This window comes from Streptomyces sp. CB01580, assembly GCF_001905795.1.
Lineage (GTDB): Bacteria > Actinomycetota > Actinomycetes > Streptomycetales > Streptomycetaceae > Streptomyces.
Window position 1 is genome coordinate 56,033 of the sequence record NZ_LIXJ01000015.1, and the last position, 57,141, is coordinate 113,173.

The 57,141-nt window shown below is 71.6% G+C and carries 48 protein-coding genes, 3 tRNA genes and 2 pseudogenes (1 of these 53 running past the window's edge); 28 read left to right on the forward strand and 25 right to left on the reverse strand.

Annotated elements, in window-relative coordinates:
* Together AMK22_RS21520 and AMK22_RS21525 are read left to right on the forward strand one after the other, a co-directional pair.
* On the forward strand, nucleotides 1–55 hold the 3' portion of the coding sequence (locus AMK22_RS21520; protein WP_073787345.1) for a DUF397 domain-containing protein. The gene continues 212 nt to the left of window position 1, outside the view; only the last 55 of its 267 coding nucleotides appear in the window; its start codon lies off the left edge, out of view; the stop codon is at nucleotides 53–55.
* Between the two features lie 161 nt (nucleotides 56–216).
* Nucleotides 217–2,058: a protein kinase domain-containing protein gene (locus AMK22_RS21525; RefSeq protein WP_242434085.1), complete on the forward strand. Its 1,842-nt coding sequence runs from the start codon at nucleotides 217–219 to the stop codon at nucleotides 2,056–2,058.
* 102 nt (nucleotides 2,059–2,160) lie between these two features.
* On the opposite strand, the gene AMK22_RS39590 is transcribed toward AMK22_RS21525, so the two are convergent.
* The gene (locus AMK22_RS39590) at nucleotides 2,161–2,316 is read right to left on the reverse strand and encodes a hypothetical protein (RefSeq protein ID WP_158072072.1); all 156 of its coding nucleotides are present in this window, start codon (nucleotides 2,314–2,316) and stop codon (nucleotides 2,161–2,163) included.
* A gap of 351 nt (nucleotides 2,317–2,667) precedes the next feature.
* On the opposite strand from AMK22_RS39590, the gene AMK22_RS21530 reads away from it, so the two are divergent.
* Genes AMK22_RS21530 through AMK22_RS21540 form a run of 3 tightly spaced genes read left to right on the forward strand, consistent with a single transcriptional unit; the run spans nucleotide 2,668 to nucleotide 4,611 of the window.
* The gene (locus tag AMK22_RS21530; RefSeq protein ID WP_143203590.1) at nucleotides 2,668–3,018 is read left to right on the forward strand and encodes a hypothetical protein; all 351 of its coding nucleotides are present in this window, start codon (nucleotides 2,668–2,670) and stop codon (nucleotides 3,016–3,018) included.
* Entirely contained in the window at nucleotides 3,002–3,763 is a 762-nt protein-coding gene (locus AMK22_RS21535) for a hypothetical protein (RefSeq protein WP_206780479.1), read from the forward strand. The genes AMK22_RS21530 and AMK22_RS21535 overlap by 17 nt, the downstream gene beginning before the upstream one ends.
* Nucleotides 3,760–4,611 (forward strand): transporter substrate-binding domain-containing protein, encoded by an 852-nt coding sequence (locus AMK22_RS21540; protein ID WP_073787351.1) that lies wholly within the window; start codon nucleotides 3,760–3,762, stop codon nucleotides 4,609–4,611. Before AMK22_RS21535 ends, AMK22_RS21540 begins: the two co-directional genes overlap by 4 nt.
* A gap of 25 nt (nucleotides 4,612–4,636) precedes the next feature.
* On the opposite strand, the pseudogene AMK22_RS21545 reads toward AMK22_RS21540, so the two are convergent.
* The 3 genes and pseudogenes from AMK22_RS21545 to AMK22_RS21555 all read right to left on the reverse strand — a co-directional run.
* Nucleotides 4,637–4,880: pseudogene (locus AMK22_RS21545) on the reverse strand (IS5/IS1182 family transposase); the annotation flags it as partial.
* Between the two features lie 185 nt (nucleotides 4,881–5,065).
* Entirely contained in the window at nucleotides 5,066–5,671 is a 606-nt protein-coding gene (locus AMK22_RS21550) for a hypothetical protein (protein WP_073787532.1), read from the reverse strand.
* Between the two features lie 138 nt (nucleotides 5,672–5,809).
* On the reverse strand, nucleotides 5,810–6,481 hold the full coding sequence (locus AMK22_RS21555) for a pirin family protein (protein ID WP_073787353.1): 672 nt from the start codon (nucleotides 6,479–6,481) through the stop codon (nucleotides 5,810–5,812).
* Between the two features lie 131 nt (nucleotides 6,482–6,612).
* Between AMK22_RS21555 and AMK22_RS21560 the strand changes: the two genes are divergently transcribed.
* The 5 genes from AMK22_RS21560 (at nucleotide 6,613) to fabF (ending at nucleotide 11,512) form a co-directional block, all read left to right on the forward strand.
* Nucleotides 6,613–7,812 carry a PucR family transcriptional regulator gene (locus AMK22_RS21560; RefSeq protein WP_199883289.1) on the forward strand — a complete coding sequence of 400 codons (1,200 nt, stop codon included), beginning with the start codon at nucleotides 6,613–6,615 and terminating at the stop codon, nucleotides 7,810–7,812.
* An 89-nt stretch (nucleotides 7,813–7,901) separates the two neighbouring features.
* On the forward strand, nucleotides 7,902–8,816 hold the full coding sequence (locus tag AMK22_RS21565; protein WP_073787357.1) for an ACP S-malonyltransferase: 915 nt from the start codon (nucleotides 7,902–7,904) through the stop codon (nucleotides 8,814–8,816).
* Between the two features lie 13 nt (nucleotides 8,817–8,829).
* Nucleotides 8,830–9,861, forward strand: a complete 1,032-nt coding sequence (locus AMK22_RS21570; protein WP_073787359.1) for a ketoacyl-ACP synthase III — start codon at nucleotides 8,830–8,832, stop codon at nucleotides 9,859–9,861.
* A gap of 62 nt (nucleotides 9,862–9,923) precedes the next feature.
* A complete protein-coding gene (locus AMK22_RS21575) occupies nucleotides 9,924–10,172 on the forward strand; it encodes an acyl carrier protein (protein WP_072483507.1) in 249 nt (82 codons plus the stop codon).
* A 77-nt stretch (nucleotides 10,173–10,249) separates the two neighbouring features.
* Nucleotides 10,250–11,512, forward strand: a complete 1,263-nt coding sequence (gene fabF / locus AMK22_RS21580; protein WP_073787361.1) for a beta-ketoacyl-ACP synthase II — start codon at nucleotides 10,250–10,252, stop codon at nucleotides 11,510–11,512.
* Between the two features lie 222 nt (nucleotides 11,513–11,734).
* Here the strand turns inward: fabF and AMK22_RS21585 are convergent, their stop codons facing one another.
* Nucleotides 11,735–12,229 carry a DUF3145 domain-containing protein gene (locus AMK22_RS21585; RefSeq protein WP_073787363.1) on the reverse strand — a complete coding sequence of 165 codons (495 nt, stop codon included), beginning with the start codon at nucleotides 12,227–12,229 and terminating at the stop codon, nucleotides 11,735–11,737.
* A gap of 349 nt (nucleotides 12,230–12,578) precedes the next feature.
* Here AMK22_RS21585 and AMK22_RS21590 point away from each other — a divergent pair, with 349 nt between their 5' ends.
* Nucleotides 12,579–13,493, forward strand: a complete 915-nt coding sequence (locus AMK22_RS21590; protein WP_073787365.1) for an SGNH/GDSL hydrolase family protein — start codon at nucleotides 12,579–12,581, stop codon at nucleotides 13,491–13,493.
* Nucleotides 13,494–13,610: 117 nt separating this feature from the next.
* On the forward strand, nucleotides 13,611–14,675 hold the full coding sequence (locus AMK22_RS21595) for an aldose epimerase family protein (protein ID WP_073787367.1): 1,065 nt from the start codon (nucleotides 13,611–13,613) through the stop codon (nucleotides 14,673–14,675).
* Between the two features lie 178 nt (nucleotides 14,676–14,853).
* On the opposite strand, the gene AMK22_RS21600 is transcribed toward AMK22_RS21595, so the two are convergent.
* The gene (locus tag AMK22_RS21600) at nucleotides 14,854–17,343 is read right to left on the reverse strand and encodes a glycoside hydrolase family 3 protein (protein WP_073787369.1); all 2,490 of its coding nucleotides are present in this window, start codon (nucleotides 17,341–17,343) and stop codon (nucleotides 14,854–14,856) included.
* Between the two features lie 207 nt (nucleotides 17,344–17,550).
* Between AMK22_RS21600 and AMK22_RS21605 the strand changes: the two genes are divergently transcribed.
* Both AMK22_RS21605 and AMK22_RS21610 read left to right on the forward strand, forming a co-directional pair.
* Nucleotides 17,551–18,183, forward strand: coding sequence for a TetR/AcrR family transcriptional regulator (locus tag AMK22_RS21605; protein WP_073787371.1), 633 nt, complete (start codon nucleotides 17,551–17,553; stop codon nucleotides 18,181–18,183).
* A 118-nt stretch (nucleotides 18,184–18,301) separates the two neighbouring features.
* Nucleotides 18,302–20,302 (forward strand): flavin monoamine oxidase family protein, encoded by a 2,001-nt coding sequence (locus AMK22_RS21610; RefSeq protein WP_079186321.1) that lies wholly within the window; start codon nucleotides 18,302–18,304, stop codon nucleotides 20,300–20,302.
* 46 nt (nucleotides 20,303–20,348) lie between these two features.
* On the opposite strand, the gene AMK22_RS21615 is transcribed toward AMK22_RS21610, so the two are convergent.
* From AMK22_RS21615 to AMK22_RS21625, 3 genes are all read right to left on the reverse strand, one after another.
* Nucleotides 20,349–21,197 carry an EI24 domain-containing protein gene (locus AMK22_RS21615; protein ID WP_079186322.1) on the reverse strand — a complete coding sequence of 283 codons (849 nt, stop codon included), beginning with the start codon at nucleotides 21,195–21,197 and terminating at the stop codon, nucleotides 20,349–20,351.
* A 95-nt stretch (nucleotides 21,198–21,292) separates the two neighbouring features.
* The gene (locus tag AMK22_RS21620; protein ID WP_073787373.1) at nucleotides 21,293–21,721 is read right to left on the reverse strand and encodes an organic hydroperoxide resistance protein; all 429 of its coding nucleotides are present in this window, start codon (nucleotides 21,719–21,721) and stop codon (nucleotides 21,293–21,295) included.
* 115 nt (nucleotides 21,722–21,836) lie between these two features.
* Nucleotides 21,837–22,856: an NADP-dependent oxidoreductase gene (locus AMK22_RS21625; RefSeq protein ID WP_073787375.1), complete on the reverse strand. Its 1,020-nt coding sequence runs from the start codon at nucleotides 22,854–22,856 to the stop codon at nucleotides 21,837–21,839.
* 146 nt (nucleotides 22,857–23,002) lie between these two features.
* Between AMK22_RS21625 and AMK22_RS21630 the strand changes: the two genes are divergently transcribed.
* From AMK22_RS21630 to AMK22_RS21645, 4 genes are all read left to right on the forward strand, one after another.
* Nucleotides 23,003–23,464, forward strand: coding sequence for a MarR family winged helix-turn-helix transcriptional regulator (locus AMK22_RS21630; RefSeq protein WP_073787377.1), 462 nt, complete (start codon nucleotides 23,003–23,005; stop codon nucleotides 23,462–23,464).
* Nucleotides 23,461–24,027 carry a hypothetical protein gene (locus AMK22_RS21635; RefSeq protein WP_073787379.1) on the forward strand — a complete coding sequence of 189 codons (567 nt, stop codon included), beginning with the start codon at nucleotides 23,461–23,463 and terminating at the stop codon, nucleotides 24,025–24,027. Before AMK22_RS21630 ends, AMK22_RS21635 begins: the two co-directional genes overlap by 4 nt.
* Nucleotides 24,028–24,223: 196 nt before the next feature.
* Complete coding sequence (locus AMK22_RS21640; protein WP_073787536.1) at nucleotides 24,224–25,261, forward strand: rod shape-determining protein; 1,038 nt, start codon at nucleotides 24,224–24,226, stop codon at nucleotides 25,259–25,261.
* Between the two features lie 21 nt (nucleotides 25,262–25,282).
* Nucleotides 25,283–26,998 (forward strand): GAF domain-containing protein, encoded by a 1,716-nt coding sequence (locus AMK22_RS21645; RefSeq protein ID WP_079186323.1) that lies wholly within the window; start codon nucleotides 25,283–25,285, stop codon nucleotides 26,996–26,998.
* Between the two features lie 102 nt (nucleotides 26,999–27,100).
* Here AMK22_RS21645 and AMK22_RS21650 read toward each other — a convergent pair whose 3' ends face one another.
* Nucleotides 27,101–27,532 carry an Lrp/AsnC family transcriptional regulator gene (locus AMK22_RS21650; RefSeq protein ID WP_073787381.1) on the reverse strand — a complete coding sequence of 144 codons (432 nt, stop codon included), beginning with the start codon at nucleotides 27,530–27,532 and terminating at the stop codon, nucleotides 27,101–27,103.
* Between the two features lie 137 nt (nucleotides 27,533–27,669).
* Between AMK22_RS21650 and AMK22_RS21655 the strand changes: the two are divergent.
* Nucleotides 27,670–28,206: pseudogene (locus AMK22_RS21655) on the forward strand (MFS transporter); the annotation flags it as partial.
* A 41-nt stretch (nucleotides 28,207–28,247) separates the two neighbouring features.
* Nucleotides 28,248–29,738: an AMP-binding protein gene (locus AMK22_RS21660; protein WP_073787383.1), complete on the forward strand. Its 1,491-nt coding sequence runs from the start codon at nucleotides 28,248–28,250 to the stop codon at nucleotides 29,736–29,738.
* Between the two features lie 101 nt (nucleotides 29,739–29,839).
* On the opposite strand, the gene AMK22_RS21665 is transcribed toward AMK22_RS21660, so the two are convergent.
* Together AMK22_RS21665 and AMK22_RS21670 are read right to left on the reverse strand one after the other, a co-directional pair.
* Nucleotides 29,840–31,135 carry an MFS transporter gene (locus tag AMK22_RS21665; RefSeq protein ID WP_073787385.1) on the reverse strand — a complete coding sequence of 432 codons (1,296 nt, stop codon included), beginning with the start codon at nucleotides 31,133–31,135 and terminating at the stop codon, nucleotides 29,840–29,842.
* 18 nt (nucleotides 31,136–31,153) lie between these two features.
* Nucleotides 31,154–33,082 carry an ABC transporter ATP-binding protein gene (locus AMK22_RS21670; protein ID WP_079186329.1) on the reverse strand — a complete coding sequence of 643 codons (1,929 nt, stop codon included), beginning with the start codon at nucleotides 33,080–33,082 and terminating at the stop codon, nucleotides 31,154–31,156.
* Between the two features lie 655 nt (nucleotides 33,083–33,737).
* Here AMK22_RS21670 and AMK22_RS21675 point away from each other — a divergent pair.
* Complete coding sequence (locus tag AMK22_RS21675; RefSeq protein WP_073787387.1) at nucleotides 33,738–34,166, forward strand: DUF6153 family protein; 429 nt, start codon at nucleotides 33,738–33,740, stop codon at nucleotides 34,164–34,166.
* Nucleotides 34,167–34,250: 84 nt separating this feature from the next.
* Nucleotides 34,251–35,891, forward strand: a complete 1,641-nt coding sequence (locus tag AMK22_RS21680; protein WP_073787389.1) for a multicopper oxidase family protein — start codon at nucleotides 34,251–34,253, stop codon at nucleotides 35,889–35,891.
* A 302-nt stretch (nucleotides 35,892–36,193) separates the two neighbouring features.
* Here the strand turns inward: AMK22_RS21680 and AMK22_RS21685 are convergent, their stop codons facing one another.
* The 8 genes from AMK22_RS21685 to AMK22_RS21720 all read right to left on the reverse strand — a co-directional run bounded on the left by AMK22_RS21685 (nucleotide 36,194) and on the right by AMK22_RS21720 (nucleotide 41,519).
* Nucleotides 36,194–37,489: an MFS transporter gene (locus AMK22_RS21685; protein ID WP_073787391.1), complete on the reverse strand. Its 1,296-nt coding sequence runs from the start codon at nucleotides 37,487–37,489 to the stop codon at nucleotides 36,194–36,196.
* Nucleotides 37,486–38,694 carry a PLP-dependent cysteine synthase family protein gene (locus tag AMK22_RS21690; RefSeq protein ID WP_073787393.1) on the reverse strand — a complete coding sequence of 403 codons (1,209 nt, stop codon included), beginning with the start codon at nucleotides 38,692–38,694 and terminating at the stop codon, nucleotides 37,486–37,488. Before AMK22_RS21690 ends, AMK22_RS21685 begins: the two co-directional genes overlap by 4 nt.
* 79 nt (nucleotides 38,695–38,773) lie before the next feature.
* Nucleotides 38,774–39,175 carry a hypothetical protein gene (locus tag AMK22_RS21695; protein WP_073787395.1) on the reverse strand — a complete coding sequence of 134 codons (402 nt, stop codon included), beginning with the start codon at nucleotides 39,173–39,175 and terminating at the stop codon, nucleotides 38,774–38,776.
* Between the two features lie 555 nt (nucleotides 39,176–39,730).
* Nucleotides 39,731–40,156, reverse strand: coding sequence for a DUF1622 domain-containing protein (locus AMK22_RS21700; RefSeq protein WP_073787397.1), 426 nt, complete (start codon nucleotides 40,154–40,156; stop codon nucleotides 39,731–39,733).
* 85 nt (nucleotides 40,157–40,241) lie between these two features.
* The gene (locus tag AMK22_RS21705) at nucleotides 40,242–40,745 is read right to left on the reverse strand and encodes an MFS transporter (protein ID WP_143203591.1); all 504 of its coding nucleotides are present in this window, start codon (nucleotides 40,743–40,745) and stop codon (nucleotides 40,242–40,244) included.
* 189 nt (nucleotides 40,746–40,934) lie between these two features.
* Nucleotides 40,935–41,008 (reverse strand) — tRNA-Ile (locus AMK22_RS21710).
* Between the two features lie 360 nt (nucleotides 41,009–41,368).
* Nucleotides 41,369–41,441 (reverse strand) — tRNA-Asn (locus AMK22_RS21715).
* A 5-nt stretch (nucleotides 41,442–41,446) separates the two neighbouring features.
* Nucleotides 41,447–41,519 (reverse strand) — tRNA-Asn (locus tag AMK22_RS21720).
* Between the two features lie 193 nt (nucleotides 41,520–41,712).
* Between AMK22_RS21720 and AMK22_RS21725 the strand changes: the two genes are divergently transcribed.
* From AMK22_RS21725 to AMK22_RS21740, 4 genes are all read left to right on the forward strand, one after another.
* Nucleotides 41,713–42,018 (forward strand): YtxH domain-containing protein, encoded by a 306-nt coding sequence (locus tag AMK22_RS21725; RefSeq protein ID WP_073787401.1) that lies wholly within the window; start codon nucleotides 41,713–41,715, stop codon nucleotides 42,016–42,018.
* Between the two features lie 217 nt (nucleotides 42,019–42,235).
* On the forward strand, nucleotides 42,236–43,681 hold the full coding sequence (locus AMK22_RS21730) for an FGGY family carbohydrate kinase (RefSeq protein WP_073787403.1): 1,446 nt from the start codon (nucleotides 42,236–42,238) through the stop codon (nucleotides 43,679–43,681).
* 272 nt (nucleotides 43,682–43,953) lie between these two features.
* The gene (locus AMK22_RS21735; protein WP_073787405.1) at nucleotides 43,954–45,687 is read left to right on the forward strand and encodes an ABC transporter ATP-binding protein; all 1,734 of its coding nucleotides are present in this window, start codon (nucleotides 43,954–43,956) and stop codon (nucleotides 45,685–45,687) included.
* Complete coding sequence (locus tag AMK22_RS21740; protein WP_073787407.1) at nucleotides 45,687–47,618, forward strand: ABC transporter ATP-binding protein; 1,932 nt, start codon at nucleotides 45,687–45,689, stop codon at nucleotides 47,616–47,618. Before AMK22_RS21735 ends, AMK22_RS21740 begins: the two co-directional genes overlap by 1 nt.
* A gap of 197 nt (nucleotides 47,619–47,815) precedes the next feature.
* Here the strand turns inward: AMK22_RS21740 and AMK22_RS21745 are convergent, their stop codons facing one another.
* The 4 genes from AMK22_RS21745 to AMK22_RS21760 all read right to left on the reverse strand — a co-directional run bounded on the left by AMK22_RS21745 (nucleotide 47,816) and on the right by AMK22_RS21760 (nucleotide 54,237).
* Nucleotides 47,816–49,003 carry an RNA polymerase sigma factor gene (locus tag AMK22_RS21745; RefSeq protein ID WP_073787542.1) on the reverse strand — a complete coding sequence of 396 codons (1,188 nt, stop codon included), beginning with the start codon at nucleotides 49,001–49,003 and terminating at the stop codon, nucleotides 47,816–47,818.
* 251 nt (nucleotides 49,004–49,254) lie between these two features.
* Nucleotides 49,255–51,180, reverse strand: coding sequence for a DNA primase (gene dnaG / locus AMK22_RS21750; protein WP_073787409.1), 1,926 nt, complete (start codon nucleotides 51,178–51,180; stop codon nucleotides 49,255–49,257).
* Between the two features lie 150 nt (nucleotides 51,181–51,330).
* The gene (locus tag AMK22_RS21755) at nucleotides 51,331–52,590 is read right to left on the reverse strand and encodes an NAD(P)/FAD-dependent oxidoreductase (protein WP_073787411.1); all 1,260 of its coding nucleotides are present in this window, start codon (nucleotides 52,588–52,590) and stop codon (nucleotides 51,331–51,333) included.
* Nucleotides 52,591–52,734: 144 nt separating this feature from the next.
* Entirely contained in the window at nucleotides 52,735–54,237 is a 1,503-nt protein-coding gene (locus AMK22_RS21760) for a deoxyguanosinetriphosphate triphosphohydrolase (RefSeq protein WP_242434087.1), read from the reverse strand.
* A gap of 144 nt (nucleotides 54,238–54,381) precedes the next feature.
* On the opposite strand from AMK22_RS21760, the gene AMK22_RS21765 reads away from it, so the two are divergent.
* Nucleotides 54,382–55,113 (forward strand): SanA/YdcF family protein, encoded by a 732-nt coding sequence (locus AMK22_RS21765; RefSeq protein WP_073787413.1) that lies wholly within the window; start codon nucleotides 54,382–54,384, stop codon nucleotides 55,111–55,113.
* Nucleotides 55,114–55,117: 4 nt separating this feature from the next.
* Here the strand turns inward: AMK22_RS21765 and AMK22_RS21770 are convergent, their stop codons facing one another.
* Entirely contained in the window at nucleotides 55,118–55,744 is a 627-nt protein-coding gene (locus AMK22_RS21770) for an NADPH-dependent FMN reductase (RefSeq protein ID WP_073787415.1), read from the reverse strand.
* Nucleotides 55,745–55,933: 189 nt separating this feature from the next.
* Here AMK22_RS21770 and AMK22_RS21775 point away from each other — a divergent pair, with 189 nt between their 5' ends.
* A complete protein-coding gene (locus AMK22_RS21775; protein WP_073787417.1) occupies nucleotides 55,934–56,737 on the forward strand; it encodes an aminotransferase class IV family protein in 804 nt (267 codons plus the stop codon).
* The last annotated feature ends 404 nt before the right edge of the window (nucleotides 56,738–57,141 follow it).

Consider the following 57,141-nt stretch of genomic DNA (forward strand, 5'->3'; position numbering starts at 1 on the left):
CACCCTCACCATCGGAGCCGACGCCTGGCGGCACTTCGTCGACAGCCTCCGCTGACCTCTCGCACAGGCACAAGTGCCGCTCCCGGCACGAGGGGAGATGAGTGTCCGTCGACTAACACCCGAACTCCGCCTACCAGGATCTTGCGCTGTCCGCTGTCGCCCCCGTACGCCCGTAAGCTGCGGCGGTCCGGTAAGTGTGCGCGGGAGGGGTTCGTCGTGGTGCAGCCGTTGGAGCAAGGGGATCCGAGCTTCCTGGGTGACTACCGGGTGGTGGGTCGCCTGGGTGAAGGCGGGATGGGGCGGGTCTTCCTGGGGCGTTCACCGAGCGGGCGGTCCGTGGCGATCAAGATGGTGCACGCGTCGCTGGTACACGAGCCCGAGTTCCGGGCCCGGTTCCGTAGCGAGGTTCAGGCGTCGCGAGTGGTCGGGGGAGCCTTCACCGCCCCGGTGATCGACGCCGACACGGAGGCCGAACAACCCTGGATGGTCTCCAGCTACATCGCCGGTCCTTCGCTCCACCAGGCGATCGCCGACCAGGGGGTCCTGCCGCCGGTGACACTGGCCGCGCTGGCCGCGGGCCTGGCCGAAGCCCTGGTCTCCATCCACCGGGCCGGGCTGGTGCACCGTGACCTGAAGCCCTCCAACGTGCTGCTCGCCGACGACGGCCCGCGCGTCATCGACTTCGGTATCGCCCGGGCGTTCGACGCCACCAGCCTCACCAGGACCGGGGTCACCATCGGCTCGGCGGGCTTCATGTCCCCCGAGCAGGTCAACGGCGGCCAGATCACCGCGGCCAGCGATGTCTTCTCCCTGGGAGCGGTGCTGGCCTTCGCGGCCATCGGCGTTGGCCCGTTCGGCGTGGGGTCGGCGCCCGTCATGCTCTACCGCATCGTGCACGAGGCCCCGGACCTGGAGGCCGTCCCGGACCCCGCGCTGCGTACCCTGCTGGCCGACTGTCTGGCCAAGGAACCGGCGCTCCGCCCCACTCCGCAGCAGATCCTCCGGCGGGTGACCTCGGCTGCTCCCTGGGCCGGTCACATACCGGCGGCCGACCACTCGGCCGCCGACGGACAGGCCGGCGTGCCCACGCGGCGCGCCACCCTCGCGGAGATGTTCACCCAGTACAGCGGGATGCGGCTCTCCTCGTCGGTGGCGTCCGGCGGGCAGTCACCCGCGCCGGGTGACCCCCGCTGGTCCGTACGCCGCGACGCGACGGCCCCGGCCGCCGCCGGGATCGCGGAGGCGGTGGTACCGGCCGCCTCCCAGGTCCCGGGCAGCGCTGCCGGAGCCTACGAGAAGGCGGCGGCCCCCGTGGCTCCGTCCCCCACGTCCGGGTCCGGGCCGGTGCCTGGGCCCGCGCCGGTGCCTGCGGGGTCCGCGCCCTGGTACGAGTTCGAGCCCGCACTCAGGTCCGTGCCCGGGGCCGGCTCCGGGCCGGTGCCCGCGGGGCCTCGCCCCGTCGGGGCCTGGCGGCTCGACGAACGTTCCGGAGTACGGGCGATGGACATCACCGGACGCCACCACGCCACGGCCACGGCGGTCAGGTGGGGTACGAGCCACGGTGAGGGCGCCGAGTTCAACGGGTTCAGCAGTGAAGTGGCCACCGATTCCGCGGTGATCGACACCGCGCGCGGCAGCTTCACCGTCAGCGCATGGGTCCGGCTCGTTGTGATCCCCCCGCACTTCGTCACCGCGGTCAGCCAGGACGGTGAGGAGACCAGCGGCTTCTACCTCCAGTACTCCTCCGACGAAGGCCGCTGGGCCTTCGCCCGCCCGGATCTGCGCGTCGCTTCGAGGACCGAGCCGGTCGCCGGTGAATGGACCCACCTGACCGGTGTCTGCGACAGCTTCGCCGGGGAGCTGCGTCTCTTCGTGAACGGCGTCCAGGAGGGTTCGGTCCGCGACAGGATCCTGATCGTGTCCGAGGGGCCCTTCGTCATCGGCCGCGCCCGATACGGCAGGAGGCCGGTCGATCACTTCCCGGGCGGCATCAAGGACGTCATGGTCTTCGACCGTGCCCTCACCGAGGCGGAGATCAGCGGCCTGCTCCGGCCGTGATCCGGCTGGAGCCCCGGCACCGGCGCGCAGGCGCTCGCGTCGGGATGGCTGGGCGGGGACGGCTCCGGGTGATCGGCCTGACCTCCTGACCGGCCCGGGGATTCAGGCGGGCAGTTCCCAGATCAGCACCTCGGCCGGTTCCTCCTCGGTCGGGCCCGCCGTCGCCGTCAGCCCCAGACCCGTCTCGCCCGTGATCCGCGCCGCGTCGCCGACGGTGCCCCGCTTCCCCAGGAGCTGCCAGCATTCGAGGGTGGCCATGGCGCGTTCGCCGAGGCTGCAAATCTTGGTGTGATCTTGGTTGTGACGACGGCGTCAGCCGCGCTGATTCTCGCCCCGAAACGGACGCGGCCAGCAGGACCCGCGCCCTGATACGCCTTGTCCACCCAGCACGCCTGACCACGGCCATTACCAGGGTCGCACCATGTCATCTGTTGTCGTAAATGTTTCCGGCGAACGTGAAAACGCCCCGGGAGGCGGGGCAATTATGGCACTTGGTTGCGCGCGTCCCGAGAGGCTGAAAACAGCTGGATATCAGAACCGTTCTCCGGACACCTGTGGGGTCTGGCTCTACGATGGCGCCAATGTCACCTTGACGCAGGGGGATTGAGCATGAGTGAGGATCCGGGAACGGTCGCAGTGACGGCGGGCGTCAATGCTCTTGTCGCGCTTGTCAGCGGCCTGCCTTGGTCGGAGATGGGAAGCCGCATCAGGGGAGTGCTCAGCCGTCGTGGACGTGATGTTCAACCTGCTCTCGCACAGGCTCTGGACGAGGACCGGGACGGGGACGGGGACGGCCGGGCGCACCGGCTGGTCGGCGAACTGAGGCAGCTGCAGGCGGACGATCTGACCGCCGTGGTGGACGAGTTGGAATCCCTGAGGAATCGAACGACGATCAACGTCAGCGGTGGCAACAACGCCATCAACAGCGGCTCCGGTGACCAAAATGTCACGTTCGGCTGATCGCGAGAAGGGGGAGGACGCCCCGTCCCGGCATCAGACGCAGATTGAGGTGAAGAGCGGGAGTAACGCCTTCCATACTGGTCCAGGGGACCAGTATGTGAAATTCGGCGGCGTGTGGGCGCAGGCGGTGGCACTGATAGCGGGGGTGGCCGGAGCCTCGGTGGCGATTGCCATGGCTCCTGAGGCGTCCGACACCCAGTACGCCCTGTATTGCGTGCTGGTGATCTTCTGTGCGACGACTTCCGTGGTGTGTCTCTGGTCTGCCTGCGACGGGGTCAGGAAAAAACTCACTACGTTTACCGCGCTGGTGGCAATTGCTGTTGCAGGAACCGCGCTCGCAACCGGTTCGTACAAGCTGTTGGCCGACCACGGTGACGTGGAGTTGCACATCCCCGTTCGGAGTGACGGTCCGCTGAAGAACAAGGGAGAGGTCCTCGTGGCCTTCAAGGCCCCCTCTCCCCGGTCGCACCTCAGGGTGAAGATGTTCATCGAGGATGAAATTCGCGGATTGACCTGCCACGCTCACTCGGTGGTCTCCCTGATGCCGATAGTGAACGGTGAGGAGCTAAAAGGCGAAATGGTCAGGTTGATGGACGGTCAGACAGGCGAAATCCCTCTCCCCGGCAGGCCCGAAAACGTCGAGCTGCGGGCTGTGGTCGATACGTCCGCCGGTGGGGCGGGATGTCAGGTGAACCTACGTTTCGAATCTGCTGTGCTGCACGACAATGAATGGTGGTTGTTGTGACGAGCAAACTGTCGCGGGTGGCGCTGGCGTGCTGCGGGACACTTCTCCTCGCAACATCGACCGGCTGCGGCTCGGATGAGTGGCCGCAGGGAAAGAAGGTCCGCATCTCGGTGAAGGCGGATCAGCCTGGGACCGGCTATCAGGAAGGGAAGTACGGGGCGCGCACAGGCTTCGACATCGACATCGCGGGCGTAGCGGCCGAAGCGCTCGGCAAGGAACCCGACTTCAGTAATGTGGCATCCGACAAGCGGGATGTGGCTATCGGTGAGGGTGACGCCGATCTGGTCGTTGCTACGTTCTCGATCAACGACGACCGCTTGTCGGGGAAGTACGGGCCCGCTGTTGATTTTGTGGGCCCCTACGCCAAGACCTCCTCGTCCATCCTTGTGCGCGAGGAGGACTATTCCGATGTCCAGAAAACGGATGATTTGGAGGGGAAAAAAGTTTGTACGTGGCCCGGGACGACCTCGGGCGTCGTGGCGTCCGAAAATCTTCCCACCCATGAATCGATCGAGGGAACTGACGCCGGGGACTGCGTGAACAAGCTGAACCAAGGGTACGTGGATGCCGTGTTCACGGACGCCTTACTGCTCCACGGATTCACAAAGATGTATCCAAATCTGCAAGTTGTAGATCTGGATTCCGGGAATTTTCAGTACTATGGGATCGCCCTGCCCAAAGGACACCGGGACGTATGTGAAAAAATCAAGACAGAGCTCAAGAAGTATGTGGGATCGCATGATTGGGCTCAGGCTTTCAGAGAATCACTGCCTGGCGACCCGGTGACTTATCAACCTGCTCCTGGGGACATCGATAAATATTCATGCAGGGACGAGGTCGGGCGTTGACAGTGAGGCTTTTCCACCATCGGCCCGAGCCGGCCAGATGCAGGGCGAGGACGACCTGAACGAGGGCGGTGACTCGGGCGGTGGAGCCACCGCAGCTTGCGGCGGAGTCGCCAGGGCTGGAGGGTGGCCACGGCCTGCTCGACGAGTGCGCGGATCTTCACGCGGGACCGGTTCACCGCTTTTTGACCGGTGGAAAGGGTCTCCCACCGTCCCCAGCACGGGATGCGAACCGTGCCGCCGGCGCCCCGGTAGCCCTTGTCGGCCCGGCACTTGACATCGACCTGGTGACATAGCGGTACGCGGTCGTGGTTCCGACGCCGAATCCGGTGGCGAGCTGGGCCTAAGGGCTGGCGAGAGATGACTCGGCATACGTCGGCGCCGACGCTGATCGGCTTCTTCGCAGCGTAAGGCTGGGGGGCGGGACCGTCCATCCCGCAGGACCGCCCTGCAAGCCTCAGCCCGACGCGCCGACCTTCGGTGAGGGCGTAGGAACGACTGCTTCAGCGGACCAGAAGTCGGAGCGCACGTTGGGCGCAGGAATCTCGCCCAAGGGGTACTCAAGGCCATTGGGCTTGGTCTTGGGATCGGAAACCTCAGACTTCTGCACGCACGGAGTGGCAACCTCGAAAGTGGCCTGTCCCTGGTTCCCGAAGACCAGACTGATCCCGAACCCATCACGCGACTGAGCGAAGATGGCCGGGCGCTCCTTGCTCTGCCTCACCGCAGTGATCTTGTAACCGCTCTTCTTCCAGAAGCGTTCGATCACGCCCAGAAAGTTGCCACGCCGCTGTTCGGAAATGATCGTCACGACCTTCCGGCGGCGGGACACGTCGCAGCTGCCGACAGTCGTGACGTAATGAGCCCACTGGATCTCGGGCACGACAGCCTTGATTGTCGCGTCCAGCATTGCATCCGCACGGTCAGCCGCACTCTGCATGTCCATGACTACCGTATCTCTCCCACCCTCTCGCGCGCCCTTCAGGATTCCGCACCCGGTCAGCAGCACACCGGCCAGCGCTGCCGAAAGCAATGCCCGAACAGCGCGCCTCACGTGCTTCACCTGCACTCTTCCTTGATCACGTCTTCGGGTTTCCCTGCGACGATCGCCGCAATACTCGCCGCGGACACCATGTCTTTCTCCGGCCACACAGAAATCCTGTGGGACAGCCCTTTGTCGCAGCCGAGGACGCGCCGCGGCTCAGGCCGGCAGCTCCCAGATCAGCAGCTCGGCCGGGCCCTCCCCGGCCGGGCCCGTCGCCGTCAGCTCCAGACCCGCCTCGCCCGTGATCCGCGCCGCGTCGCCGGGGCGCAGCGTCTCGCCGCCGATCCGGACCGTTCCGGCCACCACGTGGACGTACACCCGTGGCGCGTCCGGGACCGGCGTGCGCTCGCCGGGGGCCGGTCGGCGCACGTGCAGCACGGCGCCCGCCGCCGGGAGGGCGTGCGGGGTGTCGGCGGCGAGCTCCGGGACGGAGGCGTACGCGGGGTCGCCGCCGGGTTCCAGCGGGGTCAGCCACATCTGGATGAACGTCAGTGGTCCGGGGCCGTCGTTGCGTTCGACGTGGCGGACGCCCGCCGCGGCGCTCAGGTGCTGGAGGCCGCCGGGCCGTACCACCGTGGCGCGGCCGGTCGAGTCGCGGTGGGTCAGTTCGCCCTCGACGACCCAGGTGACGATCTCCGTATGGCTGTGCGGGTGTTCGTCGAAGCCCGCACCGGGAGCGAGCCGTTCCTCGTTGCAGGCCACGACCGGGCCGAAGCGCAGGTTGTCGGGGTCGTAGAAGGTGCCGAAGGAGAAGGCGTGCCGTGTCTCGATACCGGCCGCCTCGTCCCCGCCCCGGAACCGGTCCTCGGAACGCTGTACGGAGATCACCTGCCCACGGTAGCCCCCGCCGGTACGGGACCGCGGACCGCGCCCGCCCGCACGGACCTGCGGCCCCGCCGTTCGACCCGCCACCGCCCCGGGCCTCCGAGCACGTGGCCGGATAAGGCAGTCTTGTGTGCGTGTCCCGACCCGATCCTGAGCAGCCCGCTGCGCACGACGCCCACCTGCACGCCGCGACCCTGAAGCGGCTGGAGCAGTCCTCCGGCCGCCTGGCCGCCAACGCGATCGCCCGCATGGACGAGACGCTGCCGTGGTATCGGGCGATGCCCCCGGAGAACCGGTCCTGGATCGGCCTGGTGGCCCAGGCCGGGATCGCGGCGTTCACCGAGTGGTTCCGGCATCCGGAGACCCCGCAGGCGATCTCCACCGATGTGTTCGGCACCGCGCCGCGTGAGCTGACCCGGGCGATCACCCTGCGGCAGACCGTCGAGATGGTGCGCACCACGATCGAGGTCATGGAGGCCGCGATCGAGGAGGTCGCCGCGCCCGGTGACGAGTCGGCGCTGCGCGAGGCGCTGCTCGTGTACGCGCGGGAGATCGCCTTCGCCACCGCCCAGGTGTACGCGCAGGCCGCGGAGGCCCGTGGCGCCTGGGACGCGCGGCTGGAATCGCTCGTCGTGAACGCGGTGCTGTCCGGCGAGGCCGACGAGGGCGCCGTGTCGCGTGCCGCGGCGCTCGGCTGGAACTCGCCGGAGCACGTCTGCGTGGTCCTCGGCACGGCCCCGGACGGGGACAGCGAGCTGACCGTGGAGGCCATCCGGCGGGCCGCCCGGCACGCCAAGCTCCAGGTCCTGACCGGGGTGCTGGGCAACCGCCTGGTGGTCATCGCGGGCGGCAGCGACAACCCGTTGCAGGTCGCGAAGGCGCTGATCGGGCCGTACGCGGCGGGACCGGTCGTCGCCGGTCCGGTGGTCCCGGACCTGCTGGCGGCCACCCGGTCCGCGCAGGCGGCGGCGGCCGGGCTGAAGGCGTGCCGGGCCTGGCAGGACGCGCCGCGCCCGGTGCTCGCCGACGATCTGCTGCCGGAGCGCGCGATGGCGGGCGACCCCGCCGCGCGGGACCAACTGGTGGAGGAGATCTACAGACCGCTGGAGGAAGCGGGGTCCGCCCTGCTGGAGACGCTGAGTGTGTATCTGGAGCAGGCGAGCAGTCTGGAGGGCGCGGCACGCATGCTGTTCGTCCACCCCAACACCGTGCGCTACCGGCTCCGACGTGTGACTGACGTCACCGGATGGTCGCCATCGGATGTCCGCTCGGCGTTCACTCTGCGAATCGCCCTGATCCTGGGGCGCCTGGCCGCTGGGGATATGCAGACCTAGACTTTTGTCGGACGTCAACAATTCCCCCTACGGTTCTTCGTCCCTGTCCTCACGGGCGCGGCGAACCGTTCACAAGAGAGAGTGTGAGGGTGCTCGTACTCGTCGCTCCCGGCCAAGGCGCTCAGACGCCCGGCTTCCTGACTCCCTGGCTCGATCTCCCCGGTGCCGCCGACCGCATCGCGGCCTGGTCCGAGGCCATCGGGCTCGACCTCGTCCACTACGGCACGAAGGCCGACGCGGAGGAGATCCGCGACACCGCGGTGGCGCAGCCGCTGCTGGTCGCCGCCGGTCTGCTCTCCGCCGCCGCGCTCGACGCCTCGCCCGACATCGTCGCTGGTCACAGCGTGGGTGAGATCACCGCCGCGGCCCTCGCCGGGGTCATCGGCGACGAGGCCGCGCTCCGTCTCGTACGGGCCCGCGGGCTCGCCATGGCCGACGCCGCCGCGATCACCGAGACCGGTATGGCGGCGCTGCTCGGCGGCGAGCCGGAGGTCACGGTCCCGCACCTGGAGAAGCTCGGGCTGACCGCGGCGAACGTCAACGGGGGCGGCCAGATCGTCGCCGCCGGCACCGCGGAGCAACTGGCCGCGCTGGCCGAGGACAAGCCGGAGGGGGTGCGCCGGGTGGTGCCCCTCAAGGTCGCCGGTGCCTTCCACACGCGCCACATGGCTCCCGCCGTCGAGCGGCTGCGCGAGGCGTCGCTGGAGCTGAAGATCAGCGACCCGACCGTGACGTACGTGTCGAACGCCGACGGCAGGTCCGTGGCGACCGGCGACGAGGTCGTCTCCCGGCTGGTCGGCCAGGTCGCGAACCCGGTCCGCTGGGACCTGTGCATGGAGACCTTCAGGGAGATGGGTGTCACGGCGCTCATCGAGGCGTGCCCCGGCGGCACACTCACGGGTCTCGCCAAGCGCGCCCTGCCCGGTGTGCAGACGCTCGCGCTGAAGACCCCCGACGACCTCGAAGCGGCTCGCGCGCTCCTCATCGAGCACGCGGGCGCCTAAGGAGCCCGAGAGCATGTCGAAGATCAAGCCCGCCCAGGGCGCCCCGTACGCGCGGATCATGGGCGTCGGCGGCTACCGGCCGACCCGTGTCGTGCCCAACGAGGTGATCCTCGAGAAGATCGACTCGTCCGACGAGTGGATCCGCTCGCGTTCCGGCATCGTCACCCGCCACTGGGCGAACGACGAGGAGACCGTCTCGGCGATGTCCGTGGAGGCGGCCGGCAAGGCCCTCGCGGACGCCGGCATCAGCCCGGACCAGGTCGGTGCCGTGGTCGTCTCCACCGTCTCGCACTTCGCGCAGACGCCCGCGATCGCCACCGAGATCGCCGACAAGCTGGGCACCGACAAGGCTGCCGCGTTCGACATCTCGGCGGGCTGCGCCGGCTTCGGCTACGGCCTGACGCTCGCCAAGGGCATGGTCGTCGAGGGCTCGGCGGAGTACGTCGTCGTCATCGGCGTGGAGCGGCTGAGCGACCTGACCGACCTGGAGGACCGGGCGACGGCCTTCCTGTTCGGTGACGGCGCGGGCGCCGTCGTCGTCGGCCCGTCCAAGGAGCCCGCGATCGGCCCGACCGTGTGGGGCTCCGAGGGCGACAAGGCCGGCACGATCAAGCAGACCGTGCCGTGGGACAAGTTCCACACCGGCGACGTCTCCCAGCTGCCGCTCGACTCCCAGGGCAACATCAAGTTCCCGGCCATCACGCAGGAGGGCCAGGCGGTCTTCCGCTGGGCCGTCTTCGAGATGGCGAAGGTCGCCCAGCAGGCGCTGGACGCGGCCGGGATCAGCCCGGAAGACCTGGACGTCTTCATTCCGCACCAGGCCAACATGCGGATCATCGACTCGATGGTGAAGACCCTCAAGCTGCCGGAGCACGTCACGGTCGCCCGTGACGTGGAGACCACCGGCAACACGTCCGCCGCCTCGATTCCGCTCGCGATGGAGCGGCTTCTGGCGACCGGTCAGGCCAAGAGCGGCGACACCGCGCTCATCATCGGCTTCGGGGCGGGTCTCGTGTACGCCGCGACGGTCGTTACCCTCCCCTAGACACACCAGGCCATTCGGCCCGGACGTCCGAACCCTGCAGAAACATGTGAAGGAGCGCCAACATGGCCGCCACCCAGGAAGAGATCGTCAAGGGTCTCGCCGAGATCGTCAACGAGATCGCCGGTATCCCGGTCGAGGACGTCCAGCTGGACAAGTCCTTCACCGATGACCTGGACGTCGACTCGCTGTCCATGGTCGAGGTCGTCGTCGCCGCCGAGGAGCGCTTCGACGTGAAGATCCCCGACGAGGACGTCAAGAACCTCAAGACGGTCGGTGACGCTGCCGACTACATCCTCAAGCACCAGGGCTGACGGGCCCGGTACCTGTGTCGCCACCCGGCGGTGGCGCCGCTGATTCACGACCCTCTACACGTGGAGAAGATTTTCCAGTGAGCTCGACCAATCGCACCGTGGTCGTCACCGGTATCGGCGCAACCACTCCGCTGGGTGGCGACTCGGCGTCGACCTGGGAAGGTCTGATGGCCGGTCGTTCCGGCGTCAAGCCTCTTGAGGGCGAACGTTTCGCTGAACTGCCCGTCCGGATCGCGGCCGTCGCGGCCGTGGACCCGGGCGACGTCCTGCCCCGCCCGCTCGCCCGCAAGTTGGACCGCTCGGCGCAGTTCGCGCTGATCGCGGCCCGTGAGGCGTGGGCGGACGCCGGCTTCACCGGCAAGGCCGGTGAGGACGGCCCGGTCCGGCCCGAGCGGCTGGGCGCGGTCGTCGCCTCCGGCATCGGTGGCGTGACCACCCTGCTCGACCAGTACGACGTGCTGAAGGAGAAGGGCGTACGCCGCGTCTCCCCGCACACCGTGCCCATGCTCATGCCGAACGGCCCGGCGGCCAACGTCGGCCTGGAGGTCAACGCCCAGGCCGGTGTGCACACTCCGGTCTCCGCCTGCGCCTCCGGCGCCGAGGCGGTCGGGTACGCCATCGAGATGATCCGTACCGGCCGTGCCGACGTGGTCCTCGCCGGTGGCACCGAGGCCGCGATCCACCCGCTGCCGATCGCCGCGTTCGCCAACATGATGGCGATGTCCAAGAACAACGACGAGCCGCAGAAGGCGTCGCGTCCGTACGACACCGGCCGTGACGGTTTCGTGCTCGGCGAGGGTGCCGGCGTCGTCGTCCTGGAGTCCGCGGAGCACGCCGCCGCGCGCGGCGCCAAGGTCTACTGCGAGGTGCTGGGACAGGGCCTGTCCGCGGACGCCCACCACATCGCGCAGCCCGAGCCGAGCGGTCGCGGCATCGCCGCCGCGCTGCAGAACCTGCTGGACCAGTCGGACCTCAAGCCGTCCGAGGTCGTGCACCTCAACGCGCACGCCACGTCGACGCCGCAGGGCGACATCGCGGAGCTGAAGGCGCTGCGCAAGATCCTCGGCGACGACCTCGACCATGTCGCGATCTCCGCGACGAAGTCGATGACCGGTCACCTCCTCGGTGGCGCGGGCGGTGTCGAGACCGTGGCCACGGTCCTGGCGCTGCACCACCGCACGGCTCCCCCGACGATCAACGTGGACCACCTCGACGAGGAGGTGGAGGCGGACATCGTGCGCGACGAGCCGCGACCGCTGCCCGAGGGGTCCATCGCCGCGATCAACAACTCGTTCGGGTTCGGCGGCCACAACGTCGTCCTGGCGTTCCGCAGCGTCTGACCCGCGACGGTGTCCGGCCCCGGCCGGGACATACGACGAAGCCCGCCTCCCTCTGTGGGAGGCGGGCTCTCGCGTTGTACGGGTGTCCGGAGGAACCCGCACCGTCACGGACTTCCGGAGGGGCCCGTCACGGGCGTGCGCAGGGACCGTCCGGTCGGGGGCGTCCGGAGCAGCCGTCCCGCCACGGGCTTTCGGAGGAACCGCCTCCGGGTCACGCGGCCGTCACACCACCTGGTGCAGCCACCGCACCGGCGCGCCCTCGCCCGCGTGCCGGAAGGGTTCCAGCTCGTCGTCCCACGGCTTGCCGAGCAGCTTGGCGATCTCTTCCTGCAGATCGCTCTCGCCCCGCATGGACCGCGCCAGCGCCGCGCGCAGCCGGTCCTCGGGCACCAGGATGTCGCCGTGCATGCCGGTGACGGCGTGGAAGATGCCCAGCTCGGGCGTGGAGCTGTAGCGCTCGCCCTCGGTCTTGGGGCTCGGCTCCGCCGTCACCTCGAAGCGCAGCATGTCCCAGCCGCGCAACGCGGAGGCCAGCTTCGACGCGGTGCCCGGCCGGGCCTGCCAGGAGAACTCGGACCGCCAGGTGCCGGGCGCGGCCGGTTGTCGGATCCAGTCCAGCTGCACGCGTACACCGAGGACACCGGCCACCGCCCATTCGACATGGGGACAGAGCGCGCGCGGTGCGGAGTGAACGTACAGGACTCCACGTGTCGTCACCGGGACCTCCAGTGTGGGACGAAGTTCGCCTTCCCCAGCGGCCTCACGTCCGTACCGTCGCTTCTCGGCCGGATCCCGAGGTTGTCATCAGTAAACAGCATCGGGGTGAATCTCCTGAAAAGGGACAGTATGTGACGTGATGTGATTTACGGAAAGCCACCCGAGTGGAGCCGGGCGTGGGAACGCGCCGCTGGTTCGACGAGGAAAAGCTACCGCGACACGGCGCCCGGGGTGTGACGTACGGTCGGTCCGGGCACATCATTCGCCCGGCCTTCGTCCCGCGGGGCACCCGGGCCCGCCACCCGGTGCCACCAGGGAATGCCGGGGGCACGACCGAGGGGACCACAGCATGCAGGACCGTTCCGCCCGTCGCCGCCCGCGGATCGCGACCGCCGTCCTGGCGGCGGTCGCGGTGCTGGGCTCCGCCGTGCTGTCGGGCTGCGACTCCGACGGGGACGGCACGGCGGAGGGGGCGGCGGCCGGGAAACGGAAGCCGCCCGCGGCCGGTCCGGTCTGGGACCGCAGCCCGAAGTCGCTGGCCGCCGTCGGGGATTCCATCACCCGCGGCTTCGACGCCTGTTCGGTGCTGACGGACTGTCCGGAGGTGTCCTGGGCCACCGGCACGGACAACATGGTGCGCAGTCTCGCGGTGCGGCTGCTCGGTGAGCCGGGGGCCGCCGCGCGCAGTTGGAACCACGCCCGGACGGGGGCCAGGATCGCGGAGCTGCCGGAGCAGATGGCGCTGGCCGCGAAGGAGAAGCCGGAGCTGGTGACGGTGATGATCGGCGCCAACGACGCCTGCCGGGACACGGTCCGGTACATGACGCCGGTGGCCGATTTTCGTTCTTCTTTCGAGACTGCGATGCGCCAGTTGCGCGCCGGGGCGCCCAAGGCGCAGGTGTACGTGTCGAGCGTGCCGGATCTCATGCGGCTCTGGGAGACGGGGCGGGACAAGGAGCTGGTCAAGCGGATCTGGAGCCTGGGGGTCTGCCGGTCGATGCTGAGCGACCCGGACGACATGGGCGCGGAGGCCGCGGCCAGGCGGGCCTCGGTGCAGAAGCGCGTCGTGGCGTACAACGAGGTGCTGCGGGACGTGTGCGCGAAGGACACGCGGTGCCGCCACGACGGCGGGGCGGTCTTCGCGTACCCGTTCACCGGGGCGCAGCTGAGCCAGTGGGACTGGTTCCATCCCGGGCGCGACGGGCAGGCCCGGCTGGCGGAGATCGCGTACCGGAACGTCACGGCGGAGCAGCCTCCAGCCTGAGCCCGGCGAAGGGCGCGGGGCCGGACGGGTGCTCGGGAGGGCGTGCGGGGCGGGCACGTGCGCCGGGCGGGCGCGCGGGCGGCGGTCTTCGCGCCGGGCCCTCTAAGGTTGGCGATCATGGACACGAGTTCGGGCACGGTGGTCCGTGCGGAGGAGTTCGGCACCCTGGCGGACGGCGCCGTCGTGCACCGCTGGACGCTGGAGCGGGACGGCACACGGGTGCGCGTGCTGACGTACGGCGGCATCGTGCAGTCGGTGGAGGTGCCCGACCGGGACGGGGTGCGGGCAAAGGTGGCGCTCGGGCTGCCGGACCCCGCCGGGTACGAGGCGTTCCCCGGTCCGTACATGGGTGCGCTGGTCGGGCGGTACGCGAACCGGATCGGCGGGGCGTGTTTCGAACTGGACGGGCGCACGCACCGGCTCACGCGCAACGAGGGGCGCAATCATGTGCACGGCGGCGCCAGGGGCTTCGACAAGCGCGTATGGCGGGCGCGGGAGGTCGCCGGGGGTGTGGAGCTGTCCCTGGTCTCGGAGGACGGCGAGGAGGGCTTCCCGGGGCGCCTGACGGTCTCGGCGGCGTACACCCTGGACGAGGGCGGGGCGCTGCGGATCGCGTACCGGGCGACGACGGACGCCCCGACCGTGCTGAACCTGACGAATCACACGTACTGGAACCTCGCGGGCGTCGGCCCGGCCTCGGTCACGGAGGCGGGCACGGACGCCGAGGGCGGCGGCGCCGGGAGCGGCGACGCGCTGGGGCAGGTGCTGCGGATCGCGGCCGGGCGGATCACGCCCGTGGACGGCGAGTCGCTGCCGACGGGCGAGTTCCTGCCGGTGGACGGGACGCGGTTCGACTTCCGCGAGCCGAAGGCGCTCGGGCCCGGCTACGACCACAACTTCGTGCTGGACGGGCCCGGCGCGGACGGATCCGGCGCGGGTCCGGCGGCCGAGCTGTACGACCCGGGGTCGGGCCGCTTCCTGACCGTCACCACGACGGAGCCGGGGCTCCAGCTGTACACGGCCGACCACTTCGACGGGCGGCCGTTCGGGCCGTGCGCCGGGATCGCGCTGGAGACGCAGCACTTCCCGGACTCCCCGAACCGGCCCGGGTTCCCGAGCACGGTGCTGCGGCCCGGCGAGGAGTTCGTGTCGACGACGGTGTACGGGTTCGGGGTGCGCTGAGGGCCTGTCGGGTGGCCTTCGACCGGGCGGGCCACGCCTGTCGGAGGCCACCCGGCAGGCCCTCAGCCCCGCAGCGGGACCGGGTGCGGCTCCGGGGCCCGTCGTCGCGCCGACGGGAGCGGCCCGGCACGCCCGCACACCGGAACCTCCGGGGCGCGGGCGTGCCGGAACGGTTCCGCTACGCGTCGATGTCCACGGCGGCCGTCAGGCGTACGTCGTCGAGGGAGTGGGCCGCCCGCACCTCGTACCTGCCGGGGACGAAGTGCCAGTCGTACGCCTCCTCGTCCCAGATCTCGTACGCGCGCCGGTCGACCGGGATCACCACCTCGACCGACTCGCCCGGCGCGGCCTCGGCACGTGCGAAACCGGCGAGCCGGCGGGCGGGGCGGTCGGCGGTGCGGCGGTGCGGGGCTACGTAGACCTGGACGGTCTCGGCGCCGGGGCGGGTGCCGGTGTTGCGGAGGCGGACGGTGACGCGCTCCGGGGCGGCTGTCAGGCCCTCGTACTCCCAGGTGGTGTAGCCGAGCCCGTGACCGAACGGGTACGCGGGCGCGGTCCCGGCCCGGTCCCAGGCCCGGTAGCCGACGAAGACGCCCTCGTCGTAGTGGAGTTCGCCGTCGGTGGGGGTGGTGTTCGAGACCGGGACGTCGGCGAGCTCGACGGGCCAGGTGGTGGGCAGGCGCCCGCCCGGCTCCTCGGCGCCGAGCAGCACGTCGGCCAGGGCATGGCCGGCCTCCTGGCCGGGGAACCAGCCGAGCAGCACCGCGGCGACCTCGTCGCGCCACGGGAGCTCGACCGGGGAACCCGAGTTGACGATCACGACCGTGTGCGGGTTGACCGCGGCCACGGCCCTGACCAGGTCGTCCTGGTGGCCGGGGAGCTTCAGGGAGGTGCGGTCGAAGCCCTCGGACTCGACGCGTTCGGTGGTGCCGACGACGACGACCGCCGCGTCCGCCGTACGGGCCGCCTCGACGGCCTCGGCGATCAGTTCGGCCGGTTCGCGGCGCGGGCCGAGGTGGCAGAAGGAGAACGAGACGCCGGGGATGGCCGCGTCGTCGCCCAGGGTGTCGGGGACCTGCCGCAGCGAGATCTCGACGGGCTCGCCCGCGGTGAGGACGGTCCGGCCGCGCTCCAGCGGGTTGCCGAAGAACGCCTCGCCGGGGTCGGCGGAGCCGGTGACCTGGTGGACCTCGTCGTACAGGGTCTCGCCCGCGACGGTGAGGCGGAACGCCCCGGTGCCGCGGGTGCCGAAGACGTGCTCGCCGCTGTCGCGCGGGACGAAGGTGCCGGTGATCTCGACGCTGTGCAGCGTCTCGCGGGTGACGCCCCGGGGCAGGTCGTCGCCGATCCACTGCACGGTGCCGTCGTGCAGCGGGGCCGCGGCGAGGACGGTGCCGGAGGCGTCGTAACACACGGCCCTGAGCTCGAAACCCTTCTCGGCGGGGACGAGTTCGTCGTTCGGGTCCGCGCCGACGCGGTAGTCGAGGACGCCCTCGGGAAGGGCGGCGGCGAGGCCGTCCAGCGGTGGGACGACATGGTGCGGGAAGACCTGGGCGGAGCCGCCGCCGAGGACCCGGGCGTCCCGGGCGAGCGCCCCGCTGAGCGCCACCTTGCGGACGGCCGCCGGGTCGAGGGGCAGCGCGGCGCGGCCGGTGCTCGCGACGGGCTCGTTGCGCACCAGGACGAAGGAGCGGCGGGCGATCTCGCGGGCCAGCGCGTCCCCGTCGACGGGCTCGGGCCGGTCGTCCGGGCCGACGGCGGGCGGCGCGCCGTCCAGGACGCCGACGCGGGCGGCGAGCCGCAGTACGTTGCGCACCGCCCCGTCGACGACGGACTCCTCGACCTCCCCCGCCCGTACGGCGTCGGCCAGCGCCTTGCCGTACACGGTCTTCGGCCCGGGCATGGCGACGTCGAGTCCGCCACGGACGGCGGCGACGGTGGAGCGAGCGGCCAGCCAGTCGGAGACGATGTAGCCGTCGAAGCCCCATTCGCCGCGCAGCACCGCGTTCTGGAGGTAGCGGTGCTCGGTCATGGTGGAGCCGTTGACCTGGTTGTAGGCGGACATGATGCCCCACGGGTGGGCGTTCTTGACGATGCGTTCGAACGGGGCGAGGTAGATCTCGCGCAGGGCGCGCGGGGAGACGACGTTGTCGACGGTGAAGCGGTCGGTCTCGGCGTCGTTGGCGACGAAGTGCTTGACGGTGGTGCCGACGCCGCCGTCCTGCACGCCGCGCACATAACCGGTGCCGGTCTCGCCGGTGAGGTACGGGTCCTCGCTGTACGCCTCGAAGTGGCGCCCGCCGAGCGGGGACCGGTGGAGGTTCACGGTCGGGGCGAGGAGGACGTGCACCCCCTTGCGGTGGGCTTCCTGGGCGAGCAGCCGGCCGGCCCGGCGGGCGAGGTCCGGGTCCCAGGTCGCGGCGAGCGCGGTGGGCGAGGGCAGCGCGACGGACGGGTCGTCGGCGCTCCAGGCGACCCCCCGGACGCCGATGGGCCCGTCGGACATCACCAGGGAGCGCAGTCCGACGGCGGGGAGCGCGGGCAGCGACCACATGTCCTGTCCGGCCAGCAGCCGGGTCTTGTCGTCGAGGCCGAGGGCGGCCAGCGCCTTCTCGACCGCGGCCTCCCGGGCCGCGTCGGGGTGGATGGGAGCGGACGCGTCTGCCACGGCCGTACCTCTCGTCGATGTCCTGATAGTGCCGTTTTCCATCCTGACCCCCCGACCGGTTGAGCAGTAGGTTTCGTTACTTTTCCGTAATGTACGGGAATGGCGTACGGTCCTCGGGACGGGACCGGCGCACCGGGGCGGACATATCGGCACGGATATCCGCAAAGGGCGCCGGGGACGGACGCAGCACCGAAAGGGGCCGGGGCGATGGCGCGGGCCAGGAGCGCGAAGCGACGGGCGGAGATTCTCCGTGCCGCGTTCGAGGCGATCGCCGAACGCGGATACCGCGGCGCCTCACTGAACGCCGTCGCCGAGCGGGTCGGCCTCAGCCAACAGGGGCTGCTGCACTACTTCCCGACCAAGGAGGCGCTGCTCATCGCCGTGCTGGAGGAGCGCGACCAGTGGGACCCCGGCGGCACCACCCGCAACGACGGCACCTGGCGGACCGAACTGCTGGACTCGCTCGTGGAGTACAACGCGATGCGGCCCGGGATCGTCCAGACGTTCTCGGCACTGCTCGGCGAGAGCGTGACGGAGGGCCACCCGGCCCGGGAGTTCTTCACCGTCCGCTACACGCAGGCCCGCGCGACCATGGCGGCGATACTGCGCGCGGAGTTCGGCGAGCGGCTGCCGGGCGGGCTGACGCCCGAGCGCGCGGCGCCGCTGCTGGTGGCGGTGATGGACGGGCTCCAGTACCAGTGGCTGCTGGATCCGGACACGGTGGACATGCCCGCCGCGTTCCGGGACTTCCTGGCGCTGCTGCGTCCGAGGAGACCGGGCGGGAAGGAGGGCACCCGACCGCCGCACCCCTCCCGGCACCAGCCCCCTTCCCCGCAATAGCATGAAGCTTCAAGTCGCCGCTAGCTCACGGGAGTTGAGCCACACCGCCGGGTGATTTCCCGGACGGTCTACGCGTGTTCGGACGAGGGCCGGGCCGTGGGCGGACCAGGGTGGGCGCATGACTTCCGCATCCACCGGTCCCTCCTGCGGCCTGCCCACCGGGCGCGCCTGCGACCCGCCGTCCGAGCCGCCCTCCCGCCGCCGCGTGATCGCGGGTGCCGCGGCCGGCGCCGCCGCGCTCGCCGCGGCCGCCGGTCCCGCGAGTGCCGCCGCTCCCGCCGCCGTGGACGCCGCGTCCGCCGTCGACGCCGCGTCCGGCACCGCGCTCGCGCCCGCGGCGGCCGGATCGGACTGGGCCACCTGCCTGGACGTCGCCCGCGCCATCCTGGTGCGGGGCGAGGACGACGGGTCGCTGATCCCGCACTACAAGGACGTCCTGCTGTCCAAGGGCCTGCCGCGCGGTCGCAGGCCCCCCAAGAAGGTGCTGGTCGTCGGCGCAGGCCCGGCCGGTCTGACCGCCGCCCGGCTGCTCCGCGAGGCCGGGCACGCCGTCACCGTGATCGAGGCGAACGGCAACCGCGTCGGCGGCCGTGTCAAAACGTTCCGCCGGGGCGGCCACGAGCACGCGAGGGCACCGTTCGCCGACCCGAAGCAGTACGCCGAGGCCGGCGCGATGCGGATCCCGGACAGCCACCCGCTGGTCACGGGGCTCATCGACGGGTTCGGGCTGAAGCGCCGCCGCTTCCATCTGATCGACGTCGACGCCGGGGGCCGCCCGGTCAACCACACCTGGATCAGCGTCAACGGCATCCGGATGCGCAAGGCGGACTACGCGGCCCGGCCGCGCGCGATCAACCGCTCGTTCGGCGTCCCGGCACCCTTCGAGGACAAGCCCGCCGCCACGATCCTGCGGGAGGCGTTCGCGCCCGTACGGAAGGAGTTCGAGGGCAAGGAGGGCCGCGCCCTCGTCGAGGGCTGGGCGCGGGTCGTCCAGCGCTACGGGCACTGGTCGATGTTCCGCTTCCTGACCGAGGCGGCCAAGCTCGACGAGCGCACCGTCGACCTCGTCGGAACGGTCGAGAACCTCACCTCGCGCCTCCACCTCTCCTTCGTGCACAGCTTCATCGGGGCGTCGCTGATCAGCCCGGACACGGCGTTCTTCGAACTGCCGGGCGGCACCGGCACGCTCGCCGACGCGATGTACGAGAAGGTCAGGGACCTGGTGCGGCTGGACCGCCGGGCCACCCGGATCAGCCACGGGAAGAACGGCGTCCGGATCGAGACGATCTCCGAGGGCCGCGACGGCAGGCCGCTGGTGCGCGAGACGTTCACCGGCGACCGGGCCATCGTCACCGTGCCGTTCTCCGGGCTGCGCCACATCCCCGTCAGCCCTCTGCTGTCGTACGGGAAGCGGCGCGCGATCACCGAGATCCACTACGACGCGGCGACCAAGGTGCTGCTCGAATTCAGCCGCCGCTGGTGGGAGTTCGAGGAGAAGGACTGGAAGAGGGAACTGGACCGGATCAGGCCCGGTCTGTACGACGCCTACCGGCTGGGGAGGGCACCGGCCGACGGCTCGCTGCTGGGCGCCCACCCGTCGGTTCCCTCCGGCCACCTCCCGCCCGATCAGAAGGTGCACTACGCGGCGTACCGGGCCACCGCCCGCAACCAGCCCGAGGCGGCGCACGTCATCGGCGGCGGATCGGTCACCGACAACCCCAACCGCTTCGTCTTCCAGCCGTCGCACCCGGTCGAGGGCAGCGCGGGCGGCGTGGTCCTCGCCTCGTACAGCTGGGCCGACGACGCGCTGAAGTGGGACTCCCTGGACGACGACGAGCGCTACCCGCACGCGCTGGGCGGCGTCCAGGACGTCTACGGGCAGCGCGTCGAGGTCTTCTACACAGGCGTCGGTGCCACCCAGTCGTGGATGCGCGACCCGTACGCGTACGGCGAGGCGTCGGTGCTGCTCCCGGGCCAGCACACCGAACTGCTCTCCCACGTACGGTCCGTCGAGGGGCCGCTGCACTTCGCGGGCTGCCACACCTCGGTGAAGCCCGCCTGGATCGAGGGGGCCCTGGAGTCCGCGGTCAGGACCGCGCTGGAGGTGCACACCGCCTGACCGGCCCGGAACGGCGGCCCGGCCGCCCCGGGGCGTCCCTGCCCCGTCAGCCCCGGCCGGGGGTGTACGGGGCGGGGGCCGCCCCCGCGGCGCCGGGGGCCGCGCCCCCGCCCTCGTTCCTCTCCTCGTACGCGCCACCCTTGCCGTCGCCGTCGCCCTCGGGCGCCACCAGGTCCCGCACCAGCAGGGTGGCCCCGGCGACGGCGCCCGGCATCAGGAACACGGCGACGAACGGGACGAGGAAGGCCAGACCCAGCGGTACGCCGAAGCCGAGAACCAGCATGCGGCGGCCGCGCAGCAGGACGAGCCGGTCCTTCAGGACCATGCCGCGCCGCTGGAGCGCGACGGACGTGAGCTCCTCGGAGAGGAAGTAACCGGTGACGCAGAAGCCGATCACCGGGACCACGGTCTGCCCGATCACCGGCACGAACCCGAGGGCGAACAGCAACAGCGAGTACAGCCCCACCCGCACCAGGATCCGGACGCTGTCGACGGTGGATATCCACAGGTCCCGCCACAGCGGCAGCCCGGACTCGGGGACGTCACCGCCCTCCGTGCGGTCGACCTCCTCGGACAGGGACTCGTAGAAGGGCTGGCCGATCAGCAGCGTCACGGCGGTGAACGTGATCACGGCGAGGAAGAGGCCGAGGGCGAAGACCAGCACGGTCAGGGTGTTGCGGAGCAGCCCGAGCAACGGCGAGGACCAGTCGTCGGCGAACGGGGTCGCCCATGCCACCAGGTCGTCGGCGCCGTAGCCGAGACCGACCAGGGCCGCCGCGTACAGGACGAGGGTGATGAGTCCGGGCAGCAGTCCGAACCCGAACCAGCGGCCGTGCCGGCCGACCCATCGCTGCCCCGCCACCAAGTAACCGAAACCCGCCCCGAGATCACGCATGCCGTCAGCGTACTGGTGGCCGAACGGGCCGCACCCCCGGCCGGAAGTGCGGCCCGTCCGTCGTCCCGGCCGTCACGCACGGCCGTTCGGCGGGGTCAGGCGACCGACAGGTCCACCTTGATGTTGCCGCGCGTCGCGTTCGAGTACGGGCACACCTGGTGGGCCTTCTCGACGAGCGAACGCGCCGTCGCCGCATCGACGTTGGGGATGGAAGCGCTGATCGCGACCTCCAGGCCGAAGCCGCCCTCGGCAGTCTTGCCGATGGACACCGCGGCGGTCACCGTTGAGCCGGAGATGTCGGCCTTCTCCTGACGGGCCACGACGCCGAGCGCGCCCTGGAAGCAGGCGCTGTAACCGGCGGCGAAGAGCTGCTCCGGGTTGGTGCCCGCGCCGCTCCCGCCCATGGACCTGGGCGGGTTGACGACGACGTCGAGGTTGCCGTCGTCGGACGAGACCCGGCCGTCACGGCCGTTCTCGGCGGTGGCGACGGCGGTATAGAGAACGTCGATGTCGTGCATGGTCATTCCGAGGATTCCTTCTGCTGTGCGCCGCGACTCGCGCCCACGGTCGCGGCGGTCCGGATCGATCCCGATGCCCTCATGGCATGGCCCGTACCTGCCGGGTGCGCCGGAGCGCCCGTCAGACGAGGGAGACGATCATCTTTCCGGTGTTCTCGCCGCGCAGCAGGCCGAGGAAGGCGTCGAAGCCGTTCTCGATGCCCTCGACGACGGTCTCGCGGTACTTCAGTTCGCCCGAGGCCAGCCACCCGGCGACGTCCTCGACGAACCGCGGCTGGAGCTCGTCGTGGTCGCTCACGAGCATGCCCTGGATGCGCAGCCGCTTGCCGATGATCAGGGCGAGGTTGCGCGGGGCGGGGGTCGGCTCGGTGGCGTTGTACTGGGAGATCATGCCGCAGGCGGTGACCCGGCCGTGCACGTGGAGGGAGGAGATCGCCGCCTCCAGGTGCTCGCCGCCGACGTTGTCGAAGTAGACGTCGATGCCGTCGGGAGCGGCCCGGCGCAGCTGTTCGTCGACCGGGCCGTCCTTGTAGTTGAAGGCCACGTCGAAGCCGTACTCCTCCACGAGAAGCCGGACCTTCTCGTCGGAACCGGCCGAGCCGATGACCCGCGAGGCGCCCTTGATCCGCGCCATCTGCCCGACCTGGCTGCCCACCGCGCCGGCCGCGCCGGACACGAACACGGCGTCGCCCGGCTTGAACGAGGCGACCTCGAAGAGTCCCGCGTACGCGGTGAAGCCGGGCATGCCGAGCACGCCCAGGTAGGCGGAGAGCGGCGCGAGCGACGGGTCGACCTTCACCGCGTGCTTCGCCGGGACCTCCGCGTACTCCCGCCAGCCGAGGCCGTGCAGCACGTGGTCGCCGACCGCGAAGCCCGGCGCGTCCGAGGCGATGACCTCGCCGACCGCACCGCCGTCCATGGGGCGGTCGAGCGCGAAGGGCGGGGTGTACGACTTCACGTCGTTCATCCGTCCCCTCATGTACGGGTCGACCGAGAAGTACAGGTTGCGGACGAGGACGCGGCCCTCGCCGGGAGCGGCGACCGGGGCCTCCCGCAGCGCGAGGTCCTCGGCCTTCGGCCAGCCGTGCGGACGGGCGACGAGGTGCCATTCACGGCCGGTCGTGGGAAGTGCTGCGGACATGGGCTCGGGTTCTCCTCAATGCCTCACGGGATGGGGAAGGCTTCGTCCCGGGGCCGGTGGGCCACGGGAGCGAAATTACTTCAGAACGTGAAACAACGATGCTCCTGAATATTTCATGTTGTCAAGTAACCGGCTATCCTGGCCCCATGGCCACCACCCGTTCAGACCCTCTGACCCTCGAAGTCGTCGAGCTCATCGGCACCGTCGTGGCGCGCTACTACGAGGAGTACGACGAGGCCGCGGCGGCCCACTCGCTCACCGGCGCCCAGGCGCGCGTCCTCGGGCTGCTCGCCCTGGAGCCGATGCCGATGCGCCGGATCGCCCAGAAGCTGAAGTGCGAGCCGTCGAACGTCACCGGGATCGTCGACCGGCTGGAGTCGCGCGGTCTGGTGGAGCGCCGTCCGGATCCGGCCGACCGCCGGGTGAAACTGGCCGCACCGACGGAGCGGGGCACACGCACGGCACGGGAGCTGCGCGACTCGCTCACCTTCGCGCGGGAGCCGCTGGCCGAGCTTTCGGACGCGGACCGGACGATGCTGCGGGACCTGCTGCGGCGGATGCTGGGCGAGACGGGCCCCGCGACCGTGGCACCGCCGTCGGCCCCGTGAACACGCCGACCCCGTTCGGTCCCCGTGAGTTCCAGCTCGTCCTGTTGCGCCGGATGGCCGACCATCAGCCCGGTCTCGTCGAGGAGGCCCGGCGGGAGCTGGGCGCCTCGACCGCCGAGATGCGGGAGGCGAACCGCCGTTGGCAGGCCATGGTGCGGGCGCCCCGGGGCCGGGGCGCGCTGCGCCGTTACCGTTCGGTGCTGGGCGAGCCCGAGTCGGCGGCGCGCCGCCGGATCGGCGATCTGGAGTGCGACGCGCTGAGGTGGCCGGTGCCGCTCTGGCCGGAGCTGCGGTTCGAGGTGATGGTCGCGCCGAACGGGGCCGTGTGGAACGAGTGGCTGGTCAGGGCAGCGGGGGCGGCGGGCCCCGAGCTGCGCGCGGTCGAGGATCTGCGTCCCTGGTCGGCCACGGTGGACGAGGTGGCGCGAGCCTTCCCGCCTGCTCGTCCGATGGAGGGCGGGGCGCCGACCCGGTGGGCGCTCGCGATCACCGCGCCGGGGACGGGCGAACGCCATGTCGCCGAATTCACCTGGGGACTGTTCCAGCGGCTGCTGCCCGGGTGAGCCCGGCCCGGGGGCGCCCGGGAGGGGGTGGGCACACCCGGCGCACGGTGCCTTCCGGCCGCCCCGCCCCGTCACTCCACCGGCCCCGTACCCCCTACGGCTCACCCGGCGCGCGGCATGACTCCGAACGGCGCACGATGCGAGGAGGGCCGGCTGCCGCCGGCACCCCCACACCGTGCTCCCGGGAGAAGCCGCCGTGACCGTCAGCCTTGAGCAGTTGCGCCGTTGCCATGTCGCCGTCGACCTCGGAGCGGCCCGGACCCGCGTGTACGTCAAGGGGCTGGGGCTCGTCGTCGACGAACCGAGTGCCGCCGCCGTGAACACCCGTACCGGCTCGCTCATCGCGGTCGGCGAGCTCGCCGAGCAGATGACGGGCCGCACACCCGACTACATCCGGGTGGCCCGTCCGGTCACCGGCGGCACCGTCATCGACATCGAGATGGCCCAGCGGATGCTCCGCCAGCTGCTCGGCGAGAAGCTCCGCCGCCAGTTGCGCCGCAAGCCCCGGCTGCGGGCCGCCGCCTGCACCCCGCACGACAGCGATCCGCTCGCCCAGCGGGCCACCGTGGAGACCCTGGTCGGGCTGGGCGCGCGACGGGTGGAGCTGGTCGACACCCTGATCTCGGCGGCCGTCGGCTGCGGGCTCCCCGTCGAGCAGCCGACCGCCACCATGATCATGGTGTGCGGAGCGGCGACGACCCAGATCGCGGTGCTCTCGCTGGGGTCGATCGTGACCGCCGTACGCGTACCGATCGGTGGCGACGCCATCGATCACGCGGTGATCCAGCACCTGCGGCAGCATCACGAGCTGATGCTGCCGAGCCAGTCCGTGCGACCGCTCCAACTGGCGCTCAGCGGCGCCGGACTGGCCGCGCGGGGCTCCTCGGTGACCGAGATCCACGGCCGGGACGTGGCGACCGGGCTGGCCCGTTCGGTGCGGGTGGACACGACCTCCATCCGGGAGGCGATCCACGCCCCGCTGACCTCGGTGCTCGACGGTCTCGGCAAGGTGCTGCGCGAGTGCCCGCCCGATCTGGTGGCCGACCTCACCGAATGCGGGATCATGATGGTCGGCGGCAGCGCGCTGCTGCCCGGCCTCGACCAGATGCTGCGGCAGGCTACGGGCGTGCCCGTGCACATCGCGGAGCGGCCCGACGTGTGCTCCGTCCTGGGGCTGGGTGCGATGCTGGACGGGAAGATCGAACCGTTGGTTCTCGACCCGATCGCCTGCTGATCAGCGCAGGGGGGCGCCCGCATGACCGAGAAATCAGCGAAACCGGAGTACGCGACCGGCCGGGACACGACCGGCCCGGGAGCCGCGGACCCGACGGGCCCGTCCGCGACCGGTCCGGACACGGGAGCGCCGGGCAAGGGGCCGGACGCGCCCTCGCCCGGCCTCGGACCGAGGGCGGCGGACGGCCCTTCGGACGGTTCGCCGTCCCCGTTGCCGACGCTCCTGGAAGCGGTGCTGAGCATCGGCGACGACCTCGAACTGCGCGCCACCCTCCAGCAGATAGTGGACACGGCGACCGCCCTGACCGGCGCCCGGTACGGCGCGCTCGGCGTGCTCGACCCCGGATCCGGCACTATCGGCGAGCTGTTCACCTCGGGCATCGACGACGCCGGGCGCCGCCGCATCGGCGCCTTCCCGGACGGTCGCACGGGGATGCTCGGCGCCCTCGTCGCCGACCCGCGACCGCTGCGCTCCGACGACCTGCCCGCCGACCCGCGCTCCAGCGGCGTACCGCCTGGCCATCCGGTGATGCGCACCTTCCTCGGGGCGCCGCTGCGCGTCCAGGACCGGGTCTTCGGCAATCTCTACCTCGCCGAGAAGCGCGACGGCCGCTTCACCGACACGGACATGGCGCTGCTGCGGGTGCTGGCCTCGCGCGCCGGGACCGCGATCGGCAACGCGCGGCTGTACGAGGAGGCCCGGCAGCGGGAACGCTGGATCGAGGGGGCGGCCGCCGTCACCACCACCCTGCTGACCGGAGGCAACGCGGCCGACGCGCTGATGACCGTCGCCGAGGCGGCCCGGACGCTCGCCGACGCCAACGCCGGGGTGATCCTCCAGCCGACCGAGGAGGGCGGCATGGAGATCGTCACCGCGTCCACGCGCGACGACCCGGCCGGGATCGTCGGCGCGACCATCGAGCCCGGCTCCCCCGTACTGGTCCAACTGCTGGGCGGAGAGCCGGTGTTCATCGACGACTCGGCGACCGACCCGCGGATGACGACGCATGTGCGGTCGCGGTTCGGGCCCAGCATGATGCTTCCGTTGCAGAGCGGCGGGCGGCTGATCGGCACCCTCGCCCTGCCCCGGCGGCGCGGCGGCCCCCCGTACACGCCCCTGGACCGCCGGCTGGCCACGCAGTTCGCCTCGCAGGCCGCGCTCGCCCTGGTCCTGGCGGACGCGCAGCACAACCGGGAACAGCTCGCGGTGTACGAGGACCGGGACCGGATCGCCCGCGATCTGCACGACCTCGTCGTCCAGCGGCTGTTCGCGACCGAGATGATGCTGGAGTCGACCCGCCGCAGGGCTCCTTCGCCGGAGACGGACGAACTGCTCGACCAGGCCGTGGACGAACTGGACTCCACCATCCAGGAGGTGCGGACGGCGATCTTCGCCCTCCAGCAGCCACCGGCGGAGGCCCCCACCACCTTCCGCGGCCGGGTGCTGCGGGAGACCGGGGGCGCCGCCGCCGTCCTCGGCTTCCAGCCGTCGGTGCACTTCGACGGTGCCGTCGACGCGCTGGTGCGGGAGACGGTGGAGCGAGAGCTGCTCGCCGCGCTGCGGAGCGCGCTCGCCGCCGCGCACCGGCGTACGGGGGTGTCGACGATCGAGGTCGAGGTGGACGCGACGGTCGTGGGAGCGGACGGGCGGCCCGCGGTGCGGCTGGTGGTGGCCGACGACGGCCGCGAGGAGGACGGCTTGCGCTCGTCGACCGTCACCTGGCAGGCACCGCTCTGAGGGGAACCGTCACCGGCGGTGGCCGCTCCGAGCGGACCGTCACCGGGCGGACGCCGGTCCGGGCAGCCGCACCGGCCGGCGGACGGGATCCGGACGGCGACCTCAGCGGGCGGGCGCCGCCCTGAGCGCGACCCGGGTGTTGGAGTGCGCGACGCCGGCCTCCCGCTTGAGCCTGCGCAGCAGACCGTCCAGGGCGGCGGTGTCGGCGACGGTGGCCCGGACGAGGTAGTCGTGGCCGCCGGTCACGTGCACCACCTCGGTGATGCCGGGAAGGGCGAGCACGGCCCGTTCGAACGTCTCGTTCGTCGTGTCGATCCGCAGCGTCACGTCGATGAACACGACCAGGCCCGTGCGGGTGTCGGCGGCCGGATCGATGATCACGGTGAATCCGCGGATCACGCCGTCGCGGCGCAGCCTGCGCACCCGGTCCGCGGCGGCGTTGGCGCTGAGCCCGACCCGAACGCCCAGATCGCGGTACGAGATCCGGGCGTCCTCCTGGAGGATGCCGAGGATTTCCCTGTCCAGACGGTCCATACCGCGATTGTCCCAGGATTCGGCCTGTTTGAGCCCTTGTGGATTGTTTCGGATGAATAGCCGGGATTTTGCAGGCCGCTTCGATCGCCCGACGCACCCGGTCGCCGTTCCGGAGCGTCGTCGCCACGTGCCGTTGCGCGGTGCCGTTGCAGGTCGGTTCGCTGGGCCGGATCCCGGTGGGCGCGCTCACCGACAAGTACGGGGCACGACTGATGTTCCCGCTGGTCTCGGCGCTCACGGTGGTTCCCGTCCTGCTGCTGATCCCGGCGAAGGACTCGTACGGTGCGATGCTCGTCGTGGGGTTTCTGCTGGGCCTGGGCGGCACGACGTTCGCGATCGGCATCCCGCTGGTCAACTCGTGGTTCCCGGCCGCCGAGCGGGGGCTCGCGCTCGGGGTGTTCGGCATGGGGATGGGCGGGGTCGCCCTGTCCGGGTACTTCACCCCGCGGATCGCCGCGCACGGCGCGGACCTGCCGTTCCTGGTGGTCGCCGCGGCGCTCGTGGTCCACGCGGCACTGGCCGCCGTACTGATCCGGGACCGCCCCGACCGGCCGGTGCCGACCACCTCCCTGGCCCACCGGCTGGGCACGGCGACGCGGCTGCGGGTCACCTGGGAGCTGTCGGCGCTGTACGCGATCGGCTTCGGCGGCATCGTCGCGTTCGGGGCAGCACTAGCCCGCCCCGCGTCGCCCTCCAGGTCGTTAGGGTCGGCCGGATGACGCCTCTTCTGCCGCTGCCCGCCGACGCCTCCGTACGCGAGGCCGTCCGGTTCGGCGCACATTCGCTGACGTACGAACGGCTGGACGCCGCCTCCGCCCGGCTCGCCGCGCGGCTCGCCGGAGCCGGGCGGGTCGCCGTCTGGGCCACCCCCACGCCACGGACCGTGGTCGCCGTCGTGGCGGCGCTGCGGGCCGGGGTGCCCGCCGTGCCGCTCAACCCGAGGACGGGGACGCGCGAACTCGGGCACATCGTGGCCGACAGCGAGCCCGGCGTGGTGCTGGCCGGGGCGGACGACACGCTGCCGCCCGTCCTGGACGCGCCGGTCCGTATCGACGTCGGCATCGAGCCGTACGGCGACGACGACGCGGCACCCGGCGGCGAGGGCGGCGGCGCCGCGACCCCGTTGCCGGAACCGTCCCCCGAGTCCCCCGCGCTGATCGTCTACACCTCCGGCACCACGGGCCCGCCCAAGGGCGCGGTCCTGCCCCGGCGGGCGATCGCCGCCTCGCTGGACGCGCTGGCGGACGCCTGGCAGTGGACCGGCGACGACGTGCTCGTCCACGCCCTGCCGCTGTTCCACGTCCACGGGCTGATCCTGGGCGTGCTCGGGCCGCTGCGCCGCGGCGGATCGGTGCGGCATCTGGGGAGGTTCTCCACCGACGGGGTGGCCCGGGAACTGTCGTCCGGCGGCACGATGCTGTTCGGCGTGCCGACGATGTACCACCGGCTGGCCGAGGCCCTGGACGGCTCCGGCCCGGAGGCGGCCGGGCTGGCGAAGGCACTGGCCGGGGCCCGGCTGCTGGTGTCCGGTTCGGCGGCGCTGCCGGTGCACGACCACGAGCGGATCGCGGCGGCGACCGGCCGCCGGGTGATCGAGCGCTACGGCATGACGGAGACCCTGATGAACACCGGGGTCCGGGCCGACGGCGAGCCGCGCCCCGGCACGGTCGGCGCGCCCCTGGCCGGTGTCGGACTGCGCCTGGTCGACGAGGACGGCACCGTCCTCACCGGCAGCGGCCCGGAGACCATCGGCGAGATCCAGGTGCGCGGCCCGAACCTCTTCACCGGCTACCTCAACCGCCCCGACGCCACGGCCGCCGCGCTCACCGCCGACGGCTGGTTCCGCACCGGCGACATGGCCACCCGGGACGCCGACGGCTATGTGCGGATCGTCGGCCGCAAGGCCACCGACCTGATCAAGAGCGGCGGCTACAAGATCGGCGCGGGCGAGATCGAGAACGCGCTCCTGGACCACCCCGGTGTCCGCGAGGCCGCCGTCACCGGGGAGCCGGACCCGGATCTGGGCGAGCGGATCGTCGCGTGGGTGGTGCCGGCCGACCCCGCCGCTCCCCCGGCAAAGGGCGAGCTCGCGGACCATGTCGCCGCGCAGCTGGCCCCGCACAAGCGCCCGCGCACGGTGCGCTATCTGGAGGCGCTGCCCCGCAACGACCTGGGCAAGATCATGAAGCGGTCGCTGCGTCCCTGACCGGCGGCCGACGGGGGCCGCGTCCGCCCGTGCGGGGGCCGCGTCCGACGGTCCCCGCCGGCGCGCCGGGGCCGTACCCACGGCCGGGACGGGGGCCGGTGTCACGGCCGGGGGTCCTTCGCGTCGTACCGGGCGAATCCGCGCCACCGCAGCCCCAGCAGCGACACGGCGAGGACACAGGCGATCCCGCCCCCGGTCACGGCCACACCGGGCGAGGCCAGGTCGGAGACCGAACCGGCCAGGAAGTCGCCGAGGCGGGGACCGCCCGCCACGACGACGATGAACACGCCCTGGAGCCGTCCGCGCATCTCGTCCGGCACCGCCGCCTGGAGCATGGTGTTCCGGAAGACCATCGAGGTGGTGTCCGCGCATCCGGCGAGCGCCAGGAAGAGCAGCCCGAGCCAGAGCTGACGGGTCAGCCCGAACAGCGCGATCGCCGTGCCCCAGGAGGCGACGGCGAGGAGCACGGCGAGGCCGTGGCGGCGGATGCGTCCCAGCCACCCCGAGAACACCCCGCCGAGCAGTGCCCCCAGCGCCGGGGCCGCGACCAGCAGGCCGGTGGTCCTCGCGTCGCCGCCGTACCAGGCCACGGCGACGACGGGGAACAGGGCCCGGGGATGGGCCAGCACCATGGCGCACAGGTCGGTGAGGAACGTCATCCGCAGATTGGGCCTGGCCCCCAGGAACCGCAGCCCGTCCGCGACGGAGGCCCTGCCCGGGCCGTCCTCCCCGTTCTGCGCGACCGGGCGGTCCGGCAGCATCGAGGGCAGCCGCCACATCGCGTACAGCGAGGCGGTGAAGGTGACGGCGTCGACGGTGTACGCGGCCCGGTAGCCCCACCAGCCGACGAGGAGCCCGCCGAGCATCGGCCCGATCAGGGTGCCGGTGGTGCTGGTGATGGAACTGAGGGCGTTGGCGGCGGGCAGCTGCTCGGCCGGCAGCAGCCGGGCGATCATCGAGCTGCGGGCCGGTGAGTTGATCGCGAAACAGGCCGCCTGGAGCGCGACGACCGCGTACAGCAGCCCCACCTGTTCCACCCCCGCGACGGCGGCGGCGACCAGCACGAGGGAGAGCACGAACGACCCCGCCGCACTGGCCAGCCCCAGCTTGCGCCGGTCGAGGGTGTCGGCGACGGCGCCTCCGTACAGTCCGAAGACCACCAGCGGCACGAACGAGCAGAAGCCGATGAGTCCGACCGAGAAGGCGGACCCGGTGATGTCGTAGACCTGGAGCGACACGGCGAGCGCCGTCATCCCCTGCCCGATCCAGGAGACCGTGTTGCCGAACCAGAGCCGCCGGTAGTCGGGAGAGGTGCGCAGGGGCGTGAGGTCGGCGAGTATGCGGCGGCGGGCGGGCTCGTCGGCCGCCTCCTCGTCCTTCGGGGCTGTTTCGGTCACACAGGATGGTAACGACTGTCATGCACCCGTCGATCGGGGTTTCTCCTCGCGCTCGTGTGCGTGGTGCCGGAAGAGCGTGGTGTAGAGCCCGTCGTGGCCGAGGAGCTGGGGGTGGGTGCCCGATTCGACCAGGCGTCCCTCGTCGAGGACGAGGATGCGGTCGGCGTCGGGGGCGAGGGCGAGGTCGTGGGTGATGACGAGCGTGGTGCGGCCGTGGGCGAGGCGCTTGAGGGGGGTGATGATGCGTCGCGCGGCGAGGGTGTCGAGGCCGGTGGTGGGTTCGTCGAGGAGGAGGACAGGGGCGTCGCGGAGCATGGCGCGGGCGATGGCGATGCGCTGGAGCTGGCCGCCGGAGAGGCGGGAGGTGCCGGGCGAGATGACGGTGTCGTAGCCGTCGGGCAGGGCGCGGATGAACCGGTCGGCGTCGGCGGCCCGCGCGGCCTCGACGACGTCGTCGTGGTGAGGTGCGCGGTCGCGTCCGCAGGCGATGTTCCTCTCGATGGTGTCGTGCAGGACGAGGGTTTCCTGGGGCAGCAGGGTGACGTTGGCGCGCAGCCGGGCCAGGGGCATGCGGTCGACGGGGATGCCGTCGAGGCGGATGGTGCCGGTGTCGGGGTCGTAGAAGCGCAGGAGGAGCGCGGCGAGGGTCGATTTGCCCGCACCGCTGGGGCCGGTGATGACGACGAGTTCGCCGGGGCTCGCGGTGAACGAGAGGTCCCGCAGCACGGGTTCGCTGCCTCCGGGGTAACGGAACCGGACGCGGGACACCTCCACCTCGCCCCGCGCCCGGCCCGCGGGCAGGGGGCAGTCGGGGCCGACGACGGGGTCGGTGACGGTGGGCGGGGTGTCGAGGATCTCCAGGAGGCGTTCGGCCCCGGCGGTCGCGGCGGTGGCGGTCAGACCGAGCTGCCCCAGGGAACGGATGGGCGGGTAGAGGTAGCCGATGAACGCGGCGAACGCCAGCAGCTGTCCCAGGGTCATCCGCCCCTCGGAGATCTCCCACGCGCCCAGGCCGATGATGGTCAGGACGCACAACGTCTCCAGGACCTCGACGAGTTGTTCGTAGAACTCGGTCAGCCGCACCGCCCGCACGGACGTCCGCAGCCGGATGAGCGCCCTGCCGAGCAGCCGTTCCTCCTCGGCACGCTGCCGGTTGTACGCCTGTGTCATGACGACGTTGACCAGGGTCTCCTCGACCACCGCGGTGATCGCCCCGTCCGCCGCGCGTCCGCGCCGCGACACCGCCCGCAGCGGCCCGGCGAACCGGCGGGTGGTGAACCAGAACAGCGGGACCATGAGGAAGGTGGCCAGGGCCAGGTCCCAGCGCAGCCACAACGCTGCCGCCGCGTAGAAGACGGTGCTGAAGAGGGCCGAGGCCGCCCCCACGATCCCGGTCACCACCAGCGCCTCGATCGCCTCGACATCGCCCGTCAGCCGTTCGACCAGGTCACCGCGCCGGTTCGCCTGGTAGAAGTGGGGCGGCAGCGTCTGCAGATGGCCGAAGACCCGTGCCCGCAGCCGGAGTACGAAGCGCTCCGCGGTCCACGCCGCCAGCGAATTGCCCAGATACCCCGTCACGGCTCCCGCGACCGCCACCACCAGCCACAACCCCGCGGGGCGCCAGAACGCGCTGACCGACCCCTGTCCCAGCGCCGTATCGGTCAGTTCCGCGAACAGCAGCACCGTCACCGTCTCCGCGACGGCGGACAGCACCGCGCACACGAAGACCAGCACCAGCCACCAGCGATCCCTCCGCGTCAACGGCCAGAAACGCCGGAACGCCTTCCAGACACCGATCGGATCGGTACGGACCGGGACGTCCGACACCGCGTCCCCGCGGCCGCCCGCGCCCGCGCCCGCGCGGAGACGATCGTCGAGGGAGGGTCCGTCGCCGGGAAAGGGGCCGTCGGCGGGCACCGAACGGCCCGCGGAACCACGCAGCACCATGAGCGTCACGTCACGTCGCACGAACACTGGGGCTATGGACCGGCTCCATAGACACGGACCCAAAAAACGGGAGGCCGACCCGCGCCGGAGCACGAGCCGCCTCGAATCGGGGACGAAGGTCAGAGATGAGGGTCGGTGACCCTAGCGGCGTCCGCCATGCCTGCGGTAGCCACCGTGGTCACGGTATCCGCGCCCGCGGCCCCGACCGCGCCCATAGCCGTCGCCATGACCGTCGCCGTGACCGTGCTCCCTGACCCTGTGGTCGAAGATGCTACGAACCTTCATCTTCGCCTCCTTCGGAGGACTTGTCGCACCGCTCCTTGCTTCTGCAGCGGCACTACCGACACTACGACGACCCCTCACGACCAACAAGTCATAAAAGCCACTATTCGGCTAAAGGCACTAAATGCCGCACATCGCCTGACCGTTGCCCCAGGTCACAGCCCGCGAACGCGCCGGACCCGCGCGCCGACGGCCTTTCAGACACCTCGCCCTCACCCAGGGCACCATTCACCTTTGCCCAGGACAACGTTCCGGCCGGCCCCTCGCGACCACACCCGCCCCGCCCGGACCCTCCGGCCGCCGGAATACCCCCTCCCCGTACCATGGGGGCGGGTCCGGCAGCCGCAGAGCCGGACGGGGAACGGAGACCGACGTGACAGCGTGCCGAAAGCCCGCGACATGGCTGGGCCGGTGCGTGCTCGCCGTCGCGCTGCTCTTCGGCATCGTGCTGATGCACGCGCTCGGCCACCCCGGCGAACACGCGGTCACGAAACTCTCCGGCGGTCACATCACGACCGCGTCCCACGTGTCCGCCGGGCCGGCGCACCACCCGGCCGTCGCCGAGCCCCTCCGCACCACGGATCCCGCGCCCGCGCACGGGGCGGGGGTCACCACGACGGTGTGCCTCGCCGTGCTCGGTGCGGGCATCGGTGCCCTGCTGGTCGCACGCGCCGTACTCGGCCGGCCCGCCCGCGCCGCCGGAACGGCGGTGACGCGGCGGTTCGGGTACGCGCTCCTCGCGATCCCGCCGCCCGCCCCGCCCGGATCCCTCCTGAGCCGATTGTCGCTGCTGCGCATATAGGAAGCCCGGCCGCTCCTCGCCATGAGCAAAGCACCGTCTTCCTGATGTTCTTCACGCAACGACTCCTCAAGGGGTTTCACAGACATGACCGGACTCACCCGTCGTACCGTCCTCGGCGCCGGATTCGCCGCCGCCGGTACCGGCCTGCTGACCGCCTGTTCGGATTCGACGAGCGGCATGGACCACTCCTCCGGCGCGAACGGCACGTCACCAACCACCGACTACCTCGCCCCCGACGGCAAGGAGGTCGCGGCGGCCGAGGCCCGCCGCACGCCCGGCCGCGACCGGAAGGTGAGGCTCACCGCCGTCGAGACCCGGCTGGACCTCGGCGGCGGACGCACGGTCCGCTCCTGGGCGTACGGGGACGACCTCCCCGGCAAGGAAATCCGGGTCACCGCAGGCGACACCCTCGCGCTCACCCTCGCCAACAACCTGCCCGAGGCCACGAGCGTCCACTGGCACGGGCTCGCCCTGCGCAACGACATGGACGGGGTGCCGGGCCTCACCCAGCGCGGCATCGCGGCCGGTTCCTCCTTCGACTACCGCTTCGCCGTCACCCACCCCGGCACCTACTGGCTCCACCCTCACTCCGGCGTCCAGCAGGACCGCGGCCTGTACGCCCCGCTCGTCGTCGAGGACCCCAAGGAGCCGCTGGCCTACGACAAGGAGTGGGTGATCGTCCTCGATGACTGGGTCGACGGCGTCGACGGCTCCACCCCCGACGCCGTGCTCGCCGAACTCGCCAAGGGCATGGGCGGCATGGACCACGGCGGCTCCGAGGGCATGGACCACGGCGATTCGGGCAGCATGGAGGGCCACGACATGTCACACATGTCGCACACCTCGATGACGACGAGGAAGGCGAAGGCCACACCGCCCCCGCCCCCCTCCGGCCCCTCCCGGATGCTGATGGGCGCGAGCAGCGATCTGCTGGGCGGTGACGCCGGGGACGTCGGCTATCCGCACTACCTGATCAACGGCCGTACACCGCAAGCACCTTCGACCTTCACCGCGAAGCCGGGCGACCGGATCAGGCTCCGCATCATCAACGCCGGTGGCGACACCGCGTTCCGGATCGCGCTCGGCGGACACCGGTTCACCGTCACCCACGCCGACGGCTTCCCCGTCCGGCACACGCGGGCCGACGCGCTGCTGCTCGGCATGGGCGAGCGGATCGACGCCCTCGTCACCGCCGGGAACGGCACCTTCCCGCTCACGGCACTCGCCGAGGGCAAGAACCGCACCGCCCTCGCCGTCCTGCGCACCGGCGGCGGCGCCGCACCCACCGCCTCCGTACGCCCCGCGGAACTGCAGCGCCGGGTCCTCCACGGCGGTCAGTTGAAGGCGGACGACTCCGTACGGCTGGACGCCAAGCGCCCCGACCGCACGATCGAGTTCAGGCTCACCGGCTCGATGGCGAAGTACGACTGGGCCATCAACGGCAGGAAGTACGACCCCGCGCGGCGCCATCCGGTCCGCTCCGGCGAACGCGTCCGGCTGTCGTTCGTGAACGGCACGACGATGTGGCACCCCATGCACCTGCACGGCCACACCTTCGCGCTCGCCGACGGCGGCGCCCGCAAGGACACCTCGATCGTGCTGCCGGGCAAGCGGCTCGACGTCGACTTCGACGCCGACAACCCCGGGTTGTGGATGGTCCACTGCCACAACGTGTACCACGCCGAGTCCGGGATGATGACCGTCCTCGGCTATCTGAAGAAGTAACGTCCTCGCCCACGATCGGCAGTGGGAGAAGGAGCAGCGCCTGGGGCCTTCGAATCCAAGGCGGAGGAAGGAGTCGGATGGGGTCTCCCCTGCTCGAAAGCAGCTGAGAGCTCGGGGAAGGAGCGTCGGCACCTGACGACAACGCCGGAGGCGGAGGTCCCGGGCGCTGCGACGCCGCTGAGCATCGTGGGCGAGGCCGTAACCGCGGCCCGGAGCCGACGACCCGCCGCAGGGCGGGTGTGTCCCGGCCGGGGATTCCCGGGCGGGACACACCCGTCGGTCGGACAGTGCCGATCGGGCGGTCAGGCTGTCAGTGGCCGTGCACCGGCCCCGGCCGGTGGCGCGGCGAGGCGGCCCGCCCTGTGCAGTCGGCGCAGTGCGGCGGCGCACACCAGGCCGAGCGCGGTGAGCGCGGCCCAGGGCAGGGCCGGCACCCCCGCCTCGCGGGCGGCGTCGAGCGCCGCTCCGGTCAGGAGGTTGCCGACGGTGATGCCGACCCCGCAGACGGTGTTGTAGAGGCCGTAGTGCGTGGCGACGAGGCGGTCGCCCGAGAGCCGCACGACGGTGTCCATCTCGAAGGGGTAGGCGATCATCGTGCCGACGGCGAGGAGCAGCGCGGACAGGGTCGGGGGCACCGCGGCCAGGAGCCACAGGCCGATCCCTCCGGCCGGTACGGGAACGGTCGTGGCGGCGAGGAGCGGCAGGAACGCCGCGGCCATCGTGAGCAGGCCCCGGACGAGGGCGCGGCCCGGTTCCATGCGGGCCCTGCACCAGGCGGTCACCCTGGTCTGGTACAGGATCGTGCCGAGTCCGGAGACGGCGAACAGGGCGGCCACGGCCGCCGTGCCGAAGGCGCCCTCCCCGCCGAGCCGCCGCACTTCCAGCGGAAGCGCCAGGTAGACCTGGAACGACATCACGTACGAGCCGGTCATGGCCACCGAGAACAGCAGGAACGGACGGTTCGCGAGCATGCCCCGCCACTCGGTGAGGAACCTCCGCCCGGCCGTCCCCCCGGCCTCCGCCGCCCGGCGGGCCGGCAGGGCGCGGACCTGCACCGCGCCCAGCACGGCGAAGGTGACCGCCGCGACGAGGCAGGTGACCCGGAAACCGACGCCGGTCAGCACCATGCCCACCAGGGGGCCGAGCAGTACCCCCGCCTGGTAGAAGACGTTGAACAGGGCGAACGCCTCCACCCGGCGCTCCCCCGCGTCGAGGGCGAGATACGCGCGGGTGGCCGGGTTGAACAGGGCTCCGGCCAGCCCCGTCGCCGCGGAGGCGGCGATCAGCGCGGGCACGGAGTCCACCAGGCCCAGGGTCGCGAAGCCCGCGGTGCGCAGCACGAGTCCGGTGATGATCACGGGCTTGTAGCCGAGCCGGTCCGCGAGCGTGCCGCCGACGAGGAACATGCCCTGCTGGCTGAAGTTGCGGACGCCGAGGATGAGTCCGACCAGCCAGCCCGCGAGTCCGAGGGACCCGGCGAGGTGGGACGCGAGATAGGGCATCAGCATGTAGAAGCCGAGGTTGATGGTGAACTGATTCACCATCAACAGCCGCACGCCGCTCTCGTACGAGCGGAACCGGGCGAGGGTCCCCCTCATCGGACCCGCTCCTCGGACGCGTCGGCGGATCCGGCGGCGTCGAACACGCCGGCGGGGTCGGTGCCCTCGACCGTGCCCGCGGAACGGGCGTCACCGGCCGCCGGTTCCTCCTCGGTGAGCGTGAGCGGGTCGACCACGCAGGCGCACCGCGTCCAGCGGGTGACCTCCTTCTCGCCCAGCCGTCCGATCACGTCCGGTTCGGGTGCGGGTGGACCGGCGAGGAGACCGTGGGCGGCGCAGTAGTCGTCGTCGTACACCGTGCCCAGGTAGCGCTGCGGACCGTCGGGGAAGACGGCCGCGATCCTGGCCTCCCCGGGGAGCGTGCGGGCGAGCCAGCCCGCGACCAGGGCGACGGCACCGACGCTCCAGCCACCGGTGGCGTAGTGGGAGGAGGCGAGCCGGCGGCAGGTCCACACGGCCTCGCCCGGGGCCACCCAGTGCACCTCGTCGAACTGGTCGTACGCGACGTTGCGGGGGTGGATGCTCGATCCGAGTCCTCGCATGAGGCGGGTCCGGGCGGGCTGGCCGAAGATCGTCGAGCCGATGGTGTCGACTCCGACCAGGGTCAGGTCGGGGTACAGCCGACGCAGGACACGGGAGACGCCCGCCGAGTGCCCGCCGGTGCCCACGCTGCACACCAGGACGTCGATGTGCCCCAGCTCGGTGGCGAGTTCGAGGGCGAGCGGCGTGTACGCGGCGGTGTTGTCCGGATTGTTGTACTGGTCCGGGCACCAGGAACCGGGGTGCCGCGCGAGGAGCCGTGCGACCCGGTCGCGGCGGGCCTGCTGCCAGCCGCCGGTCGGATGTGGTTCGGCGACCACGTCGACCTGGGCCCCGTACGCGGACAGCAGCCGCGTCATGGACGACTCCAGTCCGGGATCGGTGACCAGGGTGACGGGGTGGCCGTACACCATGCCCGCTAGGGCGAGACCGAGGCCGAGCGTGCCGCTGGTGGACTCGATGATGCGGGCGCCGGGGCGAAGTTCGCCGCGGACACGGGCCCGTTCGACCATGTGCAGGGCGGGGCGGTCCTTGATGCCGCCGGGGTTGAAGCCTTCCAGTTTGGCCCAGAAGCCGTGGCCCGCCGGGGCGAGCGGCTCCGGGACCCGGAGCAGAGGAGTGTTGCCCACCAGCCCGGACAGGGCGGAGCCGGCGGCTCGGACGGTGCCGGTGAGAAGGGTGACGTCGGTGGTCGAGGAATGCATGGTCGGCTCTCGTTTCGGTGATGCGCGTCAGAGGGTCGTCCGTGGGCAGCCGGGAAGCACACGGCTGCGGGTGGACGGCCTAGATGCGCCACCGGCAGACCTTGATCCGCGTCGAGCGGCCGGAACCGGCTATGTCCCCGCATGCCCCGGCCGGGGCGGGGAACCGGAGGACGGCGTACGGTGCCGAAGACTCGACACGGGACACGACCGGTACGGCGGAGTCGACCACGTGCCGGGCGAGGCCGAGTTCGGAACCGAGACGGGGCGACGCGCACCCGGCCCTGTGTTCGTGGTGGGGGTGGCCGGGGGCCTGGTCCTCGGCGTGATCGAGGCCGGTCGTCATGGCCGCCGGGCCCGTCGGGGTCGCTCTGGCGATGTGCCGGTGCGCGGTGTCGCCGAGCGGCGGGAAGCAGTGGGCCACCGCCAGCAGGACGACGCCGACGACGGCGACGAGTAAGCGGCTGTGGGAGTGGCGGGGCACAGGTCCTCCGGGCGGGCTGTCCTGTTTCGGCCGCATCTCGGGAGTCCAGGGGCGGAGCTCGTCCCCCTCGCCCGCACCCGGGGAGTGCGCCGACCGGCCGCTTTCACGCGGAAAGGCGGGCTACGCGGGCGTGACGGAGCCGTGATCGCGTCATCATCTTAAGCGCATATTCGCAAAGGGCCGGAATATCGTGGCACAGGGCGCGAGGAGTCGCACGAAGAATCGATCAGCCGCTCGAATCAAATGTTCGATCGCGTGTCCTTGTCGGGGAATCAACACATGCATCCACGATGTGACCACACCTCAACTGCCTGGTCCGGGCCGTGTCGAGCGAGGGACGGCGCCTTGGAAGGGCTTCGGTGCGCGTCGCGTATCCGCCACGCGTGCCGCACCGGATCCCCGTCCTCTCGAATGCCGGACGGGGAATTCCCGGCGGAAAGAATAAATCCCGCCGCGGCACTCGCGAAATCGTCTACGGAATTCCGGGCGCGCCCGGCCGGGCATCGCGCCGACGCGGCGGTCCGGCCGTACGAATGGGCCGTACGACGGGGGCGTTCACCGCTGGTCCGGCCGCTCGCGCGGAGGACCGGAGGGGGTGGCCGGCTCCCGGCCCGGTTTCCCACCGGCGACGGCCCCGCGGCCGTGGGACTGCCACGGCCGGCGGCCCTCGATCTCGACGATGAGTGCCGTGCTCAGGAACGTTCTGATGAGCACGATGAGTGCCAGGACGCCGACGCCCGCGAACGTGGGCGACACGGCGACCGACCGGATGATGTCCCCGGCGACGAGGAACTCCAGGCCGAGCAGGATCGTGCGGCCCAGCCGCTGCCGTACGAGCTGGTAGTCGTCGAGGGAGTTTCTCCTTCTGACGGTTCCCATCAGGTACGGCACCAGCGCGACGCAGCTCCCGACGGCGATGACGGCCACTCCGATGCCCTCGGCTACCGTGCCGAGCACCTCGACGAGGTCTCTGTAGAACATGGCGTCCTCTCGTCACCGGCGATCGCGACGCACGTCCGTCACGGGCGCCGCACCGCTCCGTCGGCGGTCACCTCGCATCGTTCGCCTACTCGTTCCGGTCCGGCCGGGCTCCGGCCGGAACCCGCGGATCGCGCCGGGCATCCGCGTGCACCGCGCCGTCGGCCGGCGCCGGACGGACCGCGGCCGGGACCGGGCCCGCCGGGTCCGCCGGGTCCGGCGTGGCCGAGGCGCCGAACGTGCGCAGCACGACCGCGAGGGCGGCGAGGCCGATCAGCGCGGCCACCCCGGCGATGAACGCGCCGGCGACCACGAGCTCCATCGTCTGCGACAGGAGCCCGATCAGCACCACGGGAGCGGCCATGCCGAGGTAGGCGGCCACGAAGAACATCGAGATCACGGAGGCCCGGCGGGCAGGGGCGACGACCCGGTAGGTCTCGCCCGGACCACCCCGGAAGACCAGCCCCACCGCGGCACCGCCGAGGACGGTGCCGACCAGGAACAGCCACAGGACCTCGGTGAACAGGGCGAGCGGCAGCGGCAGCGGCGCGAACGGAGCGACCGCGCGCCGCACCCCCGGGCGACTGTGCACGCCGCGCATCCGGACGGCCCAATACGCGCGTCTGTGCGAGTGAGCCGCCCGCGTGCCTCGCCGGCGAGGCCGGCGCGTCGGGCGAGCATGGGGCGAGCCATTGGGCTGAGGAACACGAAAAGGCCCCCGCATCAACGGGGGCCTCCACGTTTCGCCAGTTCAGGAGTGGAAGGTTTCTCCAGACACCTGTGGGGCGGGTGGGACTCGAACCCACGGCCGACGGATTATGAGTCCGCTGCTCTAACCGGCTGAGCTACCGCCCCTCTTCGGCGTGGCGCGTACAAGTGTGCGCGCCGTCTGCCGCAGCATAGCCGGTCATACGATCTCTCGCTCCGGATGGTCGGCTTCGCGTGACCAGGAAGACTCCCCCGCCTCCCCACCCGGTTCCGGATGGCACGAAGTACACGCGAAAGAGTCACGTGTGTCCCAGCCGCATCACCGGAACCGGTGACACGCCCGGACCCGGGCGACCGCCGACACGAACGGCCGTCTGCACGAACGGGCCGCCGCCCACGGGCACGAGCAGTCACCGGCACGGACGGGCGCGCGGTCCGGGACGTGCGGTCGCGTGACGCGACCACGGAAACACGAAAAAGGACCCCGCAGGGTCCTCCTCCGATCAGCTCCCCCGACTGGACTCGAACCAGTAACCCTCCGGTTAACAGCCGAATGCTCTGCCAATTGAGCTACAGGGGATCGCGCTCCCCCGACTGGACTCGAACCAGTAACCTGCCGGTTAACAGCCGGCTGCTCTGCCAATTGAGCTACAGGGGATTGCTGCGTCTGCACCGAGCCCTGCCCACCTGGCTGCTGCCGGGCGGCGCGTGCTCGCTGCGACACATACATTAGCGCAAGCAGGGGGGTGCTTTGCCAATCGGTATCGCCCGGGGTGATCTCGGGTGCCTACGGGTAGGCGGGCAGCACACGTCGCGCCGAGCGGCGCACTGAGCCAGGAAGGGTGGCAGCCATGCGGTACCGGCTCACGTTCATCGCCGGACTCGCCATCGGATACGTGATCGGGACACGGGCCGGGCGCGAGCGTTACGAGCAGATGAAGAAGTCCGCACGCGAGTTCGCCCGGAACCCCGCCGTACGCAACACCGCCGAGTCCGCGGCGCAGACCGGCCGCGATCTGGCGGGCCGGGCCTATCACTCGGTGAGCGACAAGGTCGGCGAGAAGGTGCCCGCCTCGGTGACCGCCCGGGTGCGCTCGCTGCGGGACCGGAACGGGGGACGGAACGGCGAGGACGACTGGGGCACCTCCAACACGTGATCGGGCGCGTCGACGCCTGATCGGGCCCGTCGACACGTGATCGAGCGCGTCAGCACGTGACCGCCGCCGACGGGGCACCGGCCGGGCCCGCCCGGTGCCCCTCGCGCGCCTGCCCGGCATCCCCGTACGCCCGGCCCGCTCCGCGCGGCCGGGCCGCCCGTGTGCCGCCGCGCCGTACGGTACGGAAACGCTCCGGCGGTGCGGCAGAATCTTGGGCATGGGGATAGTCGCCGGCTTGGACAGCTCTTCCGCCTTCACTCACATCGTCGTCTGCGACACGGACACGGGCGCCGTGCTGCGCCGGGGTTACGCCGCCCACCCCGTCGAACCGAAGGCCACCGAGGTCGACCCGCAGGCATGGTTGCTCTCGCTGGGCGAGGCGGCCGGCGGGGGCCTACTCGAAGGCGTACAGGCCATCGGCGTCTCCGCGCAGCAGCACGGGCTGGTGCCGCTGGACCACCAGGGCGGCGTCGTACGCCCGGCGCTGCTCGGCAACGACAAGCGGGCGCAGGCCGCCGCGGCCGACCTGATCGACGGGCTGGGCGGGCGCCAGGCATGGGCCGAGGCGGTCGGGTCGGTCCCGCAGGCCGCGCAGCCGGTGGCGAAGCTGCGCTGGCTGGCCCGCAACGAGCCGGAGGCGGCCCAGCGGGTGGCCGAGGTGCTCCAGCCGCACGACTGGCTGGTGTGGCAGCTGCTGGGCCGGCCGGCCCGGCGGACCACCGACCGGGGCGCCGCGTCCGGCACCGGCTACTGGTCGGCGGGCACCGGTGCGTACCGGCCCGATCTGGTGGAGCTCGCGCTGGGGCATCCGGTGGCGCTGCCCGAGGTGCTCGGCCCCTGCGACACTGCCGGGGCGACGCCCGAGGGGCTGCTGATCTCCGCGGGGACGGGCGAGACGATGGCGGCGGCGTTCGGGCTCGGGCTCGGGGCCGGTGACGCGGTGGTGTCGCTGGGCGCCTCGGGGTCGGTGATGGCGGTGCACCACGAGGCGCTGTCCGACCCGAGCGGGACGATCACGTCGCTCGCGGACGCGACCGGCATGCATCTGCCGGTGGTGTACACGTCGAACGCGGTACGGGCCTTGCGCGGGACCGCCGAGATGCTGGCCGCGGAGAACCTGGAGGAGTTGTCCGCGCTGGCGCTGAAGTCGACGCCGGGTGCCTCCGGGCTGGTGCTCCTGCCGTACCTGGAGGGCGAGCGCACCCCGCACCTGCCGCACACGGCGGGGACGCTGTGCGGGCTGCGGCGCGAGTCGATGAAGCCGGAGCACCTGGCGCGGGCCGCGTTCGAGGGGATGCTGTGCTCGCTGGCCGACGCGCTCGACGTGCTGCGCGGCCGGGGTGTCGAGGTGCGGCGGGTGTTCCTGCTGGGCGCGGCGGCCGAGCTGCCGGCCGTGCAGGCGATCGCGCCCGCGCTGTTCGGCACGCAGGTGGTCGTCCCGCAGCCGGCCGAGTACGCGGCCCTGGGCGCGGCCCGGCAGGCGGCCTGGGCGCTGGGCGTCTCGCAGGGGACGGCCGATCCTCACACTCCCCCGGCCTGGCAGGGCGCGGCGGCGCAGGTGCTGGAGCCCGGCGAGGAGCTGGCGGCGGGTCAGGCGATCCGCCAGCAGTACGTGGCGACGCGGGACCAAATCCACCCGGGGGCGTTCACCGCGGCACTCTGATCCGGTCCGCGCGCGACGGCGCACGGCGCTCCGATCCGATCCGCGCGGCACACGACGGCGCACGGCGCTCCGACCGGGTCCGCGCGGCACACGACAGCGCGCGGTCGGGGCACGGAACGGCGCGGCCGAGTACATGCGACGGAGGTCAACCCTCCGCCACATGTACTCGGTCTGTTTTTTTACCCGGTCTTGAGTAAAAACGTTCGCGGCCCTCGCACGGGGTACCGGAAAATGGGTCGCCTCCCGACCTCCGCCGACTCCGAGAGACACGCGTGCTCATAAAACTCCTGCGGGCCCATCTCGGTCCGTACAAGAAACCCATCCTGCTGCTGGTCCTGCTCCAGTTCCTGCAGACCTGCGCCACCCTCTATCTGCCGACCCTGAACGCCGACATCATCGACAACGGTGTCGTGAAGGGGGACACGGGCTACATCCTGGAGTTCGGCGGCATCATGATCGCCGTCAGCATCGCCCAGGTCGCCTGCAACGTCGGTGCCGTCTACCACGGTTCCCGCACCGCGTCCGCGCTCGGCCGCGACGTCCGGGCGGCGGTCTTCGACCGGGTCCAGTCGTTCTCCGCGCGGGAGGTCGGGCGGTTCGGCGCGCCCTCGCTGATCACGCGCACGACCAATGACGTCCAGCAGATCCAGATGCTGGTGCTGATGACGTTCACGCTGATGGTGTCGGCGCCGATCATGTGCGTCGGCGGTATCGTCCTGGCTCTCGGCCAGGACGTCCCGCTGTCGTCGGTGCTGCTCGCGGTGGTGCCGGTCCTCGGCATCGCGGTGGGCCTGATCGTGAAGCGGATGCGCCCGCTGTTCCGCACCATGCAGGAGCGGGTCGACACCGTGAACCGGGTGCTGCGGGAGCAGATCACCGGCAACCGGGTCATCCGCGCGTTCGTCCGCGACGGCTACGAGACGAAACGCTTCGGCGTCGCCAACGACGAGCTGACCGACGTCTCGCTGTCCACCGGGCGGCTGATGGCGCTGATGTTCCCGACCGTGATGACGGTGGTGAACGTGTCGTCGATCGCCGTGGTCTGGTTCGGTGCCCACCGCATCGACAGCGGCGGCATGGAGATCGGTGCGCTGACCGCGTTCCTCGCCTACCTCATGCAGATCGTCATGTCGGTAATGATGGCCACCTTCATGTTCATGATGGTGCCGCGCGCCGAGGTGTGCGCCGAGCGCATCCAGGAGGTCCTGGAGACCGAGTCCAGCGTGGTCCCGCCCGTCGCCCCGGTCCGGGAGCTGCGTGCCCACGGCCATCTGGAGATCCGGGGCGCGGACTTCCGCTACCCGGGCGCCGAGGAACCGGTGCTGCGGTCGGTGGACCTGGTGGCCCGCCCCGGCGAGACCACCGCGATCATCGGGTCGACGGGCAGCGGGAAGTCGACGCTGCTCGGACTCGTACCGCGCCTGTTCGACGTGACGGACGGCCAGGTGCTGGTCGACGGCACGGACGTGCGGACGCTGGACCCGGAGCTGCTGGCGAGGACCGTGAGTCTCGTCCCGCAGAAGCCGTACCTGTTCTCCGGGACGGTCGCGAGCAACCTGAGGTACGGGAACCCGGACGCGACGGACGAGGAGCTGTGGCACGCGCTGGAGGTCGCGCAGGCCAAGGAGTTCGTCGAGGCGCTGGAGCACGGCCTGGAGGCCCCGATCGCGCAGGGCGGCACCAATGTCTCGGGCGGGCAGCGGCAGCGGCTGGCGATCGCCAGGACGCTGGTGCGGCAGCCGGAGATCTACCTGTTCGACGACTCGTTCTCGGCTCTCGACTACGCCACCGACGCCGCCCTGCGCGCGGCGCTGACGCGGGAGACGGCCGGGGCGACCGTGGTGATCGTGGCGCAGCGGGTGTCCACCATCCGCGACGCGGACCGGATCCTGGTGCTCGACGAGGGCCGGGTCGTGGGCCGCGGCACCCACCACGAACTGATGGACGGCAATGAGACGTACCGGGAGATCGTGCTCTCCCAGCTGACGGAAGCGGAGGCCGCGTAATGGCCGGGCCTGGCGGACGGATGATGGCGGGCGGCGCGCCGACCGACCGGTCCATGGACTTCAAGGGGTCGTCGAAGCGGCTGCTGAAGCGCTTCGGGACGGAGAAGTCCTCGCTGTACGCGATGCTGGCGGCCGGGGCGCTGAGCGTCGGCCTGTCGGTGGTCGGACCGAAGATCCTCGGCCGCGCGACGGACCTGGTGTTCGCCGGGGTCATCGGCCGGCGGATGCCCGAGGGCGCCACGAAGGAGCAGGTCGTCGAGAACCTGCACAAGTCCGACAGCGGGCTGGCCGACATGCTGTCCGGGGTGGACTTCGTCCCCGGTCACGGCATCGACTTCGGCGCCGTCGGCGACGTACTGCTGCTCGCGCTGGCGGTCTACGTCGTGGCCGGACTGCTGATGCTCGTATCGTCCCGGCTGTCGATCCGGATCATCAACCGGGTCGTGTTCCGGCTGCGTGAGGACATCCAGGCGAAGCTGTCCCGGCTGCCGTTGTCGTACTTCGACCAGGCCAAGCGCGGCGAGGTGCTCAGCCGGGCGACGAACGACATCGACAACATCTCGCAGACGATGCAGCAGACGATGGGCCAGCTCGTCAACTCCCTGCTCACCATCGTCGGCGTGCTGATCATGATGTTCTGGATCTCGCCGCTGCTGGCACTGGTCGCGCTGGTGACGGTGCCGCTCTCGGTGGTCGTGGCGACGAAGGTCGGCAAGCGCTCGCAACCTCAGTTCGTCCAGCAGTGGAAGGTGACCGGCAAGCTCAACGCCCACGTCGAGGAGATGTACACCGGGCACACCCTGGTGAAGGTCTTCGGGCGGCAGGAGGAGTCCGCGAAGGACTTCGCCGAGCAGAACGAGGCCCTGTACGAGGCGGGGTTCAAGGCGCAGTTCAACAGCGGGATCATGCAGCCGCTGATGATGTTCGTGTCGAACCTGAACTATGTGCTGATCGCCGTCGTCGGCGGTCTGCGGGTCGCCTCGGGTTCGCTGTCCATCGGTGACGTGCAGGCGTTCATCCAGTACTCGCGGCAGTTCTCGATGCCGCTGACCCAGGTCGCCTCGATGGCGAACCTGGTGCAGTCGGGCGTCGCGTCGGCCGAGCGGATCTTCGAGCTGCTGGACGCCGAGGAGCAGGGCGCCGATCCGGCACCCGGCGAGGCCGAGCGGCCGAAGGAGCTGCGCGGCAGCGTCGCGCTGGAGAAGGTGTCGTTCCGCTACGACCCGGACAAGCCGCTCATCGAGGACCTGTCGCTGAACGTCGAGCCGGGGCACACGGTCGCCATCGTCGGCCCCACCGGCGCCGGCAAGACCACCCTCGTCAATCTGCTGATGCGGTTCTACGAGGTGACCGGCGGACGGATCACCCTCGACGGCGTCGACGTGGTGAAGATGTCGCGCGACGAGCTGCGCGCGGGCATCGGCATGGTCCTCCAGGACACCTGGCTGTTCGGCGGCACGATCGCGGACAACATCGCGTACGGCGCTTCGCGCGAGGTCACCCGGGAGGAGATCGAGGAGGCAGCCCGGGCGGCCCACGCCGACCGCTTCATCCGTACCCTGCCGGACGGTTACGACACGGTGATCGACGACGAGGGCTCCGGCGTCAGCGCGGGCGAGAAGCAGCTGATCACCATCGCGCGGGCATTCCTGTCCGACCCTGTGATCCTGGTGCTCGACGAGGCGACGAGCTCCGTCGACACCCGTACCGAGGTGCTGATCCAGAAGGCGATGGCGCGCCTGGCGCACGGGCGCACCAGCTTCGTGATCGCGCACCGGCTCTCCACCATCCGGGACGCCGACGTCATCCTGGTGATGGAGAACGGCTCGATCGTCGAACAGGGCACGCACGAGGAGCTGTTGGCGGCCGGTGGGGCGTACGCCCGGCTGTACTCGGCGCAGTTCGCGCAGGCGGTGGCCGAGGTCGACTAGTGCCGCTCCCGGCAACGTTTGCCCCGTCGCACCGTCCGGGCAAACCTTGGCGGTCACGGCACTAGGCGGGTGATGGAGCCGGTCGGTCCGCGGGGGGACCGACCGGCTCTGCCGTTCCTCGCCGGTCCCGTCGGTGCCGTCGGTGCCGTCGGTGCCGTCGGTGCCGTCGTGGCCGTCGGTGCCGTCGGTGCCGTCGGTCAGTCGAGATAGCCGCGGAGCTGGTCGGCGAAGGTGTGGTCGCGCAGTTTGCCGAGGGTCTTGGACTCGATCTGCCGGATGCGTTCGCGCGTCACACCGAAGATCCGGCCGATCTCCTCAAGCGTGCGGGGCCGCCCGTCGACCAGCCCGTAGCGCAGCTGGACCACTTTCCGCTCGCGCTCCCCGAGCGTGGACAGCACCGCCTCCAGGTGCTCGCGCAGCAGCAGGAAGGCGGCGGACTCGACGGGGGACGCGGCGTCCCCGTCCTCGATCAGGTCGCCGAGGGCGAGGTCCTCCTCCTCGCCGACGGGAGCGTGCAGCGACACGGGTTCCTGGGCCAGCCGCAGGATCTCGCCGACCCGTTCCGGGGTGAGGTCGAGCTGGTCGGCGACCTCCTCGGGCGTCGGCTCCTGGCCGTGCTCCTGGAGCATCCGCCGCTGGACGCGTACCACCCGGTTGATCAGTTCGACGACGTGGACCGGGACCCGGATGGTCCGCGCCTGGTCGGCGAGGGCGCGGGACATGGCCTGGCGGATCCACCAGGTGGCGTACGTGGAGAACTTGTAGCCCCGGGTGTAGTCGAACTTCTCGACCGCCCTGATCAGTCCGAGGTTCCCCTCCTGGACCAGATCGAGCATGGTCAGCCCGCGGCCGATGTAGCGCTTGGCGACGGAGACGACGAGGCGGAGGTTGGCCTCGATCAGGCGGCGCTTCGCCATCCGTCCCATGACCACCAGCCGGTCGAGGTCGACGGCCAGCCGGGTGTCCGGGTCCGGGGTGCTCGCGAGCCGTTCCTCCGCGAAGAGCCCGGCCTCGATCCGGCGGGCCAGCTCCACCTCGTCGGCGGCGGTGAGCAGCGGGATGCGGCCGATCTCCCGCAGGTACTGGCGGAAGAGGTCGGCGGACGGTCCGCCGGCCTCCGGACGGCCGCGCGGCTCCGGGGCCTCGGGAGCCGCCGGCGACGGCTCCTTGGCGAAGCCCTCGGCCAGGCCGGCTGCCTCGGTCGTCTCAGCGGTCTCGGTCGCCCCGGGCCCCTCGGGTGGCCCGGACGCGCCGGGGGGTTCGCGCAAGGCGGGTGCCTCGGGCGGAATCTGCGGCTCCACCGCACCCTCGGGGTGGCGCACGGCCCGGTTCTGCGCGGGGATGGCCGAGACGGGCTCGGGTTGGGTCACGGTCCGGGTCTGCACGGGGGCGACCTCCAGGTGATCGCTGCCGGACCGCGGGGACGGAACCACCACAGGGTGGACCAGCCGCGCTCCGATGACTCAGGCACCGCTCCCAGTGTGGGGGAAGACACATCACTGTCACGAGGGGCGTGCGAGGACTTTCTGAGTCCGTTCCGTGACCGACCGGTTACGCGGACGTACGGGCCCGAGCGGATGCGCGCCCGCGTGAACCGCGCGCGCCCGGGCGCCGCCGCGGGGGCGGCCGGCCCGGGTCAGAGCGCGTCGGCGCCGTGGTTGCGCAGGGACTCGGCGTACTGCTGGAGGACCCAGACCTCGTTCTGCGCCGCCGCCAGCTGCTCCGGGGGCACATGGCTGCCGAGGCGGGCCAGGCTGCCCTGGACCTCACCGATCCGGCGGTCGACGGCGCGCAGCCGGACCTGGACGAGTTGCACCCCGGCGTAGGTCTCGTCGATGGTCTTGCCGTGGAAGACCTCCACCGCCAGCTCGGTCACGAGGTTGCGCACCGTGTCGTCGGGGGCCACGTCCAGCACCCGGGCCAGGTAGTCGCGGGGCTCCGGGAGGCCCGTCTCGGCACCGCCCGCGTCCGCGACGCACTGCCGGACCGCGGCGTACGGCGGGGCGGTGAACTCGTCGACCCCGTAGGCGTCGAAGGCCGGTGAGACCAGGGCGGGCTTCTGGAGGGCGAGCTTCAGCAGTTCGCGTTCGGTGCGGTGGGCGGGGCTGCGCAGGTGCAGGGCGGGACCCGAGGGGGCGGCGGTTGTCCGGACCTGCTCGTGCCGGAGGCCGCCGGGAGCACCGGCGCCGCCGCGGGACGAGGCCGGGGCGGGACCGCGCCGGTCGCCCCGCTCGCGGGCCCAGCGGGCGAGCTGGGCGACCCGCTTGACCACGAACTGGGTGTCCAGGATGCCGAGCATCCCGGCCAGCTGGACGGCGACCTCGTGCTGCGAGGAGCTGTTCTTGATCCGGGCGACGACGGGGGCCGCCTCGTCGAGCGCGGCGCCGCGCCCCGCCGGGGTCTCCAGGTCGTACCGCCCCACGATCTGGCGCAGCGCGAACTCGAAGAGCGGGGTGCGCGGTTCGACCAGGTCGCGGACGGCCTCGTCGCCCTTGGCCAGGCGCAGATCGCAGGGGTCCATGTTGTCCGGCGCGATCGCGATGTACGTCTCGGCGGCGAATTTCTGGTCGTCCTCGAAGGCGCGCAGCGCGGCCTTCTGCCCGGCGGCGTCGCCGTCGAAGGTGAAGATCACCCGGGCGCTGCCGTTGTCCATCAACAGGCGGCGCAGGATCTTGATGTGGTCCCCGCCGAAGGCCGTGCCGCAGGTGGCGATGGCGGTGGTGACCCCGGCGAGATGGCAGGCCATGACGTCGGTGTAGCCCTCGACGACGACGGCGCGGCTGCTCTTCGCGATGTCCTTCTTCGCCAGGTCGATGCCGTAGAGCACCTGGGACTTCTTGTAGATCGCGGTCTCGGGGGTGTTGAGGTACTTCGGCCCGTTGTCGTCGTCGCGCAGCTTGCGGGCGCCGAAGCCGACGACATCGCCGGAGGTGTCGCTGATCGGCCACATGAGCCGGCCGCGGAAGCGGTCGATGGGGCCGCGCCTGCCGTCCTGGGAGAGGCCGGAGGCGATCAGCTCCCTGTCGCTGAAGCCCTTGCCGCGCAGATAGCGGGTGAGGTGGTCCCAGCCCGCCGGGCTGTAACCGATGCCGAAGTGGACGGCGGCGTCCTGGTCGAAGCCGCGCTCGGCCAGGAACTTCCGGCCGATCTCGGCCTCGGGGCCGTCCAGCTGCTCGCGGTAGAAGTCGGCGGCCACCTTGTGCGCCTCGACCAGCCGGATGCGCTCACCGCGCTGGTGGGAGGGGTTGTACCCGCCCTCCTCGTACCGCAGGGTGATGCCCGCCTTGGCGGCGAGCCGTTCGACCGTCTCGGAGAACGAGAGATGGTCGATCTTCATCACGAAGGCGATCGTGTCGCCGCCCTCCTGGCAGCCGAAGCAGTGGAACAGGCCCTTGCTCGGGCTGACCTGGAAGGAGGGGGACTTCTCGTCGTGGAATGGGCAGAGACCCTTGAGGTTGCCGCCGCCCGCATTGCGCAGCTGGAGATACTCGGAAACGACGGCGTCGATCGGGACCGCGTCCCGTACCGCCTTCACGTCCTCGTCATTGATCCTGCCTGCCACGGGTGAATTCTACGGGCGGGGTACGACACCTCTGTCGACCGCCACTGTGATCCCGGGTACCCGGGCCGTGCCCCGCCCGTGCCCCCGGCCGGACACCCCGGCCGCCCAGGCCCGGAAAGGCGCTCGCCCCGGCTCGGGAACGTCCCCGCCTCAGCTCAGCGAGGTCAGCGGCACCGACGGATCGGCCAGTGCGTCCGGGTCGATCTGCCGGCCGGACCGGACCAGCTCCTGCACGCTCTCGGTGACGTCCCACACGTTGACGTTCATCCCGGCCAGCACCCGCTGGTCCTTCAGCCAGAAGGAGATGAACTCGCGCTTGCCCGCGTCGCCCCGGATGACCACCTGGTCGTAGCTGCCCGGCGGCGCCCACCCCGAGTATTCGAGGCCGAGGTCGTACTGGTCGGAGAAGAAGTACGGCACCCGGTCGTAGCTCACGTCCTGGCCGAGCATGGCCCGGGCCGCGGCCGGGCCGCTGTTCAGCGCGTTCGCCCAGTGCTCCACGCGCAGCCGGGCGCCGAGCAGCGGATGGGCCACGTTGGCAACGTCCCCCGCCGCGAAGATGTGCGGGTCGCTGGTGCGCAGGGAGGCGTCGACGGCGATGCCGCCGCCGTCCTTGCGCGCGGCCATGGCGAGGCCGGCGGTCTCGGCGAGGGCGGTACGCGGGGCGGCGCCGATCGCGGCGAGCACGTCGTGGGCGGGGTGCTCCTCGCCGTCGTCGGTGCGCACGGCGAGGACGACGCCGTCCTGGCCGACGATCTCGGTGAGACGGACGCCGAAGTGGAAACGCACCCCGTGGTCCTGGTGCAGCTGGGTGAAGATCTGCCCGAGCTCGGGGCCGACCACATGGTGCAACGGCGTCGGTTCCGGCTCGATGATGGTGACCTCGGCCCCGTATCCGCGCGCCGCCGCCGCGACCTCCAGACCGATCCAGCCGGCCCCGGCGATCACCAGATGGCCGTTGTCGCGGCCGAGGGAGGTCAGCACCTTGCGCAGCCGGTCGGCGTGGGCGAGGCGGCGCAGGTGGTGGACGCCGGCCAGGTCCGTGCCCGGGACGGGCAGGCGGCGCGGCTCGGCCCCGGTGGCGAGCAGCAGCTTGTCGTAGTGCACGACCGTGCCGTCGCCGAGCCGTACGGAGCGGTCCACCCGGTCGAGGGCGGTGACGGGCTGGCCCAGGTGGAGTTCGATCTCGGCACCCGCGTACCAGGCGGTCTCATGGACGAAGACGCTGTCCCGCTCCTCCTTGCCGGACAGATAGCCCTTGGACAGCGGAGGCCGTTCGTAGGGATGGTCGCGTTCGTCGCCGAGAAGGATCACCCGGCCGCTGAAACCCTCCGCCCGGAGCGTCTCGGCCGCCTTCGCTCCTGCCAGTCCTCCACCGACGACGACGAAGGTCTGATGTGCGTCGACCACTTGTTGCCTCCTCGATGCTCGCTGCGCGGGGCCCGACTGCGAGCGTCCCGCACGCAGCGTGATGGCGAAAGGGGGTGTACCCCGATCAGGTCATGCCCGTCTCGGGCCGGGGCGCATACGGGCGGTGTACGCGGGCGGAGCCGGTCAGCGGCCCGGTGCGGTGAGCACCGCGTGCAGGGAGCGCGCCGAGGCGTCGGTCAGGGCGGCGATCTGGTCGACGAGGACCCGCTTGCGGGCCCGGTCGTCGGGGGCGGCGTCGAACAGGGCCCGGAACTGCGGCTCCAGCCCCTCGGGGGCGCGCGCGGTGAGCGCTGCGGCCAGTTCGGCGATGACGATGCGCTGGTCGGCGCGGATCGCCTCCTGTTCGGCGCGCTGCATGACGTAACGGTCCGCGACCGCCTTGAGCACGGCGCACTCGTTGCGCGCCTCGCGGGGGACGACGAGCGCGGCCGCGTACCGGCCGAGCCGGCCGGTGCCGTACGCCTGCCGGGTGGCGCTCTCGGCGGCCAGGCAGAACCGGCCGATCAGCTGGCTCGTCGCGTCCTTCAGCCGGGCCTGGGCGACGGCGGACCCGTCGTAGCCGTGCGGCCACCAGTCCTGGGCGATGAGCCGGTCCAGGGCCTCGGCCATTTCGTCCGGAGCGGTGTCCGCCGGGACGTAGCGGCCGATGGCGACCGCCCAGATCTCGTCGCGCTCGGGCTCGGCGTACAGGCAGTTGGGGTCGATGTGCCCGGCGTGCAGCCCGTCCTCGAAGTCGTGCACCGAGTACGCGACGTCGTCGGACCAGTCCATGACCTGGGCCTCGAAGCAGGTGCGGTTCGCCGGGGCGTCGCGGCGCACCCACTCGAAAACCGGCAGGTCGTCCGTGTACACCCCGAACTTCGGCGTGTCGGGGTCGCCGGGCCGGCCGCCGCGCGGCCACGGGTACTTGGTGGCGGCGTCCAGGGAGGCACGGGTCAGGTTGAGTCCGACGCTGACCAGCGCCCCGGTCCGGGTGTCGGGCACGAACCGCTTCGGTTCCAGCCTGGTGAGCAGGCGCAGCGACTGGGCGTTGCCCTCGAAGCCGCCGCAGTCCGAGGCGAAGTCGTTGAGCGCCTGCTCGCCGTTGTGGCCGAACGGCGGGTGGCCGAGGTCATGGGCGAGACAGGCCGTCTCGACCAGATCGGGGTCGCAGCCGAGGGCCGCCCCGAGCTCGCGGCCGACCTGGGCGCATTCCAGGGAGTGCGTGAGCCGGGTCCGGGGGCTGGCGTCCCAGGCCCGGCTGCGGGTGCCGGGGGTGACGACCTGGGTCTTCCCGGCGAGCCTGCGCAGCGCGGCGGAGTGCAGCACCCGGGCGCGGTCGCGTTGGAAGGCGGTGCGGCCGGGACGTTTGTCCGGCTCGGCGTCCCAGCGCTCGGCGTCGGCCGCGCGGTACGGGGTCGGGCCCCGGCCGTGTGCGCCCGTGCCGGTGCCCGGGGGTTCCCACGCGCTGTCCGGGCAGTCGGGGCGGTCCGCATCGGCCTCGCGCTCCGTACGGTTCTCGGCGTCCGTACGGTCTTCCGCGTCCGTACAGTCCGGGGCGTCCGCGCGGTCCGGGGCGTCGTCACGGTCCGGCCCGTCCGTGCCGGGTGTGCTCTCCGTACGGTCCATGCCGTCCATGCCGTCCATGTGTCCGACAGTAGACGGCCGGGCCGACACGATCGGAAACAGTGACGAAGTCGACGGAACCGGGCAGTGCTGAACCATTTCCCCCCGCTTCTCGTCCGATCATGCGAGACATCAGCGACGGGGCACGGACTTGAGGAGACACCGATGGGGGAACGACGACCGGGACGGCCGGCGCGGTGGCTCGGGCGCGTGCGGCCCGTCCGGCTCGGCCGGCCGTGGCCGCGCACCCGGCGGGGGCAGCGGCGCCTCGTCCAGGCGGTGATGCTGACGTGCGTGGCCGCGCTGGCCCCCGCGACCTGGATGCACACCGCCGCCGACGGCCGGGTGAGGACCACCGCGGACGTGCCCGCGCGGCAGGTCGCCGTGGTCTTCGGGGCCGGGCTGTGGGAGGGCAGACCGACGCCGTACCTGGCGCACCGGCTGGACGCCGCCATCGAGCTGTACCGGGCCGGGAAGGTGAAGGTCGTGCTCGTGACCGGCGACAACAGCCGCGAGGAGTACGACGAGCCGGACGCCATGCGCACATACCTGCGCGCGCACGGGGTGCCGGACGGGCGGATCGTGAGCGACTTCGCCGGTTTCGACACCTGGGACTCGTGCGTACGGGCCAAGAAGATCTTCGGGGTCGACCGTGCGGTGCTGGTGACCCAGGGGTTCCACATCCACCGGGCGATCACGCTGTGCCGGAGCGCCGGCATCGACGCGTACGGGGTCGGCGTCGACGCCGTGCACGACGCGACCTGGTACTACGGCGGGGCACGAGAGGTGTTCGCGGCGGGGAAGGCGGCGCTGGAAGCCACCTTCGAGCCGCAACCGCGCTTCCTGGGCCCGCAGGAGCCCGGGGTCGCGCGGGCGCTGGCGGCGGACGACTGGTAGGACGTCAGGTCCCGTACGGGCGCACGGCCCTGGCGTCGCGCAGGGCGCGCCCCCACCAGACCAGCTGGTCGAGAAGCGCCGTGGCCGCTGCGTCGGCGTCGGCGGGGTCCCGGTGCCTGCCCTCGTCGTCGAACTGGGCGCCCGCGTAGGCCATCGACACCGTTTCGCGGATGCCGACGGCGTGCAGTTCCGCGAAGACCTGCCGCAGGTGCTCGACCGCCCGCAGCCCGCCGGACACCCCGCCGTACGAGACGAATCCGACGGGCTTGGCCTGCCACTCGTCGCGGTACCAGTCGATGAGGTTCTTCAGTGGAGCCGGGTACGAGTGGTTGTACTCGGGGGTGATGACGACAAAGGCGTCGGCCGCCGCGAGCCTGGCGGAAACGGCCGCCAGACGGGCCTGCGCGTCGGCGTCGGGCCGGTACGAGAGGGCGACGGGGAGGTCGAGTTCCGCGACGTCGATCAGGTCCGTCCCGATGTCCGGATGTCCGGCGGCGCGTGAGAGGAACCAGTCGGCGACGACGGGGGCGAACCGTCCCTCCCGGTTGCTGGCGAGGAGGACGGCGGCCTTGAGCGGCTCGGTGGCGGTGTCCGCGGACGCCGTGGGCGAGGGTGCTGCGGTGAGATCCATGCGACGAGGCTCGTAGATCAACCAAGGTTGAGGTCAAGCCGCGCGCCCTCGTCGGTCTTCGGCGGCTCGACCGTGGTTCTTCTTCGACGGGTTCCCGACGCTTTTCGGCGGTCCTTCGGCCACCTTTCGGCGGTCGTTCGGCGACTTCCCGGCGGCTCTTCGTCGCCCCCCTCGGCATACGGTGAACGCATGACGACTCCCACTCCCTTCCCCTACGCCGAGTTCGACGGGCATCCGGCGACCGAGGCGGATCTGCGGATTCCGGCTTTCCTCGACTACGGGCACTTCACGGCCATGCAGGTCAGGGACGGGAAGGTACGCGGTCTCGCGCTGCACCTGGCCCGGCTGGACTCCGCCAACCGGGAGCTGTTCGAGCGCCCGCTGGACGGGGACCGGGTCCGCGGGCTGATCCGGCACGCGCTGGACGGCGCCGGGGTACGGGACGCGTCGGTCCGGGTGCAGGGCTTCCTGCCGACGGAGGGCGAGGAGACGACCGTCATGGTCACGGTGCGCGGACCGGCCCGGAAGCCGACGGAACCGCACCGCCTGATGTCCGTTCCGTACGTCCGGACCGTGCCGCACATCAAGCGGCCCGGCGAGTTCGGCCAGACGTACTACGCGAGGCTCGCCGCACGTTCGGGTTGCGACGAGGCGCTGCTGACCACGCCGGACGGCACGGTGACGGAGGCGGCGATCCACAACATCGGATTCTGGGACGGGACTTCGGTCGTCTGGCCCGACGCCCCCGCCCTGCTCGGCATCACCATGGCCCTGCTGGAACGGGACCTGCCCGGCGCGGGGCTGGAGTCCGTACGACGTCCGGTGGCGCTGGACGGGCTGGGCGCGTTCCGGTCCGCGTTCCTCACCAACTCGCAGGGCATCGCACCGGTCCGACGCATCGACGACGTCGAGTTCACGGTGGACGAGGACCTGATGGAACGGATCGGGCGGGTGTACGACGCCGTGCCCTGGGACAGCGTCCGAGACGTCTGAGATCCGAGACGTCCGAGACCGGACGGGTACGGGCCCGGCCCCCTGCACCGGCCCGCCCCCGGGCCGGGGGTCCGGCGCGGGGCGAGGGCCTGACGCGGGGCTCGGCCCCCGTTCCCGGCTCGGTGCGGACACGGAACCGCCCCGCCTGCCCGGAGGGGCGAGCCCGGTGGACCGGCGGGGCGGGGGGCGGTCGTATGCGCCGTCCCGTGGGGGGTGACTGACATGTGCCCGGCGCCCACGAGGTCATGCGTGTGATGTGCGCCACTTTCGCGACGGTGGCGTCACCCATTCGGCACCGATTTCCGCGAAACCGCCGCCATCCTGCCCGATCACCCCCGCGACCTGCGCGGACGTGGTTTGGCAAGGGGGCCACGCCGTGCTGTTCGGGTGGAAGCTGACTTGGT

Coding starts and splice junctions, on each gene's coding strand:
- AMK22_RS21650 (WP_073787381.1), bottom strand. CDS start 27,532: ATGGACCGTCTGGACAGGGAAATCCTCGGCATCCTCCAGGAGGACGCC.
- AMK22_RS21660 (WP_073787383.1), top strand. CDS start 28,248: ATGACGCCTCTTCTGCCGCTGCCCGCCGACGCCTCCGTACGCGAGGCC.
- AMK22_RS21725 (WP_073787401.1), top strand. CDS start 41,713: ATGCGGTACCGGCTCACGTTCATCGCCGGACTCGCCATCGGATACGTG.
- AMK22_RS21730 (WP_073787403.1), top strand. CDS start 42,236: ATGGGGATAGTCGCCGGCTTGGACAGCTCTTCCGCCTTCACTCACATC.
- AMK22_RS21680 (WP_073787389.1), top strand. CDS start 34,251: ATGACCGGACTCACCCGTCGTACCGTCCTCGGCGCCGGATTCGCCGCC.
- AMK22_RS21670 (WP_079186329.1), bottom strand. CDS start 33,082: ATGGTGCTGCGTGGTTCCGCGGGCCGTTCGGTGCCCGCCGACGGCCCC.
- AMK22_RS21530 (WP_143203590.1), top strand. CDS start 2,668: ATGAGTGAGGATCCGGGAACGGTCGCAGTGACGGCGGGCGTCAATGCT.
- AMK22_RS21700 (WP_073787397.1), bottom strand. CDS start 40,156: ATGTTCTACAGAGACCTCGTCGAGGTGCTCGGCACGGTAGCCGAGGGC.
- AMK22_RS39590 (WP_158072072.1), bottom strand. CDS start 2,316: ATGGCCACCCTCGAATGCTGGCAGCTCCTGGGGAAGCGGGGCACCGTC.
- AMK22_RS21575 (WP_072483507.1), top strand. CDS start 9,924: ATGGCCGCCACCCAGGAAGAGATCGTCAAGGGTCTCGCCGAGATCGTC.
- AMK22_RS21645 (WP_079186323.1), top strand. CDS start 25,283: ATGACCGAGAAATCAGCGAAACCGGAGTACGCGACCGGCCGGGACACG.
- AMK22_RS21690 (WP_073787393.1), bottom strand. CDS start 38,694: ATGCATTCCTCGACCACCGACGTCACCCTTCTCACCGGCACCGTCCGA.
- AMK22_RS21740 (WP_073787407.1), top strand. CDS start 45,687: ATGGCCGGGCCTGGCGGACGGATGATGGCGGGCGGCGCGCCGACCGAC.
- AMK22_RS21625 (WP_073787375.1), bottom strand. CDS start 22,856: ATGTCCGCAGCACTTCCCACGACCGGCCGTGAATGGCACCTCGTCGCC.
- AMK22_RS21760 (WP_242434087.1), bottom strand. CDS start 54,237: ATGGACGGCATGGACGGCATGGACCGTACGGAGAGCACACCCGGCACG.
- AMK22_RS21630 (WP_073787377.1), top strand. CDS start 23,003: ATGGCCACCACCCGTTCAGACCCTCTGACCCTCGAAGTCGTCGAGCTC.
- AMK22_RS21685 (WP_073787391.1), bottom strand. CDS start 37,489: ATGAGGGGGACCCTCGCCCGGTTCCGCTCGTACGAGAGCGGCGTGCGG.
- AMK22_RS21570 (WP_073787359.1), top strand. CDS start 8,830: ATGTCGAAGATCAAGCCCGCCCAGGGCGCCCCGTACGCGCGGATCATG.
- AMK22_RS21770 (WP_073787415.1), bottom strand. CDS start 55,744: ATGGATCTCACCGCAGCACCCTCGCCCACGGCGTCCGCGGACACCGCC.
- AMK22_RS21535 (WP_206780479.1), top strand. CDS start 3,002: ATGTCACGTTCGGCTGATCGCGAGAAGGGGGAGGACGCCCCGTCCCGG.
- AMK22_RS21605 (WP_073787371.1), top strand. CDS start 17,551: ATGGCGCGGGCCAGGAGCGCGAAGCGACGGGCGGAGATTCTCCGTGCC.
- AMK22_RS21615 (WP_079186322.1), bottom strand. CDS start 21,197: ATGCGTGATCTCGGGGCGGGTTTCGGTTACTTGGTGGCGGGGCAGCGA.
- AMK22_RS21595 (WP_073787367.1), top strand. CDS start 13,611: ATGGACACGAGTTCGGGCACGGTGGTCCGTGCGGAGGAGTTCGGCACC.
- AMK22_RS21620 (WP_073787373.1), bottom strand. CDS start 21,721: ATGACCATGCACGACATCGACGTTCTCTATACCGCCGTCGCCACCGCC.
- AMK22_RS21765 (WP_073787413.1), top strand. CDS start 54,382: ATGGGGGAACGACGACCGGGACGGCCGGCGCGGTGGCTCGGGCGCGTG.
- AMK22_RS21590 (WP_073787365.1), top strand. CDS start 12,579: ATGCAGGACCGTTCCGCCCGTCGCCGCCCGCGGATCGCGACCGCCGTC.
- AMK22_RS21610 (WP_079186321.1), top strand. CDS start 18,302: ATGACTTCCGCATCCACCGGTCCCTCCTGCGGCCTGCCCACCGGGCGC.
- AMK22_RS21775 (WP_073787417.1), top strand. CDS start 55,934: ATGACGACTCCCACTCCCTTCCCCTACGCCGAGTTCGACGGGCATCCG.